This is a genomic window from Nocardia sp. SSK8, from assembly GCF_037034205.1.
In the GTDB taxonomy this organism is placed as follows: domain Bacteria; phylum Actinomycetota; class Actinomycetes; order Mycobacteriales; family Mycobacteriaceae; genus Nocardia.
Genome location: NZ_JBAGKD010000010.1, coordinates 172,133 through 225,973 on the forward strand (window position 1 = coordinate 172,133; position 53,841 = coordinate 225,973).

At 66.4% G+C, this 53,841-nt stretch carries 55 protein-coding genes and 1 pseudogene (1 of these 56 running past the window's edge); 31 read left to right on the forward strand and 25 right to left on the reverse strand.

Going from position 1 to position 53,841, the window contains the following annotated elements; all coding sequences use genetic code 11:
* Both WA675_RS19595 and WA675_RS19600 read right to left on the reverse strand, forming a co-directional pair.
* On the reverse strand, positions 1–567 hold the 5' portion of the coding sequence (locus WA675_RS19595) for a hypothetical protein (RefSeq protein ID WP_336086087.1). It extends 519 nt beyond the left edge of the window; only the first 567 of its 1,086 coding nucleotides appear in the window; its start codon is at positions 565–567; the stop codon falls past the left edge of the window.
* Positions 564–1,355, reverse strand: coding sequence for a hypothetical protein (locus tag WA675_RS19600; protein ID WP_336086088.1), 792 nt, complete (start codon positions 1,353–1,355; stop codon positions 564–566). Before WA675_RS19600 ends, WA675_RS19595 begins: the two co-directional genes overlap by 4 nt.
* A 109-nt stretch (positions 1,356–1,464) precedes the next feature.
* Between WA675_RS19600 and WA675_RS19605 the strand changes: the two genes are divergently transcribed.
* Positions 1,465–2,976, forward strand: a complete 1,512-nt coding sequence (locus tag WA675_RS19605) for a leucyl aminopeptidase (protein WP_336086089.1) — start codon at positions 1,465–1,467, stop codon at positions 2,974–2,976.
* On the opposite strand, the gene WA675_RS19610 is transcribed toward WA675_RS19605, so the two are convergent.
* Positions 2,977–3,324, reverse strand: a complete 348-nt coding sequence (locus tag WA675_RS19610) for an oxidoreductase (protein ID WP_336086090.1) — start codon at positions 3,322–3,324, stop codon at positions 2,977–2,979.
* A gap of 257 nt (positions 3,325–3,581) precedes the next feature.
* Between WA675_RS19610 and sucB the strand changes: the two genes are divergently transcribed.
* From sucB to WA675_RS19655, 9 genes are all read left to right on the forward strand, one after another.
* Positions 3,582–5,315 (forward strand): 2-oxoglutarate dehydrogenase, E2 component, dihydrolipoamide succinyltransferase, encoded by a 1,734-nt coding sequence (gene sucB / locus WA675_RS19615; protein ID WP_336086091.1) that lies wholly within the window; start codon positions 3,582–3,584, stop codon positions 5,313–5,315.
* 16 nt (positions 5,316–5,331) lie between these two features.
* Entirely contained in the window at positions 5,332–6,228 is an 897-nt protein-coding gene (locus WA675_RS19620; protein WP_336086092.1) for a TIGR01777 family oxidoreductase, read from the forward strand.
* 10 nt (positions 6,229–6,238) lie between these two features.
* Positions 6,239–6,745 (forward strand): GNAT family N-acetyltransferase, encoded by a 507-nt coding sequence (locus WA675_RS19625; protein WP_336086093.1) that lies wholly within the window; start codon positions 6,239–6,241, stop codon positions 6,743–6,745.
* 59 nt (positions 6,746–6,804) lie between these two features.
* Positions 6,805–7,554, forward strand: coding sequence for a lipoyl(octanoyl) transferase LipB (lipB, locus tag WA675_RS19630; protein WP_336086094.1), 750 nt, complete (start codon positions 6,805–6,807; stop codon positions 7,552–7,554).
* Positions 7,551–8,573, forward strand: a complete 1,023-nt coding sequence (lipA, locus tag WA675_RS19635; protein ID WP_336086095.1) for a lipoyl synthase — start codon at positions 7,551–7,553, stop codon at positions 8,571–8,573. The genes lipB and lipA overlap by 4 nt, the downstream gene beginning before the upstream one ends.
* Before the next feature lie 45 nt (positions 8,574–8,618).
* Positions 8,619–8,918, forward strand: coding sequence for a nucleotidyltransferase family protein (locus tag WA675_RS19640; RefSeq protein WP_336086096.1), 300 nt, complete (start codon positions 8,619–8,621; stop codon positions 8,916–8,918).
* Complete coding sequence (locus WA675_RS19645) at positions 8,905–9,078, forward strand: hypothetical protein (protein WP_336086097.1); 174 nt, start codon at positions 8,905–8,907, stop codon at positions 9,076–9,078. Before WA675_RS19640 ends, WA675_RS19645 begins: the two co-directional genes overlap by 14 nt.
* A gap of 27 nt (positions 9,079–9,105) precedes the next feature.
* On the forward strand, positions 9,106–9,417 hold the full coding sequence (ppnP, locus tag WA675_RS19650) for a pyrimidine/purine nucleoside phosphorylase (protein ID WP_336086098.1): 312 nt from the start codon (positions 9,106–9,108) through the stop codon (positions 9,415–9,417).
* 101 nt (positions 9,418–9,518) lie between these two features.
* Entirely contained in the window at positions 9,519–10,853 is a 1,335-nt protein-coding gene (locus WA675_RS19655) for a TIGR01777 family oxidoreductase (protein ID WP_336086099.1), read from the forward strand.
* Positions 10,854–10,875: 22 nt separating this feature from the next.
* Here the strand turns inward: WA675_RS19655 and WA675_RS19660 are convergent, their stop codons facing one another.
* Both WA675_RS19660 and WA675_RS19665 read right to left on the reverse strand, forming a co-directional pair.
* Entirely contained in the window at positions 10,876–11,022 is a 147-nt protein-coding gene (locus WA675_RS19660) for a hypothetical protein (RefSeq protein ID WP_336086101.1), read from the reverse strand.
* Positions 11,019–11,861 (reverse strand): MerR family transcriptional regulator, encoded by an 843-nt coding sequence (locus WA675_RS19665; protein ID WP_336086102.1) that lies wholly within the window; start codon positions 11,859–11,861, stop codon positions 11,019–11,021. The genes WA675_RS19660 and WA675_RS19665 overlap by 4 nt, the downstream gene beginning before the upstream one ends.
* A 239-nt stretch (positions 11,862–12,100) precedes the next feature.
* Between WA675_RS19665 and WA675_RS19670 the strand changes: the two genes are divergently transcribed.
* Positions 12,101–12,715: a lipocalin family protein gene (locus WA675_RS19670; protein WP_336086103.1), complete on the forward strand. Its 615-nt coding sequence runs from the start codon at positions 12,101–12,103 to the stop codon at positions 12,713–12,715.
* On the forward strand, positions 12,712–14,031 hold the full coding sequence (locus WA675_RS19675) for a cryptochrome/photolyase family protein (protein WP_336086104.1): 1,320 nt from the start codon (positions 12,712–12,714) through the stop codon (positions 14,029–14,031). Before WA675_RS19670 ends, WA675_RS19675 begins: the two co-directional genes overlap by 4 nt.
* 6 nt (positions 14,032–14,037) lie before the next feature.
* Here the strand turns inward: WA675_RS19675 and WA675_RS19680 are convergent, their stop codons facing one another.
* Positions 14,038–14,772, reverse strand: a complete 735-nt coding sequence (locus tag WA675_RS19680; protein WP_336086105.1) for a glucose 1-dehydrogenase — start codon at positions 14,770–14,772, stop codon at positions 14,038–14,040.
* A 92-nt stretch (positions 14,773–14,864) separates the two neighbouring features.
* Positions 14,865–15,497 (reverse strand): hypothetical protein, encoded by a 633-nt coding sequence (locus WA675_RS19685; protein ID WP_336086106.1) that lies wholly within the window; start codon positions 15,495–15,497, stop codon positions 14,865–14,867.
* A 223-nt stretch (positions 15,498–15,720) separates the two neighbouring features.
* On the opposite strand from WA675_RS19685, the gene WA675_RS19690 reads away from it, so the two are divergent.
* The 3 genes from WA675_RS19690 to WA675_RS19700 are packed head-to-tail and all read left to right on the forward strand — an operon-like array spanning position 15,721 to position 17,606.
* Complete coding sequence (locus tag WA675_RS19690; RefSeq protein WP_336086107.1) at positions 15,721–15,936, forward strand: hypothetical protein; 216 nt, start codon at positions 15,721–15,723, stop codon at positions 15,934–15,936.
* On the forward strand, positions 15,933–17,183 hold the full coding sequence (locus WA675_RS19695; protein WP_336086108.1) for a hypothetical protein: 1,251 nt from the start codon (positions 15,933–15,935) through the stop codon (positions 17,181–17,183). The genes WA675_RS19690 and WA675_RS19695 overlap by 4 nt, the downstream gene beginning before the upstream one ends.
* A 36-nt stretch (positions 17,184–17,219) precedes the next feature.
* A complete protein-coding gene (locus WA675_RS19700; RefSeq protein WP_336086109.1) occupies positions 17,220–17,606 on the forward strand; it encodes a beta-sandwich lipoprotein in 387 nt (128 codons plus the stop codon).
* A 6-nt stretch (positions 17,607–17,612) separates the two neighbouring features.
* Here WA675_RS19700 and WA675_RS19705 read toward each other — a convergent pair whose 3' ends face one another.
* The gene (locus tag WA675_RS19705) at positions 17,613–17,900 is read right to left on the reverse strand and encodes a hypothetical protein (RefSeq protein WP_336086110.1); all 288 of its coding nucleotides are present in this window, start codon (positions 17,898–17,900) and stop codon (positions 17,613–17,615) included.
* A gap of 359 nt (positions 17,901–18,259) precedes the next feature.
* On the opposite strand from WA675_RS19705, the gene WA675_RS19710 reads away from it, so the two are divergent.
* The 5 genes from WA675_RS19710 to WA675_RS19730 all read left to right on the forward strand — a co-directional run bounded on the left by WA675_RS19710 (position 18,260) and on the right by WA675_RS19730 (position 22,333).
* Entirely contained in the window at positions 18,260–18,619 is a 360-nt protein-coding gene (locus WA675_RS19710; RefSeq protein WP_336086111.1) for a hypothetical protein, read from the forward strand.
* Positions 18,620–18,714: 95 nt separating this feature from the next.
* A complete protein-coding gene (locus tag WA675_RS19715; protein WP_336086112.1) occupies positions 18,715–19,542 on the forward strand; it encodes a DMT family transporter in 828 nt (275 codons plus the stop codon).
* 33 nt (positions 19,543–19,575) lie between these two features.
* On the forward strand, positions 19,576–20,904 hold the full coding sequence (locus WA675_RS19720; RefSeq protein ID WP_336086113.1) for a hypothetical protein: 1,329 nt from the start codon (positions 19,576–19,578) through the stop codon (positions 20,902–20,904).
* A gap of 56 nt (positions 20,905–20,960) precedes the next feature.
* Positions 20,961–22,058 carry a WD40/YVTN/BNR-like repeat-containing protein gene (locus tag WA675_RS19725; protein WP_336086114.1) on the forward strand — a complete coding sequence of 366 codons (1,098 nt, stop codon included), beginning with the start codon at positions 20,961–20,963 and terminating at the stop codon, positions 22,056–22,058.
* Positions 22,059–22,060: 2 nt separating this feature from the next.
* Positions 22,061–22,333 carry a MoaD/ThiS family protein gene (locus WA675_RS19730; protein WP_336086115.1) on the forward strand — a complete coding sequence of 91 codons (273 nt, stop codon included), beginning with the start codon at positions 22,061–22,063 and terminating at the stop codon, positions 22,331–22,333.
* 5 nt (positions 22,334–22,338) lie between these two features.
* Here WA675_RS19730 and gntA read toward each other — a convergent pair whose 3' ends face one another.
* Both gntA and WA675_RS19740 read right to left on the reverse strand, forming a co-directional pair.
* A complete protein-coding gene (gene gntA, locus WA675_RS19735) occupies positions 22,339–23,031 on the reverse strand; it encodes a guanitoxin biosynthesis heme-dependent pre-guanitoxin N-hydroxylase GntA (protein ID WP_336086116.1) in 693 nt (230 codons plus the stop codon).
* A 238-nt stretch (positions 23,032–23,269) separates the two neighbouring features.
* The gene (locus tag WA675_RS19740) at positions 23,270–23,833 is read right to left on the reverse strand and encodes a hypothetical protein (protein ID WP_336086117.1); all 564 of its coding nucleotides are present in this window, start codon (positions 23,831–23,833) and stop codon (positions 23,270–23,272) included.
* 112 nt (positions 23,834–23,945) lie between these two features.
* Between WA675_RS19740 and WA675_RS19745 the strand changes: the two genes are divergently transcribed.
* Positions 23,946–25,880 carry a UvrD-helicase domain-containing protein gene (locus WA675_RS19745; protein WP_336086120.1) on the forward strand — a complete coding sequence of 645 codons (1,935 nt, stop codon included), beginning with the start codon at positions 23,946–23,948 and terminating at the stop codon, positions 25,878–25,880.
* Between the two features lie 284 nt (positions 25,881–26,164).
* Positions 26,165–28,312, forward strand: coding sequence for an AIPR family protein (locus tag WA675_RS19750; RefSeq protein WP_336086121.1), 2,148 nt, complete (start codon positions 26,165–26,167; stop codon positions 28,310–28,312).
* Positions 28,313–28,390: 78 nt separating this feature from the next.
* Here WA675_RS19750 and WA675_RS19755 read toward each other — a convergent pair whose 3' ends face one another.
* Entirely contained in the window at positions 28,391–28,585 is a 195-nt protein-coding gene (locus tag WA675_RS19755) for a hypothetical protein (protein ID WP_336086122.1), read from the reverse strand.
* Between the two features lie 131 nt (positions 28,586–28,716).
* Between WA675_RS19755 and WA675_RS19760 the strand changes: the two are divergent.
* A pseudogene (locus WA675_RS19760) lies at positions 28,717–29,550 on the forward strand (IS3 family transposase).
* Here WA675_RS19760 and WA675_RS19765 read toward each other — a convergent pair.
* The 6 genes from WA675_RS19765 to WA675_RS19785 all read right to left on the reverse strand — a co-directional run bounded on the left by WA675_RS19765 (position 29,541) and on the right by WA675_RS19785 (position 37,346).
* On the reverse strand, positions 29,541–32,657 hold the full coding sequence (locus WA675_RS19765) for a type I restriction endonuclease subunit R (RefSeq protein WP_336086123.1): 3,117 nt from the start codon (positions 32,655–32,657) through the stop codon (positions 29,541–29,543). The pseudogene WA675_RS19760 and the gene WA675_RS19765 sit on opposite strands and share 10 nt — an antisense overlap.
* Positions 32,654–33,871, reverse strand: a complete 1,218-nt coding sequence (locus WA675_RS19770) for a restriction endonuclease subunit S (RefSeq protein ID WP_336086125.1) — start codon at positions 33,869–33,871, stop codon at positions 32,654–32,656. Before WA675_RS19770 ends, WA675_RS19765 begins: the two co-directional genes overlap by 4 nt.
* Positions 33,872–33,873: 2 nt before the next feature.
* The gene (locus tag WA675_RS19775; RefSeq protein WP_336086126.1) at positions 33,874–34,680 is read right to left on the reverse strand and encodes a hypothetical protein; all 807 of its coding nucleotides are present in this window, start codon (positions 34,678–34,680) and stop codon (positions 33,874–33,876) included.
* On the reverse strand, positions 34,667–36,247 hold the full coding sequence (locus tag WA675_RS19780; RefSeq protein ID WP_336086127.1) for a type I restriction-modification system subunit M: 1,581 nt from the start codon (positions 36,245–36,247) through the stop codon (positions 34,667–34,669). Before WA675_RS19780 ends, WA675_RS19775 begins: the two co-directional genes overlap by 14 nt.
* Before the next feature lie 219 nt (positions 36,248–36,466).
* Positions 36,467–36,652, reverse strand: a complete 186-nt coding sequence (locus tag WA675_RS27425) for a Scr1 family TA system antitoxin-like transcriptional regulator (protein WP_442945675.1) — start codon at positions 36,650–36,652, stop codon at positions 36,467–36,469.
* A 490-nt stretch (positions 36,653–37,142) separates the two neighbouring features.
* Positions 37,143–37,346 carry a hypothetical protein gene (locus tag WA675_RS19785; protein WP_336086128.1) on the reverse strand — a complete coding sequence of 68 codons (204 nt, stop codon included), beginning with the start codon at positions 37,344–37,346 and terminating at the stop codon, positions 37,143–37,145.
* Between the two features lie 60 nt (positions 37,347–37,406).
* Here WA675_RS19785 and WA675_RS19790 point away from each other — a divergent pair, with 60 nt between their 5' ends.
* Entirely contained in the window at positions 37,407–38,141 is a 735-nt protein-coding gene (locus tag WA675_RS19790; RefSeq protein WP_336086129.1) for a hypothetical protein, read from the forward strand.
* On the opposite strand, the gene WA675_RS19795 is transcribed toward WA675_RS19790, so the two are convergent.
* From WA675_RS19795 to WA675_RS19815, 5 genes are all read right to left on the reverse strand, one after another.
* Positions 38,138–38,851, reverse strand: a complete 714-nt coding sequence (locus WA675_RS19795; RefSeq protein ID WP_336086130.1) for a 2'-5' RNA ligase family protein — start codon at positions 38,849–38,851, stop codon at positions 38,138–38,140. The two genes, WA675_RS19790 and WA675_RS19795, sit on opposite strands and share 4 nt — an antisense overlap.
* Before the next feature lie 100 nt (positions 38,852–38,951).
* Positions 38,952–40,718, reverse strand: a complete 1,767-nt coding sequence (gene argS / locus WA675_RS19800) for an arginine--tRNA ligase (protein WP_336086131.1) — start codon at positions 40,716–40,718, stop codon at positions 38,952–38,954.
* Between the two features lie 48 nt (positions 40,719–40,766).
* Positions 40,767–41,489 (reverse strand): hypothetical protein, encoded by a 723-nt coding sequence (locus tag WA675_RS19805; protein ID WP_336086132.1) that lies wholly within the window; start codon positions 41,487–41,489, stop codon positions 40,767–40,769.
* Positions 41,486–42,403, reverse strand: a complete 918-nt coding sequence (locus tag WA675_RS19810; protein WP_336086133.1) for a methyltransferase — start codon at positions 42,401–42,403, stop codon at positions 41,486–41,488. The genes WA675_RS19805 and WA675_RS19810 overlap by 4 nt, the downstream gene beginning before the upstream one ends.
* A complete protein-coding gene (locus WA675_RS19815) occupies positions 42,400–43,893 on the reverse strand; it encodes a pyridoxal phosphate-dependent decarboxylase family protein (RefSeq protein WP_336086134.1) in 1,494 nt (497 codons plus the stop codon). Before WA675_RS19815 ends, WA675_RS19810 begins: the two co-directional genes overlap by 4 nt.
* Positions 43,894–44,216: 323 nt before the next feature.
* On the opposite strand from WA675_RS19815, the gene WA675_RS19820 reads away from it, so the two are divergent.
* From WA675_RS19820 to WA675_RS19835, 4 genes are all read left to right on the forward strand, one after another.
* Positions 44,217–46,253: an AAA family ATPase gene (locus tag WA675_RS19820; protein WP_336086135.1), complete on the forward strand. Its 2,037-nt coding sequence runs from the start codon at positions 44,217–44,219 to the stop codon at positions 46,251–46,253.
* Positions 46,246–47,505, forward strand: coding sequence for an McrC family protein (locus WA675_RS19825; RefSeq protein ID WP_336086136.1), 1,260 nt, complete (start codon positions 46,246–46,248; stop codon positions 47,503–47,505). The genes WA675_RS19820 and WA675_RS19825 overlap by 8 nt, the downstream gene beginning before the upstream one ends.
* A gap of 145 nt (positions 47,506–47,650) precedes the next feature.
* On the forward strand, positions 47,651–47,926 hold the full coding sequence (locus WA675_RS19830; RefSeq protein ID WP_336086138.1) for a macro domain-containing protein: 276 nt from the start codon (positions 47,651–47,653) through the stop codon (positions 47,924–47,926).
* Between the two features lie 287 nt (positions 47,927–48,213).
* On the forward strand, positions 48,214–48,882 hold the full coding sequence (locus WA675_RS19835; protein ID WP_336086139.1) for a hypothetical protein: 669 nt from the start codon (positions 48,214–48,216) through the stop codon (positions 48,880–48,882).
* A gap of 37 nt (positions 48,883–48,919) precedes the next feature.
* Here the strand turns inward: WA675_RS19835 and WA675_RS19840 are convergent, their stop codons facing one another.
* Entirely contained in the window at positions 48,920–49,372 is a 453-nt protein-coding gene (locus tag WA675_RS19840; protein ID WP_336086140.1) for a hypothetical protein, read from the reverse strand.
* Positions 49,373–49,673: 301 nt separating this feature from the next.
* Here WA675_RS19840 and WA675_RS19845 point away from each other — a divergent pair, with 301 nt between their 5' ends.
* The 3 genes from WA675_RS19845 to WA675_RS19855 all read left to right on the forward strand — a co-directional run bounded on the left by WA675_RS19845 (position 49,674) and on the right by WA675_RS19855 (position 51,533).
* On the forward strand, positions 49,674–50,066 hold the full coding sequence (locus WA675_RS19845) for a DUF732 domain-containing protein (RefSeq protein WP_336086142.1): 393 nt from the start codon (positions 49,674–49,676) through the stop codon (positions 50,064–50,066).
* A 70-nt stretch (positions 50,067–50,136) separates the two neighbouring features.
* Complete coding sequence (locus WA675_RS19850) at positions 50,137–50,463, forward strand: hypothetical protein (RefSeq protein WP_336086143.1); 327 nt, start codon at positions 50,137–50,139, stop codon at positions 50,461–50,463.
* A gap of 194 nt (positions 50,464–50,657) precedes the next feature.
* Positions 50,658–51,533: a DUF4231 domain-containing protein gene (locus WA675_RS19855; RefSeq protein ID WP_336086144.1), complete on the forward strand. Its 876-nt coding sequence runs from the start codon at positions 50,658–50,660 to the stop codon at positions 51,531–51,533.
* Positions 51,534–51,544: 11 nt separating this feature from the next.
* On the opposite strand, the gene WA675_RS19860 is transcribed toward WA675_RS19855, so the two are convergent.
* Together WA675_RS19860 and WA675_RS19865 are read right to left on the reverse strand one after the other, a co-directional pair.
* Positions 51,545–52,429, reverse strand: coding sequence for a carbohydrate kinase family protein (locus tag WA675_RS19860; protein ID WP_336086145.1), 885 nt, complete (start codon positions 52,427–52,429; stop codon positions 51,545–51,547).
* Between the two features lie 23 nt (positions 52,430–52,452).
* Positions 52,453–53,721, reverse strand: a complete 1,269-nt coding sequence (locus tag WA675_RS19865) for a TIR domain-containing protein (protein WP_336086146.1) — start codon at positions 53,719–53,721, stop codon at positions 52,453–52,455.
* Positions 53,722–53,841: the final 120 nt, after the last annotated feature.

Here is a 53,841-nt window from a genome sequence, read left to right on the forward strand (position 1 = left end):
GGCCGCGGCGACCTGCGCCGGATCGGCCTGGCCGTCGATCACCGGGAACGCCTTGATCTCCACGACGTGGAACTTGCCGTCGAGCTGCACCGCCACCACGTCCGGCTCCAGATACGCGGGGGCACCGGCGATGTCGAGGCGCAGCATCGGATGGTCGAACAGGGTCCCGTCGCCTGCCTCGATCGTGCTCTTCAGCAGCTGCTTGGTGCGCTGGTAGCGCACCGCGTTGCCGGTGTGCTCACCGACCGAGTTCAGGTCGTGGTAGGCGACCTCGGGCACGGTGAGCCCGAGCTTGTCGCGCAGCAGCGCCAGCAGTTCGGCGCAGCCGTTGGCCTTGACCATCGACTCGAAGGCATTACCGCGGGTGATCGCGAACTGGGACTGGCCGAATTGCGGTGGGAAGCCCAGGGACTGGGCGACGGCGGTCTTGTCCACCGCGGCCGCGTCGAGCAGGGCGCGGCGGGCGCATCCCGGATTCGCCGTCAGCGCGGCGATGGTGCGGGCATTGTGCCTGGTCGCGGGCGCTGCGCCGCGCAACTGATCCAACTGTGCTGCGAGAGTGCTCATTTCACCTCGATCCGTCGCCGATCGGCTACCCCGAGCCGAACACCGAATAGTTGCGCGGCCGGATCAGCGAGCTGATCGGCCGCCCGGTGCGCGGCACTGCGGCGCTGCCGCGCGTCTTCGTCTTCGTGCACCGCCAGTTCCCGGCGCGCCGCCGCGATCACCGCTGCCGGGTCGAGCGCGTCCGGTGCGCCGCGCACGCCCGGGATCGAGACGGCGAGCCGCCACAGTACGCGCCTGCCCGCCGATTCCGCGGCAGGCTGCGCCGTGAGGTGCTCGGCCAGCCGGATCGCCGAGACCAGCAGGCCCACCCGAGGACTCAGCGGTCCGACCATCCGCCGTTCCAGCGGCCAGGAACTCACCGCCATCAGCCCGCGCGCGGGGGCGAGCAGATCGGTGGTGAGCGCGGCGCACAGGTAGTACGGCCGGGCGTAGGGCGCCGAGCGGAAGGAACGTTCCTCGTCGCGGCGCAGGCTGGTGAGCCGGGCGGGCAGCAGCTCCCCGGAGAAGAACGCGTCGTGCGTCGCCAGCACCAGCTTCGGCGCGGACGGCACCGACAGCAGCGTCAGCGCGCGGTGCACGTGCTCGCGCACCGGCACCCCGGGCGCCTCCACCTGCTCCGGCTCCGCGGGCATCGACCCGAGCACCACGGCGTCCCAGTCGCTTTCGGCCTGCCGCAGCCGCGCCCGCATCTGTCGCGCCCCGACCCGATCCCCGGCCGCGGCCGCCCGGCGCACCTCGGCCCGCAACCCGCTGATGCGCGCCTCCAGCTCCTCGGCCGAGTCCGTCACGCGTCGGAGCGTATCCACAGCTACCAGTATTGTCCAGTGAATCCCAGTATTTCGCGGCACGGGGCCGCGCGGTGTGCGGCCGGGATGGGTCACGGAATAACCTGGGGCGATGACCGCTGCTGCAGATCGTTCACTCGGACCGGAACTGGCACGTATCGAGACCATCACCCCGGATACCGACGTGCTGGTGATCGGATTGACCTCCTCGGAGAACGGGCCTGCCATCGTCCCGGCCGACCTGTTCGGCGATGTGCTCACCGAGGAGATCCGGGCGGAGCTGCTCGACGCGCTCGGCGCGGTCGGCGCCAAGGGCAAGCCCGAGGAACTCACCCGGGTGCCCGCGCCGTCGGGGCTGGCGAACGTCACCAGCGTGCTCGCCGTGGGTCTCGGCGCGGCCGAGAAGATCGATGCCGAGCAGGTCCGCCGCAGCGCGGGCGTGGCTGGTCGCGCGCTGGCCGGGACCGAACTCGTCGCCAGCACGCTGTCCGGGGTCGACCTGGGCGCCGCCGCCGAGGGCTTCTACCTGGGCGCCTACACCTTCAGCGCGTTCAAGTCGGCCAAGAGCGCGCCCAAGCCGGACGAGCAGCCGGTGCTGCGCGTCGAACTGCTGGTCCCCGAGCCGGAATTCGGCGTGCTGGAACTGCTGCGCGCGCAGCTGGTGGCCGAGGCCGTCGCCACCGCGCGCGATTTCGTCAACACCCCACCGAGCGCGCTGTACCCGGCCGAGTTCGCCGAGCGGGCCCGCGTGCTCGCCGAGGCGGCCGGGCTCGAGGTCGAGGTGCTCGACGAGACCGCGCTGGCCGCAGGGGGTTACGGCGGCATCATCGGCGTCGGCCAGGGCTCCGCGCGCCCGCCGCGGCTGGTGCGGATCAGCTACGCGGGCGGGCCGAAGAAGATCGCGCTGGTCGGCAAGGGCATCACCTTCGACACCGGCGGCATCTCGATCAAGCCCGCCGCCAATATGGAGAACATGACCTCCGACATGGCCGGGGCCGCGGCGGTCATCGCGACCGTGCTGCTGGCCGCGCGCCTCGGCCTGCCGGTCACCGTCACCGCGACCGTGCCGATGGCCGAGAACATGCCATCGGCCACCGCGCAGCGTCCCGGTGACGTGCTCACCCAGTACGGCGGCACCACCGTCGAGGTCATCAACACCGACGCCGAGGGCAGGCTCATCCTGGCCGACGCCATCGTGCGCGCCGCCGAGGACGAGCCCGACTACCTCATCGACGTCGCCACCCTCACCGGCGCCCAGATGGTCGCCCTGGGCACCCGCACCCCCGGCGTGCTGGGCACCGAGGAGTTCCGCGACCGGGTCGCGGCCACCTCGCGCGCCGTCGGCGAACACGGCTGGGCCATGCCGATGCCGCCCGAACTGCGCGCCGACCTCAACTCCAAGGTCGCCGACCTGGCCAATGTCGCGCCGCACCGCTGGGGCGGAATGCTCTCGGCGGCACTGTTCCTCAAGGAGTTCGTGCCCGAGGGCGTGCAGTGGGCGCACCTGGACGTGGCCGGTCCGGCCTACAACACCGGCGGTCCGTTCGGCTACATCGGCAAGGGCGGGACCGGGGTGCCGGTGCGGACCCTGATCACCGTGATCGAGGAGATCGGCGCCGAGTAGTCACTCGTCGCGCTGTTCGCGGGCCCGCCGCTGCTCGATGCGGCGGCGGGCGTCGTAGTCGCGCATCCGCTGCGGATAGCCGGTCCGGTTCACGTCGTAGACCGGAATCCGCAGCCGCGCGGCCAGCCGCCGCGCCCCGCGCTCGCCGACGATGCGCCGGGTCCATTCGCCGTCCGCCGCTACGAGCACCGCTGTGACATCAGTCACAGTCGTCTTGGGTTCGACGAACGCCTCCACGCCACGCCGGGTGCGCGCCCAGTCCGCGAGCGCGTCGAGTTCCGACGCGTGCGCACGGGCGACGTTCCTGCTCGTGCGGCGCCCGCCGCGGAAACGATCCAGCAAACCCATCGGTAACGTCCTCCGGCATCGCGGCGGAATTCTGCTCACCGCCGTACATTCCATGGTGCCAGCTCCGCCTGTATCGCCGCCCAGCGCTCCGTCGTCGGCGAGCGAGTGCAAGGATGGTTGCCGGAACAAGAAACCGACGATTCCCGGACGCCTCGCCGTGACGGCGGGGTGGACGAACGCCGCGACCCGCGACGGGTGTCTGCCGGGGTCGAAGCACTGTTGTATTACCCGTCTAACAGTCAGAGGAGACAGAGGACATGGCCTTCTCCGTCCAGATGCCGGCTCTTGGTGAGAGCGTCACCGAGGGAACGGTGACCAGGTGGCTGAAGCAGGAAGGAGACACGGTCGAGGTCGACGAACCGCTGCTCGAAGTCTCCACCGACAAAGTCGATACCGAGATCCCGTCGCCCACCGCCGGTGTGCTGTCGAAGATCGTCGCCCAGGAAGACGACATCGTCGAGGTCGGCGGTGAGCTCGGTGTGATCAGCGAGCCCGGTGAAGCCGCCGCCTCCGCTCCTGCCGCCGCCCCCGAACCCGCCGCGGCTCCCGAGCCCGCGCCCGCTCCCGAGCCCGCACCGGCCCCGGCCGCGCAGGCCCCCGCGCCCGAGCAGGCCCCGGCCGCCGCGCCCGCCGCCGCCTCCGGCACCCCGGTGAAGATGCCCGAGCTGGGCGAATCGGTCACCGAGGGCACCGTGACCCGGTGGCTCAAGGCCGTGGGTGACAGCGTCGCCGTCGACGAGCCGCTGCTCGAGGTGTCCACCGACAAGGTCGACACCGAGATCCCCTCGCCCGTCGCGGGCACCCTGCTGGAGATCTCGGCCCAGGAAGACGACATCGTCGCCGTCGGTGGTCAGCTGGGTGTGATCGGCAGCGGCGCGCCCGCCGCCGCGGCGCCCGCCCCGGCCCCGGCGCCCGCGCCGGAACCCGCCCCGGCGCCCGCGCCTGCTCCGGCCCCCGCTCCGGCACCTGCTCCGGCCCCGGCTCCCGCGCCCGCCGCGGCGGCCCCCGCGCCGAAGCCCGCCCCGGCCCCCGCCCCCGCGGCGTCGGCCAACGGCAGCACCCCGTACGTGACCCCGCTGGTCCGCAAGCTGGCCGACGAGAACAACGTCGACCTGTCGGCCGTCAAGGGTTCCGGTGTCGGCGGCCGCATCCGCAAGCAGGACGTGCTCGCCGCCGCCGAGGCCGCCAAGGCGCCCGCCGCCGCCGCTCCGGCCGCCGCGAACGCCGCGGCACCGGCCAAGGAGTCGGCCGCGCCGAAGCTGGCCGGGCTGGTCGGTACCACGCAGAAGGCCAGCCGGATCCGGCAGATCACCGCGACCAAGACGCGCGAATCGCTGCTGAGCACCGCGCAGCTGACCCAGGTCCACGAGGCCGACGTCACCAAGATCGCGCATCTGCGGCAGCTGGCCAAGGCCTCGTTCAAGTCGCGCGAGGGCGTCAACCTGACGTACCTGCCGTTCTTCGCCAAGGCCGTGGTCGAGGCGCTGGGTGTGCACCCGAACGTGAACGCCTCCTACAACGAGGACACCAAGGAGATCACCTACCACGCGTCGGTGCACCTGGGTATCGCGGTCGACACCGAGCAGGGTCTGCTCTCGCCGGTCATCCACAACGCCAGCGACCTGTCGCTGGCCGGGCTGGCCCGCGCGATCGCCGATATCGCGCACCGCGCGCGCACCGGCGGCCTGAAGCCGGACGAGCTGTCCGGTGGCACCTTCACCATCACCAACATCGGCTCCGAGGGCGCGCTGTTCGACACCCCGATCCTGGTTCCGCCGCAGGCCGCCATGCTCGGCACGGGCGCGATCGTCAAGCGCCCGGTGGTGGTGACCGACGAGGCGGGCAGCGAGTCCATCGGCGTGCGCTCGATGGTGTACCTGCCGCTGACCTACGACCACCGCCTCATCGACGGTGCCGACGCGGGCCGCTTCCTCTCCACCATCAAGAACCGGCTCGAGGACTCGGCGTTCGAGGCCGATCTCGGCCTGTAGCGAGGAATCCGACCCGATGAAGGTGGTGATCGCCGGTTCGTCCGGACTGATCGGGACGGCGCTCGTCGCGGCTCTGCGCCGCGACGGGCACCAGGTCTCCCGGCTGGTCCGCCGGGCCGCCGCGGCGCCGGACGAATTCACCTGGGATCCCGCGCGCGCCCAGCTCGACGAGCGGGCGTTGCGCGGGGCCGACGCGGTGGTGAACCTGTGCGGCGCGAGTCTCGGCGCGCGCCGCTGGAACGGCGGCTACAAGCAGCTGCTGCGCGACAGCCGGATCACCACCACCGACGTGCTCGCCGTCGCCGTGGCCGCCGCCGGAGTGCCCACGCTGGTCAACGCCAGCGGCGTGCACTACTATGGCGGCGGCACCGGTGACGGTGTCGTCGACGAAACCGCCCCCGCCGGAACGGGTTTCCTGGCCACGCTGTGCCGGGACTGGGAAGCCGCCACCGCCCCGGCTACCGAGGCGGGCACCCGCACCGTGCTGCTGCGCAGCGCCGTGGTGCTGGCCCGCAACGGCGGCATGCTGAGCATGCTGCACCCGCTGTACTGGCTGGGTCTGGGCGGGCGCCTGGGCAGCGGCCGCCAGTACACCCCGTGGATCTCCCTCGACGACGAAGTCGGCGCGATCGTCTTCGCATTGACGAATCCGCGGGTCTCCGGCCCGATCAACGCCGCCGGACCGGCGCCGGTCACCAACGCGGAGTTCACCCGTGCCCTGGGCCGGGCGCTGCACCGGCCGACCCCGATCATCGTCCCCGGTGTCGCGCTGCGCGCCCTGGTGGGCGAACTCGCCGACGAGGCCATCCTGCGCGGCCCCCGGGCCATCCCCGCCGCGCTGGAAGAGGCGGGCTTCACCTTCCAGCATCCGACCATCGGGGCCGCCCTGGCCGCCGCCGTCGGCCCGGTGTGAGGATTCCCCGATGCTGATCCGCGACGCCGACAAGGCCGACCTGGCCGCCGTCCTGGTCATCCACAACACCAATATCGCCGAGTCCACGGCGATCTGGGACACCGACGAGGTCGACCTCGACGACCGCCTCACCTGGTTCGCCGACCGCACCGCCGCGGGCCTGCCCGTCCTGATCGCCGAGATCGACGGCGAGGTCGCCGGTTACGCCTCCTACGGCGCGTGGCGCCCAAAATCCGGCTACCGCTTCACCGTCGAGAACTCCGTCTACGTCGATGACCGCTTCCAGCGCCGCGGCGTGGCCACCGCACTGCTCGCTGAGCTCATCGCCCGCGCCACCGCGTCGCACCGCGTCCACGTCATGGTCGCCGCCATCGAATCCGGCAATACCGGCTCGATCGCCCTGCACCAACGCTTCGGTTTCCGCACCGTGGGCGAGCTGCCGGAGGTCGGTCACAAGTTCGGCCGCTGGATGGATCTGACCCTCATGCAGCTCACCCTTCCGCTCGGCGGGGAGTGAGCCCGAGCGGCCCGAAGGCCCGGAAACAGCGCACCGACGGTGGCGTAAGGTCGGAAGCCGTGAACACCACGCGCCCCACCTCGTCCGCGCGATTCGATTCGACCCCGATCGTGGTCGAGGATCTCGGACTCATCGACTATCACGCCGCCTGGGACCTGCAACGGCGGATCGCCGACGAGCGGGCCACCGGGACCGGCGACGACCGGTTGCTGCTGCTCGAACATCCCTCCGTCTACACCGCGGGCCGCCGCACCGAGGACACCGATCTGCCCGTCGACGGCACCCCGGTGATCCAGGTCGACCGCGGCGGCAAGATCACCTGGCACGGGCCCGGTCAGCTGGTCGGCTATCCGATCGTCCGGCTGGCCGAACCGATCGATGTCGTGCACTACGTGCGTCGGCTGGAAGAAGCGCTGATCACGGTGATCACCGGTCTCGGCGTCACCTGCGGCCGCATCGAGGGCCGCTCGGGGGTGTGGCTGGCGGCGAGCGGGTTCCTGCCCGAGCGCAAGATCGCCGCGATCGGGGTGCGGGTGCAGCGCGGTGTCGCCCTGCACGGCATCTCGCTGAACTGCAACTACGCCGACGACGGTTTCCAGGCGATCGTGCCCTGCGGCATCAAGGACGCCGGGGTCACCACGCTGACCAGGGAGCTGGGCCGCGAGGTCACCGTCGCCGAGGTCAAGCCGCTCGTCGCGGCCGCCATCGTTGCCGCGCTGGACGGGGAAATTCCCGTCCGGCCGCATGACATTGATCGCACCACCGGCCCCGCGAACGCGCAGGCCCCGAGCGTAGAGTCGGTCCAGTGAGCCCCGTAGACGCCTCAGCCCCCGCCGGACGCAAGCTGCTGCGCATCGAGGCGCGCAACGCGGAGACCCCGATCGAGCGCAAGCCCAAGTGGATTCGCACCCGCGCCACCATGGGCCCCGAATACACCGAGCTCAAGGGCCTGGTGAAACGCGAAGGCCTGCACACCGTCTGCGAGGAAGCGGGCTGCCCCAACATCTTCGAATGCTGGGAGGATCGCGAGGCCACCTTCCTCATCGGCGGCGAGCAGTGCACCCGCCGCTGCGACTTCTGCCAGATCGACACCGGCAAGCCCGCCGCCCTCGACCGCGACGAGCCCCGCCGCGTCGCCGAGAGCGTCCAGGCCATGGGCCTGCGCTACTCCACCATCACCGGCGTGGCCCGCGACGACCTCGACGACGGCGGCGCCTGGCTCTACGCCGAAACCGTGCGCGCCATCAAGGCACTCAACCCCGGCACCGGCGTCGAACTGCTCATCCCCGACTTCAACGCCGACCCCGACCAGCTCGCCGAGGTCTTCGCGACCCGCCCCGAGGTGCTGGCCCACAACCTGGAGACGGTGCCGCGCATCTTCAAGCGCATCCGCCCCGCGTTCCGCTACGACCGCTCGCTGGCCGTCATCACCGCCGCCCGCGAGGCGGGCCTGGTCACCAAGTCCAACCTCATCCTCGGCATGGGCGAGACCCCCGACGAGGTCACCGAGGCCATGCGCGACCTGCACGAGGCAGGCTGCGACATCCTCACCATCACCCAGTACCTGCGCCCCTCCCCCCGCCACCACCCCGTCGACCGCTGGGTCAAGCCCGAGGAGTTCGTCGCCCACTCCAAGGTCGCCGAAGACCTCGGCTTCGCCGGCGTCATGGCAGGCCCCCTGGTCCGCTCCTCCTACCGAGCAGGCCGCCTCTACGCCCAGGCCATGGCCCACCACGGCCGCGAAATCCCCGAAGCCATGACCCACCTGGCCCAGGAAGGCACCGCCTCCCAGGAAGCCAGCTCCGTCCTGGCCCGCTACGGCAGCTGAGGTGCCCCGCTAGGCTCGAAGCAGTCGAACCTTCGAGGAGGCGAGATGGCGATCGATTTCGACACCCTGATGCCGAGGTTGCGGGCGCTGTGCGAGAAGTACGACGTCATCGAGCTCTCGGTGTTCGGATCGGTCGCCCGCGGTTCGGATGGACCGGACAGCGACGTCGACCTGCTCTACCTGCTGAAGCCGGGCACCGACATCGGCCTGGAGTTCTTCGGATTCCAGGAAGAGCTCGAGGCACTGCTGGGCCGAAAGGTCGATGTCGTTCCGAAGAAGTACCTGCACTGGTTCATTCGCGACGCCGTGCTGGCGGAGGCGAAGGACCTGCATGTCGCGGCGTGAAGACCTGTATCGATATTTCGAGGCGGACCTGACCATTGTCTTCAACGCCGCGACAAAGAGCGTGCCCACGCTCGCCGACCGCGTCCTCGCTGTCCTGGCACAGCGCGACCCCGCCGAAGCCGACCGCGTCCGGGTGCACAAACCCGCCTGGCTAGACTGAGCCTTCCCTAACATCGTGGAAGGACCCATGTCGAAGTTCGAGAATGTCTCCGTCACCAAGCAGGCCAATGTCTACTTCGACGGCAAGTGCGTCAGCTACAGCTTGGAGCTGGCCGACGGCACCAAGAAGTCGGTCGGCGTCATCCAGCCGTCGAGCCTGACCTTCGGCACCGCCGCCCCCGAAGTCATGGAACTGGTCGCGGGCGAGGCCAAGGTGACCCTGGCCGGTTCGACCGAGACCACCACCTACCGCGCGGGCGAGTCGTTCTCCATCCCCGGTGACAGCTCGTTCGACATCGAGGTCGTCGACACCATGCACTACATCTGCCACTACGGCTGATCCCCGATACCGGGGCGCACCGCCGCCCCGGTATCACCGGTCGACGCACCGAACGATGCGTAAACGTTTCACGTGCTAGCCGTCGCGGCTACAGTCGAGGTATGGGCATCGACTGTTCGTTCGTTGTCTCCGCACCCCGCGACGAGGTGTTCGCCTGGTTCTCCCGGCCGGGCGCCTTCACCCGCCTGGCCCCGCCGTGGCAACCGGTCCGGTTGCTGAGCGAATCCGACGACCTGGCCACGGGTACCGCCGTTCTGGGACTACCGGGCGGACTGCGCTGGGTCGCACGCCACGACCCGGAGGTCTATGACCCGCCGCACCGCTTCGCCGATGCCGTCGCGGCCGACGGGCTCGCGTCCGCGCCGGTCGGCCGCCTGCTCCCCTGGCGGCACACCCATGAGTTCACCGCCGTCGACGACGAGCACACCCGGGTCACCGATCGCGTCGAGACCCCGCTGCCGACCCGCCTGCTGCGCCCGATGTTCGACTACCGTTACCGCCAGCTCGCCGACGACCTCGCCGCCCACCGGCGCGCCGCCGACCACGGTTTCACCGGGCGCACCATCGCGGTGAGCGGCGCGTCCGGGCTGGTCGGGACGGCGCTGTGCGCGTTCCTGACCACCGGTGGACATCGGGTCCTCCGGCTGGTCCGGCACGCGCCGAAGAGCCCGGACGAACGCCGGTGGGACCCAAACGATCCCGCCCCCGACCTGCTCACCGGTGTCGACGCGGTCGTCCACCTGGCGGGCGCGTCGATCGCGGGCCGGTTCACCGAGGCGCACCGCCGCGCGATCGCCGACAGCCGCGTCGGCCCCACCCGCGCCCTCGCCGAGACCGCGAGCCGGTGCGGCGTAGGTACTTTCGTCTCCGCCTCCGCCATCGGCTACTACGGCTACGACCGTGGTGACGAAATCCTCACCGAGAACGCCGATCCCGGCGACGGCTTCCTCGCCGACGTGGTGACGAACTGGGAAGCGGCCGCGACCACCGCCGACGCCCGCGTCGTCCGGATCCGCACCGGCATCGTCCAATCCCCCGCGGGCGGCACCCTGCGCCTGCTGCGCCCACTGTTCGCCGCGGGCCTCGGCGGCCGGATCGGCGACGGCACCCAGTGGCAGTCCTGGATCGGCCTCGACGACCTCCTCGACATCTACCACCGCGCCCTCTGGGACGACACCCGCACCGGCCCCGTCAACGCCGTCACCCCGAACCCCGTGCGCAACACCGACTACGCCCACACCCTGGCCCACGTCCTGCACCGTCCCGCCCTCCTCCCGACACCCTCCTTCGGCCCCGCCCTCGTCCTGGGCCGCCAGGGCGCCCGGGAACTCGCCGAGGCCGACCAGCGCGTCACCCCGACTCGCCTCACCGAGGCGAACCACCACTTCCGCTCCCCCTACCTCGAACCGACCCTGCGCCATCTACTCGGCCGCTGACCCGCAGGCAGGCGACCTCGACTCAGGAGCGCGCGTGGCGCACGGTGACGGCCATCCGGCGAATCCGGCCGCGCACCCGCCCACCGCTGTCGGGCGTCGAGGTCAGCCCGGCCGAGTCGGCGATCCGCGCAGCCGGTCCAGCACCGTCTCCCGCTGCCAGTGCATTCACCGCTGCCGCAACGCCTCGACCGCGTCGGCCAGCGCGCCGATCCGCACGACCGCCGACGGCAGCAGCACCGCGTCCCACCCGGGCCCTCCGACGAGGACCCGCGCCCCCGCCGCCATCCCCGCGAGCACCGCCGAGGTGAGCGCGGTCGACTCGCGCTGCGACCACAGCAGCAGCGCGCCGGATTCGCCGGTGCGGGCCAGCGCGCCCGCGAGCGCGACGGTCGGCACGTCCGGGCCGAGCATGCGCGCGCCCACCCCGTGTTCGGCCAGCGCGGCGCGCAGCACTTCCAGTGGGAGCGAATGGGTTTCGCCGCCGGTGCAGGCCAGCAGGACAGCCCGGTCGGCGGACACGGCCCGCACCCGCTGCATCACCGCCGCGATCGCCCACGACAGCAGATGTTCGACATCGATGCACTCCTCACCCGCCCCTTGCCGCGCGACGATATCGGCGAACGCGGGCCTGCACAGCTCGTCCCAGGTCCGGATCACCCCGTAGGCCCGCGCATGCGCCTCGACCACACCGACGGCGGCGAACGAGTCCAACGCGAACGCCGCCCGCAACAGCGCGGTGCGGTCACCCGCGAGCACAGCGGGCCCCCGCACCGCGGCCGCCGCCCCGGCCGCGCTGGCGCCGCCGTGGATCAGCGTGATCATCCGCTCCAGCAGCGCGATATCGGCTTCGGTGTAGAGCCGGTGCCGCCCGGGCCGGTCCTGCGCGGGACCGATGGCATAGCGACGGTTCCAGCTGCGCAACGTGGCGGTCGGAATCCCGAGACGCTCCGCGACCGCGCGCACGGTGTACCCGGCCGCGTCGGACACAGGAACTGAACCGGCGGACATCGTTCCATTCTGGCCGATCCGCCGCCCCCTGGCCGTCACGACCGCACGACGGCGGGTCGCGCACCGACTCGGCACCGCGATCACTCGCGATCCCGCACGCCGTCGAACTCGGTCACCGACGACTGCGCAACCCTTGGAGGACCAGCGTCAGCACTTAGCGACGAGTGGTCGCCGCATGATGCATCACTTTCGCATCGCTTGATGATAGCCTGGAAACATCGCCGATCCGAGGAGTCCCCGTGCGCATCGCCCGTTCCTCCGCTCCGCTCCGCCTCGCCGCCGCCACGGGCGCGGCCTTCGCCGTGGCCGTCCTCCCGGCCACCGCCTCCGCCGCACCCCCGGCCCCGGCCCCGGTCCCGGTCCCGGACCTCGACCTGACCAGCTACCTGGGCGACTGGCACCAACTCGCCGCCATCCCAGCCCCGTTCTCCCTGAACTGCGCGGGCGACACCACCGCCACCTACACCCTCGAGACCTCCGGTGACATCGGCGTCCACAACCGCTGCCGCACCTGGTCGGGCGGTGTCGACGAAATCCGCGGCACCGCAACGGTGACCGACCCCACCACCAACGCCCAGCTGCACGTCTCCTTCCCCAGCGTCCCCGGCCAGGACCAGCGCAACGGCGCCCCCAACTACATCGTCACCGCCCTGGGCCCCGACTACGCCTGGGCCCTCGTCACCGACCCGACCCGCCTGTCCGGCTTCGTCCTGTCCCGCACCCCGTCCCTCGACGCCGCCACCTGGACCGCCATCGACACCGCGATCACCACCACGGGCCAGAACACCTGCGTCTACCTGACCACTCCCACCACCGGCGGCCGCACCGACCGCACCCCGCTGTGCGCCCGATGAGCAGTACCACGATCGCCCTGTTCACCCGTGACCTGCGCATCGCCGACAACCCGGTCCTCACCGCCGCGCACCGCGCCGGCGACACCGTCGTCCCGCTGTTCGTCATCGACGACCACCTCGTCCCCGACCGCTGTCCACCCAACCGCGCCGTCTTCCTCGCCACGGCCCTGGCCGAACTCGACGAGCGCCTGCGCGGCCTCGGCGGCAGATTGATCCTGCGCCGCGGCACCGTCCCCGACGAAGTCGCCCGCGTGGTCACCGAAACCGGCGCCACCGCACTCCATCTCGCCGAAGACGTCAGCGCCTACGCCACCCGCCGCACCGCGGCCCTCCGCGAACGCCTGACAGGCTGCGCGGTCCACACCCACCCCGCCGTCGTCACCGCCGCCGACCCCGCCGTCCTCACCCCCGCGACCGGCCGCGACCACTACGCCGTCTTCACCCCGTACTTCCGCCGCTGGCTCGACACCCACCAGCGCGATCCCCTGCGCGCACCCCACGCCCTCGATGTCCCCAACATCCCGAGCGACCCGCTCCCCACCGCGCGCGAGCTGTCCCCCGGCGACCCGTCCCCACACTGCCCGACCGGCGGCGAGATCAGCGCCCGCGCCCTCCTACGGAAGTGGCTCGCGGGCCCGATCGAGGATTACGCGACCCGCAACGACGACCTCACCGCCGACGCCACCTCCCACCTGTCCCCGCACCTGCATTTCGGCTGCCTCTCACCGACCGAGATCGTCCACCGCACCGACCTGTCCACCGACGGCGGCCACGCCTTCGCCCGCCAGCTCGCCTGGCGCGACTTCCACCACCAGCTGCTGTCGGCCCGCCCCGACACCGCCTGGACCAGCTACCGCCCCGGCCCCTTCCCCGTCCGCCACGACCCCCAGGCGGTCGACGCCTGGAAACAGGCCCGCACCGGCTACCCGATCATCGACGCCGCCCAGCGCCAGCTCGTCACCGACGGCTGGCTCCCCGGCCGCGCCCGCCTGATCACCGCCTCGTTCTTCGCCAAATCCCTCCGCCTGGACTGGCGTCTCGGCGCCGCCCACTTCCTGCACTGGCTCGTCGACGCCGACCTGGCCAACAACCAGCTCAACTGGCAGTGGGCCGCGGGCACCGGCACCGACACCCGCCCCAACCGCACCCTCAACCCCCTCCGCCAGGCCGACCGCTACGACCCCGACGGCTCCTACACCCGCCGCTGGCTCCCCGAACTAGCCCACCTCGACGGCCCCACCATCCACCGCCCCTGGCGCGCCGGGGTCCCCCACTCCGCCTATCCCCCACCCCTTCTCGACGTCCCCGGCAGGTGAGCGCGGTCAGAAACTCTTGTGCGGCACCCCCACCGTGAGCCCTCCGTCGATCACGAACTCCGCCCCGGTCGAATACGACGACTCGTCCGACGCCAGATACGCCACCAGCGCCGATACCTCGTCGGGATCGGCCGCGCGCTTCAGCGGGATCTGCAGGAAGTCCGCCGGGATCCCCTCGGTCATCGGCGTGCTGATCAGCCCGGGATGCACCGAGTTGACGCGGATACCCTGCGCCGCCAGTTCCAGCGCCGCCGACTTGGTCAGCCCGCGCACCGCGAACTTCGTCGCGGTGTAGCCGTGCAGGCCGGGGCTGCCGCGCATCCCCTCGACCGACGAGATGTTCACGATCGACCCGCCGCCGGTCATGGCCGGGACCGCGGCCTGCATGCCGAGAAACGTGCCGGTCAGGTTGATGTCGATGATCCGCTGCCACTCGTCCAGCGCGAAATCCACCAGCAGATTCCCGTTGACGATGCCCGCGTTGTTCACCAGCGCGTGCAGCCCGCCGAATTCCTCGACGGCCGCGGCCACCACGGCCTGCCACTGCTCGGGCTCGCGCACATCCAGGTGCCGGAAGATCGCCGCGTCGCCGAGTTCCTTGGCCAGGGTGGCGCCGTCGTCGTCGAGCACATCGCCGAGCACCACCGACGCGCCCTCCGCGACGAAGCGCCGGGCGTGCGCGGCCCCCATTCCCCGCGCGCCACCACTGATCACCGCGACCTTGCCGGTCAACCGTCCCATATCCGCATACCTCCTCGCGAGACTCCGATCACCCCACCGTAGAAGGGCGGCCGGATCTCCGGGCCGATATGCCTAAAAGAAAGGTCGGCGGCTCAGCAGAGGAGGTCGGTCGCGGCCGAGGCCGCGAACGAGACGTGCACGTGGTCATAGTGATTGGCGGTCGCGCTGCCCCGGTCCTCCATGAACGACCAGCCGTTGCCGTCGTTGTAGCGCTGCTGCCAGATCACATAGGTCACGCCGAAGCGCGCCTTGTTGGCCAGCACGAACGCGGCGATGGCGTCGCCCTGGCCCTGGTTGGAGGTCATGATGTCGAGCGCGAGACCGGCGCCGTGGTCGCCGTCATAGCGCCCGTGCGCGCCGCCGATGTCGGAGAGCCCGAACATCTTCTGCACCATGTGCGAGACCTGGGCGACGTGCGGTCGGGTGCCCTTCCACTCCGTCGAGCACGACAGCTTCAGCTTCTGCGCCGACAGCGCGGCCAGCTCGTCGTCGGCGGCCACCGGCGCCAGGCTCGGCTCGGCGGGCGCGTCGTGGGTCAGCGCGGGCAGCGGGTCCAGCTCGATCGCCGATGGCGTCTGCGGTGTCACCGCGCTCACCTGCTGGACCTGGGACTCGGCAGGCCGCAAGGCCATCCAGATCATGGCGGGCACCGTGGCCGCCAGGCTGCAGACGGCGAGGGACGTGCGCCCGGTGGGCGGCGCCGGGGTGCGATGTTGACCAGGCACGTTATCTATCACCAGCTACTGTCGAGAACAAGTCTCTGACACATTACGAAATGGTCGCGAAAATGTCACGCTCGTGCGGCGGGTCGCGCACGATCGCCCCAGTATCGCGCACCGGCGCCGATCAGGGGAGTCTTCCCGCGCGTCGCACTCGGCGCGCCGCCCACCCGCACTCACCGCTATCGTGTAATCGTCACTGCCGCAACATGATCGAAGGAGCACGTCGGTGCCGGATCGTCTCGACCAGCTCACCGCGACCCTCGGGTCCCCGCCGCCGGAGCAGTTCGCGACGCTCGACCGCGCCGACCTGACCCGCCTCGACGCCCTCGTCGGCTCCGCCCTGGCCGCCCGCAAGGCCGCGATGGACGACGCCCTCGGCGCCGGGATGCACCTCATCCCGCGCCTGGCCCGCCCCGCCGTCCGGAAGGTGCTCGGCCTGTGAGCAGCGTGCGCCACACGGTGGCCGAGATCGCGAAGCTGGGCCGGGTTCTCGGCGTCGACCCCGCCGACCTGGACTTTCTCGCCACCCAGACCCCGTCGGCGATCAAGGCGTTCCGCGATCAGATCAGCGACGAGATGTCGGGCCGCGACGTGCTGCGCATGCAGCGCGTAGCCGCGGCGGTGAAGCTGGTCCCCAAGCCGGTCGCCGCGCTCGTCGCCGAGAAAGCCCTCGGCCCGGCCCTGGCCGCCGCCGTCGCCGGTGCGGTGGAGCCCGCCCGCGCGGTGGCGATCGCGGAATCGCTGTCGCCGAAGTTCCTCGCCGACGCGACCGTGCTGCTCGATCCGAAACGCGCCGCGGAGGTGATCGCGCGCGTCCCCGACACCATGGCCGCCGAGGTCGCCCGCGAACTCATCGAGCGCGGCGACTACCTCACCATGGGCCGCCTGGCCGGGGCCATGCCCGAGTCCGTGCTGTGGGCGGCCCTGCCGCAGGCCGCCGACCGCGACATCCTCCAGGTCGGCCTGCACCTCGAGGACAGCTCGCAGGCCGAACGCCTGCTGAACATGGTCACCGACCGGGTTCCCGGCATGGTCACCGCCATGTACGCCGAACAACAGTGGGCCGACGCGATCTCCCTGCTCGACCTGATCGGCCCCGAACAACGCGCCCGGATGGCCGATATCGTCGCCGAACAGGACGACGAGGTCCTCGACGGACTCCTCACCGCCGTCACCGAACTCGACGCCTGGGACGCCCTGCTCCCCGTCGCCGCGGACATGGCCATCACCGGCCTGCAGCGCCTGGCCCAGCGCCCGGTCATGCACGATCCCGCCACCCTGACCCGCGTCTCCGACATCTCCCTGGCCGAGGGCCTCTGGCTGGACCTGCTCCCCCTGGTCCGCCACCTCGACACCGCCCAGCAGCGCCGCATCGCCGAGCGCGTGCTCGCCGAGGACGACGACGCCCTGCGCGAACTCATCGTCCTGGCCAGCCCCGAGGCCCCCACCATGCTCCCGCTGGCCCTGTCCGTCGACGGTGAACCCCGCACCCGCGTGCTGATCATCCTCGAGGGCATGCCCGAACTCGACGCCCTCGTCGACCTGCTCGACAGCGGCCACCACGACGCCTGGCAAACCCTCGTCGCCCTGACCGCCGAACTCCCCGAGCGCGTGCGCAAACTCCTGGTCGTCCGGGCCCGCACCTGCGGCCTCGACGAGGTGGCATCGGCCCTGGCCGCCGACGTATAGCCGTTGCCGCCCAAGCGAACCGGGCTAGAATGGGGAATGAGGAACAAGCTCGTCTGCGCCACCATCTCCCTTTTCGCCGGTGCCCTCGCGGTCACCGGATGCGCCAGTGACGCCGATGTGGTGTCGAAGAACCTGTCCAAGGAATCCGATCAGTTCAAGATCAACCGCCGGGTGGTGTTCTTCAACGGCATCACCGACAAGTACCTGCTCTCCATCGAGGGCAAGTGCTCGATCAAGGACGAGAACAACCAGCTCGAGGTCACCTGCAAGACCGGCGACGACGAGTACAAGAAGCACTTCCTCGGCCTGTCCGACAACGTCAGTTACTTCGTCGAACAACTCGACGCCGCCAACGTCAGCGCCTACCACTACAAGGTGATCTTCAAACCCGAGACCATCATCGCCGACGTCGACCGCAACTGACCGGCGTCACCGCATCACCCTGCGCCACACCCCTTCCCGCGGCGGCGTGAACCGCTCCCGCAGGATCGGGTCCGCCTCGATCCGCGCCACCGTGTCCGCATCCGGCGGATACGGCCGCGCCCCCACCACCCACTCGCGCCGCAACTCCGGCACGCACACCTGGATCTCGTCGAACTCATCGATCCTGCGCCCCGACCAATCCATCCGCTCCGGCTGATCCTGAAACCCCGCCGCATACCCCAGATACTCGTTCCACACCGCATACGACGTCGCCAAGGTCAGCTCCTCGGGCACCGCCAACCGCAGCAACCACCGCCCGTGCGCCCACTCGTGATCCCCGAGCAACATCTGCGCCGACGTCCGCACCGCACCCCGCCGCCACCCCCGCCCCACCCAACACCACACCGGCGCCGCCCCACCCCCCTCGATCCCCCGCCGCCCCATCTCCGCCACCATCTCCCCATACGCCCCCCGCCAATTCGGAACCACCAGCCCCCAATCGGCCCGATACACCCCCTCCGCCGACAAGGCCTCCATCACTTCCGGCGCCTGCAACGTCCAAAGCCTCACCCACCCAACGATATCGGCCCACCCGCGCACATCCGGCCAGCGCCCCGATCATCGTCACGAGCCACCCGACTACCCTCGACACCGTGCACGTCCTCGGCAGCAGGAAGCGAAACCAGCCCGCCCCGCCCCACGCCGTCTTCGCCGCCCTCATCGACCCGGATCGCGACCCGACCCGCCCGTGGCTGATCCTGCTGTCCGACGAGCAACGTCCCGCCGTGCTGGAACGCGCGGATCCCCACCTGGTCGTCTGGAGTTCACTCTGGCCGAAACACCCCACCGCGCGCATCCGCTTCGATCTGCCCTCCGACGGCGGCAGCGGCACCGACCTGCGTTGGACGCTCTACCTCGACACACCGGACCTGGACGATTCGGCGGTCGGTCATCTCCGTTACCGCGTCAACACCCTGATCAACGCGAAACTCCGGCGCTCCTTCGGACAATGACCGGAACACCGTGCGCCCACGGTTAATCTGAGCCCGGCGGACGAACAGTCGGGGGGCGACGCATGACGCAGCTGGACCGCACACAGACCTCGGTCATGACCCTGATCGCCGCGACAACGCTCTGGGGCTTCTTCTCGGCGGGGCTGGCGCTGCTCGGATCGAGCAGAGTCGGCCCGACCGTCGCGATCGGCGCCGCGGTCCCCTTGCTGCTCCTCGCCGTCGCGGGCGGCCGCAACCCGCTGCAGGACCTGCGCGCGCACCCGAAAACCTTTCTCGTACTGGGCTTTCTGGAAGCCGTCAACATCACGCTCTACGCTGCGGCCCTGGCCATCGGCCCCGTCCCGGTCGTCGTGGCCCTGCACCTGACCGCTCCGATCATCCTGCTCGCCGGTGCCCTGCTGACCCGTCAGCGTGAGCTGGACGTCCGGGCGGTCACCGAGATCGCGCTGGTGATCACGGCGGTCGTATTGGTCTCGATGCGCCCCGGCGCCACCGTGTCGACCGCCAAGGCGATCGTCGGGTGCGCACTCGCCCTCGGCAGCGCGCTGGCCGTCGCGGCACTGATCACCCTGGTCGCGCGCGCGTCCGCCCACCGCGGCGACCCCACCGCGTCCGCCGGGCTCCAGCTGGGCATGGCGGGTCTGCTGACGATGCCCTACCTGCTCGTCGACACCGCTGCCCCCGGCCAGCTGCTGATCGAGTTCGCCCTCGGCGCGCTGCTGCTCGGGCCGGGCTTCGCGCTCTATTGGCGCGCGATGCGTCACACGGACGCCGCGACGGCCGGTGTCGTCGGCTTGAACGAGGCCGTCGTCGCGTGGACCGTGATCGCCGTACTGGACCACACGAGCATGTCGATCTGGCTGCTGGCGGCGGGCGGTTTGATCCTCATTGCCATCATTCTCGAGCGGGGCGCGCAGCTATAATTGCGGCACAACACTTTTGGCTCCTGGGGCACCATGTCGGATTTCGAGCACCGCATCATCCGGGCATGCGACTGGCTGCGCCGCACCATCGTCCGTCCCGGCGACGGGGTCGCGGGCTGGGGCTGGTCCGCCGACGTCGCCCCCAACCCGCAGGACACCGCGGAGGTGGTCTGCGCGCTCGTCGCGGCCCGTCGCCCGGTCCCCGACGCCCCCGCGGTGCTGGCCATGATGCGGCGCGACTCGGTGTCCCATCACACCGAAGGCGAATGGGTCTTCCAGGCACCGGTCGATGCCGCCTGGCGGCTGCGCGCCCTGCGCCGCCTGGGCGAACCCCGCACCGCCACCGAAGTTCTCGCGTCCCGGCACACCCTGCTCACCACCCAGGACCCCGAGACCGGCGGGTGGGCGCTCTCCGACGGCATCGCCCCGATCTCGGTGACCGCGACCACCGCCGCCGTCCGCTCCCTCCTCGACTTCCCCGGCTCCGACGACGCGGCCGCCGAGGCCACCGTCCGCGGTGTCTCGTTCCTGGTCACCGCTGTGCTCGACGACGATTCCCGCGCGGCGTCGAACCACGCCGCCGCCCACATCGCCCACCTGCTCGGCAACCCCGCGATCGCCGCCCTCGGCGGCCCCCGCCTCGTCCGCGCCCACACCCGCACCATCGACCGGATCCTCGCCCACCTGGACACCGCCCCGGGCACCCTCGAGGAGGAACAGATCCACCGCGGCGCGGTCGCCCAGACCTGGTATCACTCCACACTGCAGCAATCCGTCGCCGCGCTCGCCACGGCGGGTGATCGCCTGATCTTCCACCCGACCTTCCGCACCGCGCTCGTCCAGCTGCTCGACTTCCAGCAGTCCGAGCGAACCCATCGCGACCACGGCGGATTCCGCACCTCCCGCGAAGGCATCATCACCTCCTACGCGACCGCGCAGGCCGTGGAAGCCCTGACCGAGGTGCACTCCGGCGTCCGCCAGTGGGTCAATCCCGCCACGGTCTTCGACATGATCTGTCGCGAATCCGGCGCGCACCACACCGATCCCCAGCCGATCGCGCCGACACCGCGCGCTCCGATCGCCATGAACAGTTCCGCGGGTGCCGCCGTCTTCGGCGCGGCCGCGGCGGCCGGAATCACGATCATCACCCTGGCCTTGGCGTTCGACAAGGGGATCGTCGAGCCACTCGGTGAGGTGTCGAGCCGGGCGCTCGTCGTCTGGGGGTCCCTGCTCATCTGGTTCGGCAGCTATTGCTGGGCGGCGACGGTGTTCGCCAGGCACCGCTCCGGACGCGTCGGCACCCTCGTCTTCGCCGCGGCCACCACCATCGTCTTCCCCACGGTGGCGTTCCTGCTCGGCTGACCCGCAGGAGTACGCTCGAACCCATCCGCGTCGTCGCAACGACCTGGAGGTCGGCAATGGACGTACTTCTCGGCATCGGAACCCGCAAAGGCCTGTTCCTGGCCCGCAGCACAGACGGCCGGGCGAGCTGGACCGTCAGCCCGCCGCAATTCCCCGTGGCCGACGTCAAAGCCCTCGCCATCGACACCCGGCGCCCCACCCCCCGCCTGCTCGCCGGCGTCCTGAACAGCCATTTCGGCCCCACCCTCGTCTCCAGCGACGACCTGGGCGAAACCTGGACCGAACCCGACGACGCGCCCCTGTCCTTCCCCGACGACACCGACGCCGCCCTCCAGGGCGTCTGGCAGATCACCCCAGCCACCGACGCCGAACCGGATGTCGTCTACGCCGGAGTCGAACCCTCGGCCCTGTTCCGCTCCACCGACGGCGGCCGCAATTTCACGCTGGTCCGGGGCCTGTGGGACCACCCGCACCGACCACAATGGGAACCCGGTGGCGGCGGCCTGGCCCTGCACACCGTCCTGCCACACCCCACCGACACCCGGCGCCTGGCCGTGGCCATGTCGACCGGCGGCGTCTACCAGACCGCCGACGGCGGCACCTCCTGGCAACCCACCAACCGTGGCGTCACCGCCGATTTCCTCCCCGGCGAGCTCCCGGATTGGGGCCAGTGCGTGCACAAGGTCGCCCGCGACGCCGACTCCCCCAGCACCCTCTACCTGCAGAACCACGGCGGCGTCTTCCGCAGCACCGACGACGGCGCCACCTGGCAGTCCATCGACGCCGACCTCCCACCCGACAACTTCGGCTTCCCCATCGTGGCCCACCCCCGCCGCCCCGGCGTCGTCTACACCTTCCCCCTCGACGCCGACATGTCCCGCTTCCGCTTCCCCCCGAACGCCACCTGCGCCGTCTACCGCAGCGAAGACGCGGGCCTGACCTGGTCCGCCAGCACCGACGGCCTCCCCGAGGTCCCCTTCTGGGCCTCGGTCCTGCGCGACGCCATGACCGCCGACAACGCCGACCCCACCGGCATCTACTTCGGCACCCGCAACGGCGAGGTCTACTGCAGCCCCGACGAGGGCACCCACTGGCACCTCGTCGCCGACAAACTCCCCGACGTCCTGTGCGTCCGCGCCGCCGTCATCGGCTGACCATGGCCCGCATCGTCCTCCCCTCCGCCCTACGCCCCTACGCCGACGGCGCCCACGAACTCACCATCGACGCCCCCACCCTCGGCCGCGCCCTCGACGCCCTCCGCACCACCTCCCCCGCCCTCGAACGCCGCCTCCGCGACGAACGAGGCACCCTCCGCCGCTACGTCAACTTCTACATCGACGGCGACGAATGCCGCACCCTCGCCGGCGCCGACACCCCCTTGACCGCCGACTCCGAACTGATGATCATCCCCGCCGTCGCGGGCGGCTGACCCCCTCAGGCCTGCCGCACACCCGCCAGCTCTCGCCCGTGCTCCGCCCCCTTCGCGCTGAACGGGCACTGCCAATCGGCAGGCTTGGGCCGCCCCGAGTACCGCCGCGCCTCCGACAACTGCTCGTACTCCATCAGATTCGGATTGATATCCCCCTGCAGCGAGATGTCCTGCTTCCGGATCTTGTCCGCCAGCCGATCCCACATCCCGTCGGCCTTGATCCGCGCGAACTGCTCATGCGAATTGAACGCCAACATCGGAAACGGCGGCCGCCGCCCGAACCGCCGATGCGTCTCGTGCAACCCGATCACGAAGAACGGATGCCCCGCCACGCTGTACCGGAACTCCCCCGACTGCGGATCCGAAGAACACCCCGCCGCCCATGCGAACCGCTCCGCGTCCGCCTCATGCAGCAGCTGCAAATGCTCCCACAACAACTCCTCGAACCGCAGCTCATCCACCCCCCGAGGCTCCTCGAAGGTCGCCACGAAACTCGTGAACTTCCGCGACCCCCAATCCGCCGCCCCCACGAACTCCGCCAGATCCGCAGCCATCAGCCGAGCCGACGCCACCCCACCCAGCACGTCGTAATGCCGATGCGTGATCCCACCCTGCCGCCACGCCGACCGCCCCGCCAGACAGGCGAACCGGTCCCCGAGCAGGAACTTCTCCACCTCAGCCCGCGCGTCCGTCGTCAACCCCGATGTTCCTTCCCAACCACATCCGAACTCGAGCGGGCGCCTGGCGATCGACTCGGCGCACAGCCACCTCACCCACATTGCGAGGGTGATCCTGACAGCCCCCGTCCGGGTACGCGAATCGATCGAACCGGCGCCCGCGATCATCCGGGCCGCTCGAGAGTCGAATCGGGCACCCGAACGTGTCGCGGATCACGTCCTGCCCATCCCGACCGTGCGGACCGTCACTTGCCCACGATCACCCCTCGAACCGCGAACGAGCGGAGCGGATCGCCACCCGAGTACGAAGCACCTCGGCTTCGGTCAGCTCCACCGGCCGATGCGTCAACGAGTTGTCCTCCACCCGCACCGCGTTCCCGCCGGCAGACCGCAGCGCCTGCTCGATCCAGCCGGTCGCGTTCAGCAGCACCGCCGCGAGCTCGGTGCCGGTATCGAGCACCTGATGCCTGTCGAACGCCTCCGACAGTTCCGTGAGGGCCGCCGACATCCGCGACGGCGCAGGCCGCTCTACTCCCGCCTCGGTCTCCAGGCGCTGCCGCCAGTCTTCCCAGTTCCACTCGCCCCACCTGGTCGGCGCAACGTCGATATCGTCGGCCCTCCCGTCGAAGGCCCAGTGCGCACCGACACCGTCGGCCGGAACAAGTATCAGACCGTGCGCTGGTATCGCCTCCAGCTTGTCCGAGCTATTCCAGCCATCGATCTGCTCGACCACCGCCGGCCCGGCTGCTATCAACGCATCGACGGGCAACGGCGAGGCGTAGACGCGCGGCCGACCGTCCACCACGATGAAGACGGAGCACATCGGCCGAACGTCGCGAACCCATCGATAACTTCAACTATATTGTCCAGCAACGGATTAGCGCGTTGCTGGAAGCAACCGATGGCGACCAGCGACCAGGTTCGAGGGGGAAACCATGGCCAATATCCGACGTGAGCGGTGCCAGCGCGCAGCCGAACAGACGCTCGCCGAACAGACCCACCTGAGCTCGCCGGAACGGCGGGTGCTCACGGGAGTTCTCGCCGGCGAAGGCTGGCATCTGCTGGTTCGCACCACCGCGTTCCGGCCGGGCAGGCCCACTGCTTTCGCGATCGGCCCGACGGGAGTGTTCGCGATCGTGTTCGCCGCCACCGCGCCCGACACTTCCGAATTCGGCGAGCTGCGCAAGCACGCCGAAGAACCCCTCACCCGTCTCGCCGTCGGCGACTTCCGGTTCGTCCCACACATGGCCGAGATCGTCGTCGTGCTGCCCGGCCGATTCCGCGCCGAGTCCGACGGCCGCGTCCACATCGTCGACGAACCCGGCTTCCTCGACACCCTCACCCGACGCGATCGCCAGTACAAGCCCGCACGCGCCGCCCAACTCGCGGCCTCCGGCATCGACCGCTATACCCACCTGCGTCTCGACTTCGCCGTCGAAACCGACACCGCTGCTGAGCTTTTCACCGCGACCGACCTCAACGAGTCCGAACGTGCCGCCGCGCTGTCCCGCCCGTTCAGCGACTGGATGACCTTTCTCGATCCCGCCCAGCTCAGCCTGGTGCAGGCGAACTTCAACGGTCCGGCCCGCATCAGTGGCCCGGCAGGCACCGGCAAATCCGTAGTCGCCTTGCACCGTATGGCGCACTGGGCCAAACGCAATCCCGGCCGCCTGATGTTCACCACCTTCGTCAAGACACTTCCCACCTTCCACGAACGCGGCTTCGCCCGTCTGGCGCCTCGGGCTGTCGACCGCGCGGTCTTCACCGGCCTGCATGCCTGGACGCTCCGGTTCCTCAAGGACCGGGATGTGTCGTTCAATGTCGACGAGGCCGCCGTCAACGCCGCACTCGCCGACGCGTGGCGCCGAATCCGCGGTACCCTCACCGCCGTCGACGGCACCGACTTCGGGTACTGGCACGATGAAATCGACCGCATCATCAAGGGCCGTGGGATCGCGAGCCTGGACGAATACCTCGGTGTGCAGCGCAGCGGCCGCGAGGGCATCACTCTCCGGAACGACATCCGAAAGACCGTCTGGGACGAGTGGTTTCAGCCGTACCAGCGAGGTCTCACAGCGCGCGGCGCACACGACTTCAACGACCTGATCGCCCTCGCCGTCGACGAACTACGCGCCCGCCCCCTCAGCGGCGAAGACAGCTTCGGGCTGGTCGTCGTCGACGAGGTCCAGGACTTCACCCTCCGGCAACTCCAGCTCGTCTACGAAATCGCCGGCGCCCGCGAGGATTCCCAGCTTCTCCTGGTGGGCGACAGCCAACAGCGCGTCTACGTCGGTGGCTGCACCCTGGCCGAAGCGGGCATCCCGGTCCCCGGCGGCCGCGGCCGCATCCTGCGCACCAACTATCGCAACCGCGCCGCGGTCCTGTCCTACGTCCAGCGCATCGAAACCCCCGACTCCGTCGACGACCTCGACGGCGGCACCGGCGCCGTCATCCGCGACAGCACCCCTACGCTCCCCGACGGTGACGTCGTCGAAGCCCGCCTCACCCGCCGCGAATCACTCACCGCCCTCCCCCAGGCCATCCGCGACGCGAACCTGACCCCCGACGCGGACATCGCCGTCATCGTCTCCACCAGAAGCGACATCGACCGCTACCTCACCGCCCTGCGCAAAGCCGGGCTCCGCGCCATGCCCCTGGAACACTACGACGGCACCCAACCCACCGACATCAAGGTCGGCACCGTCCACCGCGCCAAGGGCATGGACTTCACCGCCGTGTTCCTCCTCCTCACGAACCCACCCACCACCCGCCCCGCAGCCCGGGAAACCGATGCCCTCCGCACCCGCCAACACCTGGTAGCCGCCAGCCGAGCCCGCGACTACCTCTGGGTGTGCACCCTCACCGATTGACCCAACGCAGACTTGGCCCAGTAACCGGCGACCGCCACATTGCCCACTGCGTTCTCCGGGAACTTTCCGACTTCTACCGAACGTTGTGACGGCGGCGCCACCGACCCGATGCCTCCGTGCGACCGAAATAAGCTGTCGCGCGCAGGGATAGAATTTGATCCACGGTCGGACAGACCCCTGGGTGGTCTGCCAGGATGAACGCAGCACGTACAGGGGAGGCCGCCGCTCCACTCGGAAATGGGAGGGCGTGGCGCATCGGCCGCCAACTGTCAGGAGGGATGAGATTGACCAGCGCACACGGCAACGCCACCGTACCGACCCAGGTTCGCCAGGTGGATCGGGCGCTTCGGGAGATCTATATCGAATCCGATCTACTGGACATCAGCGATCTCGACGGACGACCACCAGCCGAGGTGGAGCCGCGTGCGCTGTCGCGGGCCCTCACAGCCCAGGCAGTCAGGATCGTCACCGGATTCGGCCATCACGAAGCTGCCCTCACCGTGATCGACGGATCCTCGGACCAGGGCATCGACGCGATCGCCGTGGTCGACGGCCCCGACCCGCACATCTACCTGGTCCAGGCGAAATGGAGCAAGACCGGCAAAGCCCACAGCGATCGCTCGGCGGTCATGGAGTTGCTATCCGGGTTGCGCCTGATCGACGACGGCGACTTCGCACCGTTCAACCCCCGTGGACGTGTACTCGCGGAACGCGCACATTCTGAAATGACCAAGAGACCAGTCCCGGTCACTCAAGTCGTTGTTTTGATGCGCGCCGACGAGGTGACTGCTGGTTTTACCGACGCATTGATCAACGGCGAGAAAGAATTCAACCGATACGGCACCGTTCTCGATCATCGGATTATTCTCGCCCGCGAGGTATGGGAATCCATCCGGAACGATCTGACTCCGCCATCGGTTGATCTCGACGTGGAGCTTTTTCCGTGGTTCGAAATCGGATCTCCTCATCCTTCCTTCCACGGCGTGGTGAATGCCGGGGATATCGCGGGGTGGGTCGAAACCGGATCCGACCTGTTCAGCGCCAACATCCGTAACCCGCTCGGTCGAACCCCTATCAACAATGAGTTGATCGAGACCTTGACCGAGGAGCCCGCAAACTTCTGGTACTTCAACAATGGCATCACTGTGCTCTGCGACTCCGTCGAACGAACGAACCGAAATATACGTTCACCGCAGAATAGGCCACTGCTCTTGACCCTGAGCGGAGCAAGCGTGGTCAACGGCGCACAGACGGTGAAGTCGATCGCCGAAGCCGTTCGACAAGACGAGTGCGCCGGCGAGGCACAAGTGGGCGTGCGCATCATCGTCACCGGATCCGCGAAGGAATTCGCTAAGCGCACAACCCAGGCAACAAACCGTCAGAATCGTGTCGAACCGAGAGACTTCATCGCTCTGGAACCGCTCCACGCCGCGATCATGGCGGAGATGCGGGCCGAACTCGGCCTCGAGTACAGCGTACGGCGCGGCGAACTCGAGCCACCTGCTGAGTCCGGATGTTCGGTGGTCGAGGCAGCCTGTGCGCTTGCCTGCGCCCATCCGGACAGCCAGTACGCGGCACGCATTGCCACGACCTTGGATGTGTTGTGGGAACGAGGTTCTCAGGGCATCCACGACGTCTTGTTCCGTCCGCAACCTAGCGCGTACCAAGTATGGAACGCGGTCCTCGTCCTACGCGCGGTGCAACGCAGCCTGCACAGCCTGCAAAATCGGATCGCTCGCCGTGGCGTAGTTTTGATGGACCACGGAAAGTACCTACTCACTCATCTCGTGTTCCGGAAGCTCGATATCGACGGCTTCGACGAACCCGATCCCGATCTGGCATGGTCCGAACGCGCGGTGTTAGAGGTGCCGGACCTGGTAAAAGAGTTGGTTCCGCAGGTGGCCGGAATAATCGATGACCGATTCGGCGATCGTGCGCGACTGCAGGCCGTGTGCTCGGATATCGACCGGTGCCGGGAGATCACGCACCATATTCTGCACGGAAACAACCTCTTGCAGACGCTTGCCACACACCGGTACCGCAACAGTGCCCAGACACGTCCCCGTCGCCGCCCCAATGCAGTAACAGTGCTGATAGATCGGGCCGTTCTCGCCGAAGGTACGCCGCTGTTTCTATCGAACAACTTCCCGGTGGAAACGGCAGCGTTGGCGAGCTGGCTCGCCGAGGACCCGAATCGCTCACGTGCGACATGGTTCGCACATCGCCAGCGCCCAATTCTGTGGGCAGCCGACGGCAAGCGATACTCGCCGTCGGGCCTGATCTCACATATGTGGGAGCTTGCCGAGTGGGCGGGTCGACCGGTCGCCAACCAGGGAACGACTCGATGGGTGACTCCCGAAGGAGACACATTGGCCGACCTCGCCAGCCGAATCCTTGACCAGCTCGAGGACTCGGCCGACGACGCAGAGTAAATGAGTGTCATGGTGACAGCGGAGATCTGATGGAGCCCCGATCTCGACAGATGCGACATCACAGCACCTAGTGCCGTGTCAGGCAGCGTTGGTTAGGTAATCCGGTCGGCGAATCTTTGAACCGACGGCGAAGTCCCGGATCGGTCCGGCGTGCTGGTTGCGCCAGCGGACGTAGTCACCGATCGCGGCGTCCTGCTCGGCGTGGCTGCGATGGTCGGTGCCGTTGAGCGCGAAGTACCGTAGCGCGGCGAACTCGCACTCAATGCGGTTCAAACACGACGAATACGTCGGCAGGAATACCAACTCGACGGCATTGGCAGCGCACCACTGCCGGACGGGACTGCTGCACCGATAGGTGACATCTGATCTGTGGTGCCGACTGGCATTGCTGGAAGGATGTAACCGTGCCCAAGCCCTACCCCAAAGAGTTCCGCGACGACGTCGTGCGCGTAGCCCGCAACCGAGGACCCGGCCAACAGCTCAAGCAGATCGCCGCCGACTTCGGGATCAGCGAGTCATGCCTGGCCGGTTGGCTCAAGGCCGCCGACGTCGAAGACGGGACCAAACCCGGAACGACCGCGACCGAGAACGCCGAACTCGTCCAAGCCCGGAAACGGATCAAGCTCCTCGAGCAGGAAAACGAAGTCCTGCGGCGAGCCGCGGCCTATCTCTCGCAGGCGAACCTGCCGGGAAAATGATGTACCCGCTCGTTCGTGAGCTGGCCGCCGATGGGATTCCCGTCGCGGTGACGTGCCGGGTCCTGAAAATCGCGCGCCAACCGTATTATCGGTGGCTCGCTGACCCGATCACAGCCGCCGAACTCGACGAGGCCTACCGGGCCGCGGCGCGGCCGGTGACCACGTCGCTGGTTGTGTTGTTCACAGCGATCGTGGGTCGCAATTTCGATCGCGAAAGTTCGTGCGGGCCTTGAACAAACACGCGATCGCGGATCGATGGGCCGGGTTGGCGCGTGTGGGGACAACGCCGCGATGGAGTCATTCTTCGCGTTGCTGCAAAAGAATGTTCTCGATCGTCGGCCGTGGGCAACTCGTGAGGAGTTGCGGATCGCGATCGTGACCTGGATTGAGCGGACCTACCACCGTCGTCGACGTCAGGCTCGGTTCGGCAAATTGACCCCCATCGAATACGAGACCATCATGACCCCAGCAGCCCTTCGGGCTGCCTGCCCGCTGTCACCGGATCGTGCAGCAGTCCCATCCGCCCGGTCTCAGTCGTAGACACCCCTGCTGGACGTCAGCCCAAAATAGCGTTCGAAGAATTGAGTTAGCGCATCGACAATGCGCTTCTTCTTGTCTCCGTGGCTGGCCTCACGGTTAAAGCGGGAGACCGGAGGAAAGATCTTCGTGATCTCCGTTCCGGTCGTGCGAATCTGTCCATCACGGAAGGCAGCATCGACGAACGCTCGAGTCTGTTCGGGCTTCAGCTTCTGTTCCTCGATGATCGCGGCCAATTCGGCATCGCGCTTGGCGTCCACGTACGCCTTCCACTGCTCATCGACGGAACCATCAACCGACAGTGAGTCGACGAAGTCCTCGACCAGGTCGCGCTTGCTGCGCAAGGTCGGGCTGGAATCGACCGCGCGCGAGATCTGGGCGCGAATCTCCTTGTTCTCGCCGTCACCGCGCTCGGCGCGCATCATCTCGACGAGCATCAGGATGTAGTCAACGTTGATCTCGACCTGCTTGACCAGCTCGATCTCGAAGACGACGTCCTCGTTGATGCGCTCCTTCTCAGCATCGGCACCCGTGCGGAACTCGGCGTACAGATTGAGGTAGACGCTGCGGTAGTCTTGGTGCTGACGCTCCGTGAGGAGGTCCTGGCCGTCGAAGTCGTCGAACTCGGTCAGAATGTTGTGCAGGCGGAGGACGGCCCCGAACAGGTTGATAAAGTCCTTCTGGTCCTGCTCCCCTACGATCTGCATGCCCAGGGGGAACCGCCGTATAAGGTCGTTCACCTTCCCGGAGTACTCGCTGTAGTACTCGCCGTAGGACGGTACGACCACGATCCCGCGCGCGTCCTTATTGCCGAACAGCTCCAGCGCGGTGTTTGTCTCGTCCTCAAGGTTGCGAAAGACGATGACGTTCCCGTGTCGCTTGACGGAGTTCAGGATGCGGTTAGTGCGCGAGTACGCCTGGATGAGACCGTGCATGCGCAGGTTCTTGTCGACGAAGAGCGTGTTGAGCGTCGTGGCGTCGAAGCCGGTCAGGAACATGTTGACCACGATGACCAGGTCGATCTCGCGGTTCTTCATCCGCTGCGAGAGGTCCTTATAGTAGTTCTGAAACTTGTCCGCGCTGGTGTCGTAGCTGGTACCGAACATGGCGTTGTAATCCCGGATCGCACCGTCCAAGACCGTGCGCGCGTCGCCTGACAAGCCATCGGTGTCGAAGGCCTCGTCGTCGAGGATGCCGTCGTCGGTAGCTTCGTTGGCACCGTACGAGTAGATGACGCCAATCTTCAGGCGCCGATCCGGCGTCAGCTTTTCCTGTTGCGCCTTGAACTGCTGGTAGTAGCGCTGCGCCGCATTGATCGAGGCAGTCGCGAAGAGCGCGTTGAATCCGCGGACGCGCTTGCGCTCCTTGAGCGCCTCGGCCTGCCGTCGCGTGCGCGCAGCCTCCGCCACGTTGGTGACGACGGAGTGCTCGTAGCTGGTCTGCCGCTTCGTCTTCTGATCGAAGTGCTCCAGGATGTACGCCGTAATCTCGCTGATCCGGCGCGGATCAAGCAGTGCCTTCTCACGGTCGATCGCCGAGACCTGCTTGTCATCGGGGTTGTCGATCTTGATGGTGTTGATGTAGTCGATCCGGAACGGCAGGACGTTCTTGTCCGTGATCGCATCCATGATCGTGTACGTATGCAGCTTTTCGCCGAACGCCTGCTCAGTGGTCTTCAGCAGCGGGCTGCCGCCGCTGCCCGAGTTCGCAGCGAAGATCGGCGTGCCAGTAAAGCCGAACAGGTTGTAGCGCTTGAACGCCCGCGTGATGTCAGTATGCATGTCGCCGAACTGCGAGCGATGGCATTCATCGAAGATGATCACCGCATGACCGGAGAACACCTCGTGGCCCTTGTTGGCTCTGATGAACGTCGACAGTTTCTGAATCGTCGTGATGATGATCCGCGCGTTCGGATCCTCGAGTTGCTTCCTCAGGATCGCCGTTGACGCGTTCGAGTTCGCCGCGCCCTTTTCGAACCTGTCGTACTCCCTCATCGTCTGATAGTCCAGATCCTTGCGGTCGACCACGAAGAGCACCTTGGCAACATCAGGCAGCTTCGATGCCAGCTGCGCCGCCTTGAACGACGTCAGGGTCTTGCCCGACCCGGTAGTGTGCCAGACGTAACCGCCAGCCTCGACTGTGCCAAGGTTCTTGTAATTTGTGGAGATGTCGATCTTCTGCAAGATCCGCTCAGTTGCGACGATCTGGTACGGGCGCATCACCAGCAAGTCGCGGTCGGCCGTGAGCACACAGTACTTCGTGAGGATACTCAGCAGCGAGTGCTTCGCGAAGAACGTCCCGATGAAAGACGTCAGCTCCGCGATTGGCTTGTTGTTCGCATCCGCCCACCAGGAGGTGAACTCGAACGAGTTGCTCGACTGCTTTCCCTTGGCCGCGCCCCTCGCCTTCTTGGCCTCGTCGAGACGCTTCGCGCGCGTGCTATTCGAGTAGTACTTCGTCAGCGTGCCGTTACTGATGACAAACAACTGCACGTACTCGAACAGACCCGACCCCGCCCAGAAACTATCGCGCTGGTACCGATCGATCTGATTAAACGCCTCACGGATATCTACGCCCCGGCGCTTCAGCTCGATGTGCACCATCGGCAAGCCGTTGACGAGCACCGTCACGTCGTAACGGTTCGCGTAGTTCGCGCCACCCGCACCCCCGCCCACCTCGTACTGGTTGATGACCTGCAACTGATTGTTATGGATGTTTTTCTTGTCGATGAGCGAGACGTTCTTCGTCGAACCATCGTCACGCCTCAGGATCTGGACATGATCCTCCTGGACGCGCGCGGTCTTCTCGACGATGCCGTCATTCTGTCCGGCGATCTTGGTCGTGAAGAACGTCTCCCACTCCGCGTCCGAGAAGATCATCCTATTGAGCTTCTCCAGCCGCATCCGAAGGTTCGCGACCAGCTGCGCCTCGGAAGTGATCGGGAGGTACTCATACGCCTGCGTCTCCAGCAGGCGGATCATCTCGCGCTCAAGCGCGGCCTCCGACTGGTACGCCTCAGCCTTCGCAGGAGCGGGGACATACTCGGCGACGACCGTACTCTCCGAGGAGATCGCGATCGGGTCGAACTTGCGTACCTGTGCGTCACTCATGCCGCCAACTCCTTGAACGTCAGCAGACGGTCGCGATAGTACTCGTATTGCTTGCGACGGGCGTTGAGCTCGGCAGGGAGACCGATACTGATATCGTTGACGAGCGCATCGAACTTGTCGAGCGTACGAACGATCGCTGCCTGTTGCTCAAGCGCGGGCACCGGAACGCGAACCCGCTTCAGTGCGTTCGCGTTGAACTGCGGTTGACCTGCTGTGCTCACCAAGGAGTTAGCCTGTTCCCAGTACGCAGCACTTTGCGCATAGTGCCAGTAGAACGCGGGCAGCATCCGGTTTTCCTTGAACCTGATACGGATCAAGAAAGACGCATAAACTGCTGGCTCCCCAGAGCTGACGAGCATAGTCTTCCCGTATGTTGCACCGGTGCGAGCCATCAGGAGATCCCCTGGCTGAACCACGTACTCGGAAGCGTCATTGCCAGGAGAAACGAACTTTGCGCCATCGGCAGACAGCTTGCCTTGCGGATTGATATCAGTGATCCGCAGAAAGCGATGTGTGCCTGTATCCGCAGCTTTATCGGTGAATCCATACCTGAACTCCGCAATATCGCCCAGGACTACCGTCTGAGTTACCGGCTCATCGCCACTGAGAGCCGCGCCGCGGTAGTACGCGAGCTGGGCGCGTCGAGCTTCCAGCTCCGCTTCCAGCTCCGCTTCCAGCTGAGTGAACTTATCCAATATTCGCACGATCTCTCGTTGAACCTTGAGAGGCGGCACAGGAATTCGGACAGTCGCCAACTGCTTTGCCGATACGTCGATAACCTTCGTTCCTGTAGCAAGCTTTCGCTTCTGGACATAGAATTCAGCCGAGGCAAACCAGTACGCCAGGAACTTCGCGTCCTGGCCATGCTTAATCACTGTGGCGTGCCCACCAGTGACAATCTGCTCCGTACCGAGCCATGCAACAGCCTTGCCGACATCCTCGATGTTCTCACTCGTGTTCGTAATGATTAGATCGCCTGGATCAGCCTTTGCGAGCTTGACCGCCGTGTCAGGCGCTACGAAGGACAGTGTCTCGGTCGCCCATACTCCGTAATGGGTATAGATCTGCCCGTAGTGTATGGCCCCTACTCCCTCGTCTACGAGAACGCTCTTGGGCATGCCGTTTCCGCGCACGAGCTCTGCGAACTCTCCGAGCCGCTTAAACTCCACGCCGTCCGGGCACAGCTCCTGGATCAGTTCCTCGATAGGAGTCATATTCACACATCCCCTCGCGCAAGCGCGCCAACATTCTCAACACTCCATCCAAGTTCATCAATGGCTTGAGCAACCACGTTATCTCTATTGACTTCCTCGACGACTCCGAGCACCAGCTGGAGACACGGCTTGAATTTTTGAAGTGCCTCCACTTCACTTGAGTCGCCGTGGATAATTCCACTAAGCTCTCGGAACAACTTATACCCGTCACTAGAGAAGCGCTGGGGAATAATGCTACGCTTTGCATTTACCTCTTCAAGCACCTGAGAAAAGGGGCGTGGATTCCCATTCTGCCTCATGGTCTCGACTCCGAGGATTTCGGCAACCTCCCAGGTGACCTTTTCAAAGATCTTGCGAAGGTAGATTACAGATCCAGCACCAAGTCCGCTCTCATATGCGAGATGCGCTCGCTTAACAAGCTCCGAGAACGGACCGGCCGCAACATCGACACGTTCCGCCCGCTCTCTTAGATTCTCGGTATATCTCTCGACGTGCACCTCCGGCGCCCTGGAATGGAGCATCCCGCTCGACGCAACCAAGAACCAGGTTTCTACCGACGAACGGCACACCATGCAACGCAACGTCGCGTCGATGCTGATTTGGTTATCCCCCACACCCAAGCATGAGAGTTCATCGGCCGACTCAAATGGTCTGACATCATTGCACTCGTGGCAATGAAAGTTGTGAATGACTTTCCCAACCCGGATTTTCTTATGCTTCCCCCAGCCGAGCGGACGATCTGAAAGGAATCCCTCGACTTGGGCTGCCGTCACATCGGGCGCTTTTGAGAGCAAATCAGACAACCTCATGTCCCCCTACTTCCAAACTCTCTACGATCTCGTCGATCGCTGTGCGAAGCTCGGCCTGGCGCGCCACGATGCGCGCGATCTTGGCGTTCAGCTCCGCGATGTCGACTTCCTCGCGCGTATCCTCCGCCTCCACGTACGACGATACGGCAATATTGTAGTCGTTGGCCGCAATGTCCTCGTTGCTGACGACCTTGGTGAAGTGGTCTTCCGGCTCGCGCGTCGTGAATGCTTCGAGAATCCGCGCCTGGTGCTCCTCAAGCAGCTTGTTCTTGTTGCCCACGCGCTTGAACTCTGCCGATGCGCCAATGAACAGCACGTCATTGGTCTTCTTCGACTTCTTCAGAACGAGAATGCAGGTCGCGATCGTGGTACCGAAGAAGAGGTCCGACGGAAGTTGGATGACCGCGTCGACGTAGTTGTTGTCGATGAGGTATTTGCGGATCTTCTTCTCCGCTCCCCCGCGATACAGCACGCCGGGGAACTCGACGATCGCCGCAGTGCCGTTCACGGCCAGCCAGCTGAGCATGTGCATCGTGAAGGCGAGATCAGCCTTCGACTTCGGCGCCAGCACACCGGCCGGCGCGAAGCGCTCATCGTTGATCAGCAGCGGGTTGGAGTCGCCGTCCCACTTGATCGAATACGGCGGGTTGGAGACAATCGCCTCGAACGGCTCATCGTCCCAGTGCTGCGGGTCGATCAGGGTGTCGCCGTGGGCGAGGTTGAAGTCGGCGTAGTTGACGTCGTGCAAGAACATATTGATCCGCGCCAGGTTGTAGGTGGTCAAGTTGATCTCCTGACCGAAGAACCCTTGGCGGACGTTGTTCTTGCCGAGCACCTTATCGAACTTCAGCAGCAGCGACCCGGAACCGACCGCCGGGTCGTAGACCTTGTTGACCTGCTTTTTGCCGACCACGGTGATGCGCGCCAGCAGCTCGGAGACCTCCTGCGGCGTATAGTATTCGCCACCCGACTTGCCAGCGTTAGCCGCGTACATCTGCATCAGGTACTCATAGGCGTCGCCAAACAGGTCGATCGAGTTGTCCTCGAAACGCCCCAGCGGCAGGTCGCCGATCGCGTCGAGTAGCTTCACCAGCTTCTGGTTGCGCTTGGCGACCGACGAGCCGAGCTTGTTGCTGTTGACGTCGAGGTCATCGAACAGCCCCTTGATGTCGTCCTCGCTGTCAGTGCCGAGTGCCGATCCTTCGATGTTCTTGAATACCCGCTCAAGCGTCTCGTTGAGGTCCTCGTCGTCCACAGCTTGCCTACGGACGTTGGCGAACAGATCGGACGGCAGGATGAAGAATCCCTTCTCAGCGACCACCTCGTCGCGAGCAAACTCCGCCTCCGGGTCAGGCATTCGAGTGAAGTCGAACGACTCGTCACCCGCCTCGTGCTCACCCTTGTTGATATAGGCCGTGAGGTTCTCGGAGATGTACCGGTAGAAGAGCATGCCCAGCACGTAGGACTTGAAGTCCCACCCATCGACGCTGCCGCGCAGATCGTTCGCGATCCGCCAGATCGTCTTGTGCAGCTCAGCGCGCTGCCCTTCTTTGGTCGTGGGTGCCATGTTGAAGTTGTTCTCCTCCGCGCTACGGCGCGATTCGGTTGCTGTGAGGTGGTGGAGTCAGGCTACCGGCGGCCGCCGACAGGAAGCGAATGCCCCGCCTGCTCTGGAGACCCGGTACCCCCTGTCGACGAAGATCATCCGACGTCCAGCGTCAGAGGTCATATAAGAGCCATGAGTTCCATACACCGGTTTCCAGAGGCGACTCACGTCATCCGCCCGTCATCCCCCGACTCGCCGACGCCCTCCACGTGCGGGAGGAAGTGTTCCGGCGCCGAGCGGGACGACACCGAAGACCAGGTGCACGTTTCCGAAGGCAGCGCGAAGCAGGCACCGAAGCTGGGCGGCCAACACGGCATCGTTTCCGAACGCCGTCCACAAGGCCGCTTCGTGGACATGCTCGGACATCTACAGACCCGTGCCGCAGTACGAACCGGCGCTGGACTCGGAACCGGCTGGCAATCCCACTGCGCTCAGGGAACAGGATCTAGTACTCCAGGAAGTTTAAACCGTCACGGATTTGGGACCGCTTTGGGCTATCTGGTGCGACATGCCCAGCCACGACAGTGACAGGGAGTGAGGGGCGTTCTACCCTCGTACCGGTAGGCGTCAGCACGAGGCGATCGGGGGCATCGTGACGGTAGGAGCTTGGACGGGCGTCGAGGTACGTGCGATTCGGACCGCCGCGCTTCGGCTGACTCAGGCCGAGCTCGCTGATCGGCTTGGCTTCACAGAAGCAGTCGTCCGCAAGTGGGAGAAGCGCGGCGCGACAATAACTCTCACCAATCAGTACGCAGCGGCGATGGATACCCTGCTTCAGCGTCTCGATGGCGAGCAACGCAGTAGGTTCGACAGCGCTCTCGCCGATCCAGGGTGCACGACGTCGACTGCGAGAGCATCACGCTTCGATCAGCCGGACGCGATAATTGGTCAGCTTCAGGATCTTTCCGGGGTTTGTGGAGACGGCGACCTCGTGGACGGGTTCCGCCTCGCGCTCGATGACATCGTCGACCGGTACGAGGCGGAGGGGCCACGCGTGCTCGCTGTCGAGGCCCGAGAGCTTCGGCAGCGTGCCAACCTCCTTCTTCAGCAACGACGTCACCCAGCCCACGTCGAGAGTCTCTACCGGATAGCATCCCGAATCTCCGGTGTCCTCGCGTACATGGCGGTCAACTGTGGTCGGTTCGGCACCGCGCGGATGTACTGCCACGAGGCTCAAGTGATGGCCTCGTTCACCGATGACCACGAAATGCTGACCTGGGTGAAGTCAACTGAGAGTTTCTGCGTTTACTACGCAGGAGATTTCGCGGAAGCCGCAGCGCTGGCGGAGCAAGGAATCGCCATGGCCAAGACAGGCTCTCAGACGATCCGGTTGTACTCCAACGGGTTGGCTCGCGCACAGGGAAAACTGGGCGACACCGCCGACGTCGAGCGCTCGGTCGAGCAGGCAATGGCGCTGGCTGATCGTATGAACGTCACGCCAGGCCTGACTCCAGCACTCACCTTCAGTCCGTACGGCAAGGCCCGCCTGCTGGCCAACGCCGCGACGGCATTCCTCTCCGCCGGGCGATTCGACAAAGCACTCGAGTACGGGAGCTTGGTCAACGAGTATGTGTCGCAGTCGGACTCGGTTTGGAGCCGCGCATTGGTGAGCTTGGATGTGGCGACTGCGCTCACTCTCCAGCGTTCCCCAGAAATCGAACAGGCGGTTTATTTCGGGATCGAGGCGCTCGACGCTTCGGCGGAGCGGCCGATCCGGTCAGTGTGGCAGCGAGCGAACGAGCTCGGCGCTCTCCTTGAGGCCAACTATCCCAAACCGTCGCAGGACTACATCGAACGATTGACGCAATGGCGGCGAGCCTCGCGACCGCTCATTGCCCCAGAGAGCGTTCGTTAGCCGCCCAGCGCGAGGGCAGCACGTGTGTCCCACCGATAGCAGCGCCCCTCTCGCCGGAGAACGACGAGCTCAACAGTGTCGACCCGCACAGAAACTCGCTCGGGTCCCCGCAGAGCCGCGACCGCGGCGATGACCTCTGCCGCGGCGCGGTCAGTGTTGTTGTACGCGATGCCCAGGTGCGGCCGGAACCGCGCCGACCAACCTGATACATCGCGAGGCGCCTGTTCCGGCGAAGACTCGTTGGAACAGGCCGACAGAACTCGATGCAGGTCGAGCAGCGGATCCCACGGCGCCACCGAGAATCGAATCGCGCTTCGAGATCCACTGAGCGGACCAATGGTCAGATCGAACGGCTTCACATCCGAAAGTCGTTCGCGAGCAGTCGAGACCAGGGCTTCTATCTGTTCACCGGCGACGGTGGTTGTATCGCCGACGCTGCTGATCGTGAGGTGCAAACCGTCCGATGGCACCGGGTCGATACCCGCTATGCCGAGACTGTTCTGACATTCCGCGGCGAAGTCAACCAGATCCGGGTCATCGAACGTCAAGTACCAGTAGTACCCGGTGCGCCCGGGCGACCACTGCTTCACGCGCCAGTGGTCGCGCAGATGTTCGAGTTCGGCGAAGGCCGCCCAGTCGTTCCGGAAGATGGCCTCGGGATCCGCTGTCGAGTCCGGCAGGTGCCGGGGAAATGGACCATTGGAAGTCATCCCTGGTCGGCCTACCTCTCGATATCGAACTCCCTGCCTGGGAGTGTACGGCTCCGCCGGCCGGACACAACTCCACGACGGTGTGCGTCCGGCCGACAGCTCACATTCGTTGCGGCGCGGCGATGCCCAGCTGTCCCAAACCGAGCTCAAGGGTTCGAGCTGTCAACTGGCACAGCGCAATTCGGTTCGAACGGATCGATTCCTCAGCGGAGATCACCGGGCACGAATCGTAGAACGTGGTATAGGTGCGAGCGAGATCGTAGAGGTATCCGGCCAGCCGGTGCGGTTCTAGTGCCTCGGCTACCTCCCGCAGGACTGTCCCGTACCCATCGAGGACCAACGCGAGTTCGCGCTCGGCCGGTTCCAACGGGCCGTTCGTGTCGACCGCGGCAGGACCCGCGATGTCAGCCTTGCGGAGGATCGAGCAAACCCGAGCGTGGGCGTACTGCAGGTAGACACCGGTGTTGCCGTTGAGCGACGTCATTCGAACAGGGTCGAACGTGTAGTCCTTGACTCGGGAGGTCGACAGATCCGCGTACTTCACCGCCCCGATGCCCGCCTGCTCGGCGATGGTGTCGAGGTCGGCTGACGCGAGTTCCGGGTTCTTCTCGGCGACCACGGTGCGGACGCGCGCTACCGCCTCGTCGAGGAGATCCATCAGCCGGACCGTGCCGCCCGCACGAGTCTTGAACGGCTTGCCGTCCGGTCCGAGAATCGTTCCGTAAGCGACGTGGTCGACCTGGATCGTGTCGGTCAACCAACCTACCCGCCTGGCGGCCTCGAAGATCAGTTGAAAGTGCAGGGCCTGGCGCGAGTCGGTGACATACAGCAACCGATCCGCGTGCAGTGCGGCGATCCGGTACCGGATGGTCGCCAGATCGGTGCTGTCGTAGCCGTAGCCGCCGTCACGCTTGCGAGCCATCAACACGGCGGGCTTGTCGTCCGGGCCATTGACCTGCTCGGACAGGACGACGACGGCACCGTCGCTGTCGACCGCCACGCCCTTGTCGACGAGCTCGGCCACCGTCACGGCCAGCTGGTCGTTGTAGAACGACTCCCCGACGTAGTCATCGGGAGTCAGCAGGACACCGAGGCGCTCATAAATGGCGCCGAACGCCTTCTCCGACTCCGCGACGATCTCCCGCCACCGAGCGACGGTGTCGGGGTCGCCGGCCTGCAGTGCGACCACTCGGGTTCGCGCCCGATCGGCGAACTCCGAGTCGGCGTCGAACTGAGCGCGTGCGGCCTTGTACAGCGCGTCCAACGCCGACACCGACCTGGTAGGGGCGTCGAGTTCCTCAGTGTGCCAAGGCGATTCGGGATGCTCGTCGATATGCTGGATGAGCATGCCGAACTGCGTGCCCCAGTCACCGAGGTGGTTGGCGCGCACCACATCGGCGCCGAGGAATCCGAAGATCCGGGCGAGGCTGTCGCCGATGATGGTGGTACGGAGGTGTCCGACGTGCATCTCTTTCGCCACGTTCGGTGCCGAGTAGTCGATGACCACCCGGCGTCCGTCCTCCGTGGCGGGGATGCCCAGCCGGTCGTCTGCCAGTCGGACTGTCACGGATTCCCACACCGCGGAGTCGGCCAGGGTGATGTTCAGAAATCCCGGGCCCGACACCTGCACGTCGGCGATGACGCCCCCGGTCCGATCGATGGAGGAAGCGAGCTCGCCACCGAGTTGCGCGGGCGGCACTCCCACTCGCTTGGCCAGTGGCAACGCGGCGTTGGATTGAAAATCGGCGCGGTCGGATCGTCGCACTACCGGGTCCGCATCCGCCGTTTCCGGACGGACTCGGGCGATCGCCTCCGACACAGCGGTAGCGACACGTCCGAGCAGCGGTACAACACCGGCAGAGCTCACCTTCGATTCCTTTCGAATGGGGATAGTGCGGCTATTGTCGCAGGTTTCTCATGCGGCCTGGATTGGGCCGACCACACCACCCAGTTCACGGCATCTCCGGAATCTTGCGCCGTCGACGAATTCGACCACGTTCGCCGCGGCCAGCGCGGCGAAGCCGGACTGGATCGTCGAATACAAGCGGGCGGTCGGTTGGTAGCCGAGGAAGTCCTTGCCCCGCGCGCCCTCGGGAGATCGAGTGAGTACCGCGACAGCGTCCTGGATGGTGACCTCGGGCTTGGCCACCATGGCCAGCGCCAACGACGCAACAGCCCGCTCCGCTCGCGATCGGTCGGCGCGGTAGCGCTGCACGTCTCCACCCAGGAAGACATGTTCGCTGGTCAGCGCATTGAGCACTAGACGTTGCGCGAACTCCGAGGAGTTCAACCAGTCAGGCTCGGCAACCACGGGAGCTGAGTTCAGCACTCCTTGTCTGCGAGGAAAGCACCGCAGTTCGACCGCGCAACAGACATCCGCGTAGGTCGCAAAAAGCTTTGTCTCATAGTCGACCTCGGTGTCCGTGAGAAGGTCGAAATCCACATGGAGCCCGCACACCGCGGCAACGAGCTCGGTCATGTGGTGACACCCTGGGCGGGAGCGTCCGACGATGACAAGGTCGAGGTCCGACCGGGACTCGCCGGTTGCGGCTTGCGAGCCGTAGACCAGCCCGTAGCCGCGCTGTGGCGCGAATTTGCGGCATACCTCCGCCGCCGCGGCGAAGAGTTCCGGGGTCATGAATCGATACCGATCGGAAGTGACGCGTACGGGTGGGCGACTGCATGGAAGTCGATGAAGTGAACTCCACTCGGAATCGCGACACCGCCACTCGCCATCTCGTAGCGGTCGAGGAAGTCCTCGACCTCCCGCGCTACCTCACGGTCTTCCAGTAGTTGGGGATGGTGTTTGAAATGCACTCCGAAGAACCACTCTCGGGCAGCCTCCCGATCGGGCGCCCACGCCACTCCTCCGAGCCGGAGGTGAGACAGAGTTCCCTCCCCACGGCTCTCGGCGGCACGGAGCGCATCGATCAGAACGTGGCGCGTGTACGCGCGCCCGCCCCGCGGGAACGGCGCGACCTTCTCCCACGCCCTGGTAACCAACTGCTGTTCAGGACTCTCCGCATCGAACAACATCACCAACAGGTGCCCACCCGGCGCGACCAGCTGAACGAGGTCGTGCACGAACTCGCCAGCCTGGTCAGCGGCGCCCGCTTGATCGTCCCGAAGTCGGACGCCCACGGATGAGAGCTCCTCGAAGAACTCGCCAATCGGATAGCTCAACGACCAGAACGCGGAGACCAGGTCGAAGGCCCCCGCCTGCCCGGCTGCAAGAAGCCGCGCGACAGCGTCACTGGTATCCGCGCATATCGTTTCGGCAGCGGGGAACTTCTGGGTGACGGCGGACACCATGATTTCGCTGTAGTCGGCGAGCACCATTCGGGCGGCGTATGGCGCGAAGGCGTCAGTGATTCGGCCTGTACCGCAGCCGAATTCGGCCACGTGCAAGGTGGCGGCCGGTGCGGCGTAGTGCTCGGTCAGCCAATCCGCGACCAGGTCGACGTCCTCGGTGCCACCGTAGTAGTGGCGCAAGAGCAGTTCGTCGTAGGTGCCGACCGTCTCGTAGACAGCACGGAAGGTCTTGTCGGTCATGCCGTTTCCTCCAGTTCGAGCGCGAGGTGGTCGAGGTAGGCGAGGACTTCACGCATGTGGTCCTCCGTGAGCTGCGGATTGTTCGCCATGAACCGCAGCGGGCACACGATCGCGCCTTTTCGAAGACGTCCCAGGTCGTCGGGCAGGGTGAACTGATGCAGGTGCCACTGTCCTTCCGCGAGCATTCGCTGGTGAATCGCGATGTTGAAGTCGTTGACATCGCGAAGCCCTTCATCGTCGATAGCACCGGGGCTGATGCCGGATGGCAGGTACGCGAACACGACCGCCGCGAGGTCTGGATCATTGAGACGAACCAGGCGGGGATGGTCATCTACGAGGGCAGCGAAGCGTCGCGCCAAGGTCGCTCGGTGGTCGGCCAGTGCGGCCAACCCGGTTCTGCCGCGGCCGAGCATCATCATCCACAACTTCAACGACATCCAGCCCTTGGTGCCGATGAATGGAGTGACCTGCCCGAAGGCGAAGTCTTCTTGCATGATCAGATCCGAGTACGTCGAGATCGTCCGGATGACAGCTGGTTGACGAACCAACAGTGCGCTGAGCCCGTAGGGAACGGCCATGATCTTGTGAGGGTCGACCGTAATGCTGTCGAATTCGGCTATGCCGTCGATCTTCTCCCGCATGCCCGCGCTGAAAGCGGCCAGCAGCCCCCAGCAGGCATCGGCATGCAACCAGATTCCGGGACTGATCTCCCGGACGATCTCGTTCACCGAGCGCAGATCGTCGACAGTTTGTGTCCTGCTGTCGCCGGCGTAGGCGACCACCGCCATCACGTGCTCTCGGTGGCGGCGAAGCGTCCGAGCGAGTTCGCGCTTGTCGTACCGGAACCCGTCGGTGCCGACCTCGATGACGTGCGCTCCACATCCGATCCATGTCAGCGCCGCCTTCACGCTGTAGTGCCCGATGCCTTGCGGGACAACCACCGCCATTCGGCGCGGGTCGGTGACACCAGTTCGCATCGTCTCCGGCGCCTTGGCTTCCCGTGCGAGCATCATCGCCACCGTGTTGCTGGTAGTCCCACCCGAAGTGACCATGCCGCCGACGTCCCACACGGTGCGCACGTCGCTGACCGCCGGATTTGGATACCCGAGTAGATCACGCAGCCAGCGCAATACCGCAATCTCGATGAAGGTCGCGCTCGGGCTGTCGAACGACTGGTTGATCATGTTCTGCTGCGTCAGCGCCGCGAGCATCGTGCCCGCGAGAGCGAGCGGATCGTCGCCGGTGTCTCCGAAGCCCATGAACCGTGGTGATGCCTCGTTCTTGCAGAACGGGAGAACCCGGGCCACGAAGTCCCCCATCACCGCGTCGTCTGTCAGCGGCTCGGCGGGCAGATCCGTCAGCAGTAGATCGCGGATCTCGTGCGGGCTGCCGCGCCGACCGAAGATCTCTGCCCTCGACTTGAACCGCAGCCCGACGTCGACAGCGCGGTGAAGCAGTGAATCTCGCTCGTGAACGGGGTTCTCGGGCACAGGGTGAGTAGCCAACTGGTGCAAGGTGATTGCCTTCCGTGGGCAGATTTCCATTGCCGATCACGATCCCGGCTACAGGGAGGATTCAGAAGACACACCACCGCTACGCGATCGATACGTAACCGCACGTGGGGCGGCTTGTCCTGGGTACACAGGGTTGGATACAGCATGATCACGTAACCCATTGACGTAATCATTACGTCAATGCTTCGCGGCACCCTGGTCTGCACCGACATCATCACCATGGCGGGCGAAGCGGTGAGCGACCTCGGGCGGATAGCATCCGATGACCACCGCGAATCCGACCGTAGGACTGAAGACAGATGGAACTCTCCGATGCGATCGCTTCCTTCGACCGCAGCCGAGTCGCCTACCGCGTCACCAACGCCGAGCAGCAACGCAAACGCGTCCTCGCCGAGTTCCCGCTCGAGGATTGGCCTGCCCTCGCGGTCGAGCGCTATGCGCTGGGATGTGGGCCGGGGACCTACTGCCGGTTGATGGAGTTCGACACGGTCGATCTCGGTGGCATCGGGGGCGGCAGTGCGCGCAAGCACATCATCTTCCGGCGTAGTTCCGGCGAGTGGAACCTGGCTCCGCAGCTCGGATCGGACCTGGAGACGGGGTGGAAGCGACTGCGTGGACAGTTCGTGGCCGCGTTCGACGCGGTCGCCCGCGAGGCTTTCGACGAGCTCGACGACCTCGACGCGCTGCGATCCGGTCCGTCCTTGGTGACCAAATCGCTGGCGACCTATTTCCCGCAGCACTTCCTGCCGATCTTCTCGGGTTCGCACCTGCGCAGCTTCATCGCTCGTCTCGGTGGCGTCCCGGAACGCGGTGCCACCGCCTGGCGAGCGAATCGCCAGCTGCTCGGGCTGGTGCAGCGGGATCCGGAGCTGGCCACCTGGGCACCGCACGAACTGATGCAATTCCTCTACGACAATTTCGATCCCCGCGAACCCAGCCGCCCCATCTGGAAGATCGCGCCCGGCGAGCAGGCGAAATACTGGGAGGACTGCCGGGACGGCAATTACATCTGTGTCGGCTGGGACGAACTCGGTGACCTCTCGCAATACACCAGCGACACCGACCTCAAAGAGGCGTTCACCGCGCTGTGGCCGAACGGCACGATCAGCAGCGCGAAGAACCTGCTCGCCTACCGCGATCTGGAGCCCGGCGATCGGATCATCGCCAACCAGGGGATGTCCACCGTGCTCGCGGTCGGCACCGTCACCGGCGGGTATCGATTCGACGACACACGCACGGACTGCAAACACGTGGTTCCCGTCGAATGGGACACCAGCTTCGCGCGGCGGCTGGATTCCCCGCAGGGCTGGCGTCGCACCATCGTCAAAGTCTCGGACAGTCTGTTCGCCGAGCTGACCAGTTCCGCGCGAGAACAGGCTGCGGCGCGCGACGAGGCCGAACTGCCGGAATCCATTTCCGCGGTCACCGGGGCTCTGCACCGAAAAGGCCAAGTCATCCTGCATGGTCCACCCGGCACCGGTAAGACTCGCCTCGCCCTCAATGTCGCCCTCGCCCTCCACGGCCGATCCACTGACATCGACGGACCGAATCGCAACGCCGCTGTCACCGAGCTGCTCGACACCGGCCGCGTCCGCCTGGTCACCTTTCACCCTTCCTACGGCTATGAGGATTTCGTCGAAGGCTTCAAACCGGCGCATCATCCCGGCGCCGCGGGACTGCACCTGGAACTCACCGACGGACTGTTCCACAAGCTCTGCGCCGAAGCATCCGCGGCTGCCGACGACCTGTTCCTGCTGATCATCGATGAGATCAATCGCGGCGATCTGCCCCGCATCTTCGGCGAACTGATCACCGTGCTGGAATCCGACAAGCGCGGCCTCGGCGTCGATCTGCCGATCAGTCAGCGGGTCCTGACCGTGCCGCCCAACGTCCAGATCATCGGCACGATGAATACCGCCGACCGCAGTGTCGGCCACCTCGACGCGGCGATTCGCCGTCGCTTCGCGTTCGTTCAGGTCGGCCCGGACCCCGAAATCGTCTCCGGCACCATCGGTCCCCTCGATCTCTCCGAATTGCTGTCCACGCTCAACGATCGCATCGCCGCGCATCTCGACGCCGACCATCAGATCGGCCATGCCTACCTGCTCCACAACGGCCTCCCGGTCTCGACCGAAGAAGAGCTCGCGGCCGCCTACTACCACGACATCGTGCCGCTGCTCGAGGACTACTGCACGGGTCGGGCAGAACTGCTGCACCGTGTACTCGGAACGCTGGTCGACCCCACGACCGGTCGACCCAAGATCATCACGGTCGCCGACCTGCCGACCGCCCTGGCCGCCGAGTTCACTACGAGCGGCGCCGCGGTCGATGACTGAACGGCGCGAGGTCCGGCTGCGCGAGTACGGATCCGCGCAGGTTCCCGAAAGTCTGCTCACCCCAAGCGATCTCCTCCGGCTGCGGGCGCTCCAAGCACAGGGCCGCATGACCGTGGACGAGTCCCGCGCGGGCTGGCGGCTGAAGGCGGATGCCACCGTCGGCATCCTCAACCTGGATCGCGTCCGCCTCGTGATCGAGCCGAAGCTCGCCTTCACCGGCGAGTCCCTGATCCGCTGGCTGTGCTACGCCCTGGCCGTGCCGGTCCCACACGACGCGACCGCGCGAGACTGGACCGTCTCGCCAACCGGTTTCGCCGATATCGTCGCCACCGCCCTGGCACACGAATGCCAGATCTTGCTCCGCGACGGACTACGCCGGGACTACGTCCGCAACCATCAGCTCGCCCCGGTGCTGCGCGGCCGGTTCGACGCCGTCACCCAAGCCACCCGGCGCTACGGACTGCTCGATCAGCTCCACCACGACACGTTCGACCGCAGCCCGTCCATCTGGGAGAACGAGATCTGCGGCCACGCCCTCGATGTCGCCCGGGTGACGGTCGCCGATCCCGCACTCGCACAACGGCTGTCGACGCTGGCAACCGGCTTTCCCGCTACCGGCCGCGTGTCCGGGGCCATCGACGCCCTGTCTCGGGCCACCTACAACCGGCTGAACCTCCGTTATCGCCCGGCCCACACTTGGGCGGGGCTGATCCTGCGCGCCGGTGGTGTCGCCGACTTGCTCACCGACATCGGCTCCGGCGCCGAGAGCCTCCTGCTGCACCTCCCCAGTGTCTGGGAGATGGCGGTTGCCCGGCTCATCGCCGACTCCGCACCACCTGGCTCGCGCACAGCCACGGCCACCACCGCGGCCAAGATCACCGTGTCCGGTGACCTGTCCCCTCGCACGTTCCGCCCGGACATCGTGGTTACCTTCGCGTCCCCGTCCACTCCGCGACGTTTTCCGGTCGACGCGAAATACAAGCGCTACGAGGACAAATCCATCTCAGCGGCCGATACCCATCAACTGCTCACCTATATCAGCGGGTATTCCCCCGACGAGTCCCGCGCGGCAGCGATCGTGCATCCGCGTACACACGGCCACGCACGTCGACTACTGCGGGTCCGCGGCGGCGATCGCCAGCTGGGCACCATCCACGTGCTAGGCATCGATGTCGACCAAGACCCCACCGAATCCGCCGCCTGGCTGGCTACCGAACTGTGGGCGAATATCGATACCGCCCCCTGCGGCTGATCCATCGCCGATGTAGCCAGATCCCCTGAGACCGCACCAATTCCAGCGCATGACACCGCTCGCGATGATTCGTCCGAGGTGGGGAGCTGCTCTGCCGTCGTCGACTACCTCCGTACTTGTCGGATGGTCCTCGTACGTTCACCTCATGATCCTCGAAAAGTCCGGCAACCTCCTCGATGCCGACACCGAAGCCCTTGTCAACGCAGTCAATACCGTCGGCGTCATGGGCAAGGGAATCGCGCTACCGGCCCTGGTCGAGACAGTCGAGCGGTACGGCATTCAGTCGATCGCAATCCCCGCACTCGGGTGCGGGCACGGCGGACTTACCTGGGAAGAGATGGGCCCGTTGATCAGGACGACGTTGGAACCGCTGGCCGCCACGGTCGAGATCAGGCTCTACCCGCCAGTGCCGTCCAGGTGATTGCTACCTCCCACGATGCCGTAGCCGCGGCCGCCGCTGCGCGCCGACCGAGAGGGCACCGCAGCTGTGCATGAGCACCGCAGCACGGCGGCGCGCTCCGGCCAGGTGTCGTGCAAGATCCCGAGGACCGCGCAACGCAGAGCTGTGCTGTCGACCGGCATCAGGGCTGGCGCAGGTGCAGAGAATTCACATCGCAACCAGAGCGTGACTGCTCGATTACGCACTGGCACAGTAACTATCGTCCGCCATCGAGAAGTACCAGATCCACTAGCCAGGAGTCCGCTACCTTGACCATTCACCGACCGGGACGTCCGGCCGACCTCCCGAAGGCCGAAATACTGTGGGCACGATGGGCACTGATCGCCGCGGTTCGCGCGGAAGGCGCGGCGGAGGACAACTACAGCGGCCACTGGATCGACGCCGATGGTCTCCACTGGGACGACTCCGGCTGCACCTGGTGGATCCTGTCCCGGATGGGTGCGGACAGGTTCGTGCTGTACGGGGAGGACGAAACGAGCCAGGTCAAGTGGCATGACCCGACGATCGACATGCTGGCGGGCGCACCCGACTGGCTGCCGTACGAGGAACTGCGCGATCGGATCGAAGGGTACGAGGTCGGCAGTGTCTACTGGTATGAGAACGGCGTATGGGCTCGGGTGCCCTACCCGGATGACCTTCGCGACGACGGCCTGGACTGCGGTATGGCCGACCTGGCCGACCGGAACAAGGTGATCCGTGCGCTCGTCCCCCACCTGACCGAGCCCACCGACGGACCGAGCGTCGACAGTCTGCTCGCCGACGCGGAAGCCTACCGCTTGGACGCCGCACTGGTGCTCGACCGGCTGCGCAGCGAGAGTCCACTCGAGCCCCCACCGGACCGTGCCGCCGCGGCCAGGACCCTCGCCGCCGCCGGGATCACCGCGGAGCCCTCGATGGCATCGACACCACAGGCGTAGCTGCGGACCGGCTGCGCGGCGAGCAGCCGAGACGTGGTCAGGACACGTCGCGGCTCAATTGGAATGTCGTGCAGCCGCCGCCGATCACCTTGCCGGTCAGCGTGGTTGTGCTGTCGGTGCGGTCGGCGACGAGGTCGACCATCACGTAGGAACCCGGGCGGTCGATCCAGGCCGATTGGCGGAATTCCAGTCGGCCCGAATCGACCCGCCAGCGCATACTGAAGCGGCCCGACGGGACCGTGGGGTTGTCCGGTGTTGGGTAGAAATCGAACTCGGCACGTATCTCGGATTGCACCGTCAATGTCAATCCGGTTGTGCCCTGGGAGCATTCGTAGGTGCCGATCCAGGTGCCCTGTGGCGACTTCCAGTTGTTCGCGACTGTGCTGGTTGTCTCCGCGGCGACCGCCGATCCTTCGACCGAGTGGCCGCAGGCAGAGACAGCCATCACCACGCAGAGGCCCGTCGCGTAGACCAGCTCGCGCGTTCTCATACTTTCCCCGCATTCCCCGAGTGCCTCCCCGGCAGGTCCCAATCTAACTCCCTCCGCACGGTCGGGCACCCGGAGGTGGGGTGAGCGGGCCGGCGTCGGACCGACCGGGTTGCGCGGTCGACGCCTACCGACGGTTCACTTCTCGACCGTCCGTGACAGTTCAGCCGCTGTCCTGCCACGAGCTTCTCGATTCCACAACAATCCGGCCGAGATCACGGTGGCTGGAGTGCCACACATCTCGAATGGGCGAAAGTCCCTGGTCTTGCCCATAGCAACCGGACATCGCCGGTACGGTGAGCTGATGCCGCTACACCGCAGTGTTTCGCCGCTACTCGCCGCGCTCGTGCTCGGTGCGATGCTCTGTGCAGGCATCGCCGAGGCCGCACCCCGTCCGGACCCGTGGGTGCAAGGGCAGATCGATGCGCTGACCGAGGACGTGCCCGGATTCCTGCGCTCCATCGAAGTTTCCGGCGTGGACCGCGGTGGCATCTCCGATACCGACCTCGTCATCCAAGGCCGCAGGATCTGCTATCAGATCTACAGCGCGAGTGGCGATATCAGCAGCGCGATGCTGCCCAACACTCGATCGGACGACTTCCATTCCATGGAGGTAGTCGCGGGAGCGAGCATCAAGTACCTGTGCCCACCCGCAGCCGAGTTCGCTGCGGAAAACCTTCCCGACGCGGCCCCCTGAGCAGTAGCGATCCGATCCGGCGGGTCCTCGCGTCGTGCCGGGCGTCATCGGTCGACGTTCCACGCGTGGGATGATCGATGCCATGCCGGAGACCGCGACAATTGTTCCAGTCGAGGGAGGGTGGCTTGTACGCGCCCGCGGCTTTGAAGCGGTCGTTGAAGACTTGCGTGAGGCAACGCACGACATCGCGAGGTTGATCGCGGAACTCCGCGAGAACTACGGAGTGACAGTCGACTTCGGCTACGACATGGACGAGTGGGACGGTGCACCGGACCGCATCGCGCACCTGCTGCTCAACGCGGTCAACCGAGCGGAGTCCAGCGGCGTCGATTACGCACGGGGCCGAACCGGCGCGATTCTGCCGTTGGGCAGCTACGCTGGCGCGGCCTCCAACTGAGCTCCAGGATCGGTTACGCCAGGTGGGAGTTCTGCGTTCACGCGCACCAGGCGATCGGTTCGCGGCTGCGGCGCGCTGCCGGACTGCGCACAACGAACAGGTCGTGAAACACTCTGTGGTCAACCAGATCTCGAACTGTGCAGGGCGATCGCTGCTACGCTCGTCGAGTGTCTGGGGGCTATTCGGACGGGTTCGTGTTCACTACCGAGGACTTTCCCGCTCTGTACCAATCTGCCGACGCCGCCTCACTGCGAGGGCAGTTCCAATTCCTGCGCGCGCACGGCGCGCGCTTGGTTCTCGCCGTCATCGCGGCCGTCTTCGCCGCGTTCACCATTCATGTGGGCTCACACGGCATCGATGCCGCCGCGATCGTCACGACTGTGGCGTTCGTGATGATGCTCGCGTTGAACGTCTGGCAGCTTCGCGATCGGCCCGATCAGGATTGGTACGAGGGTCGAGCGCTTGCCGAGTCTGTGAAGACACTGACCTGGAAGTACATGGTCGGCGGTTCGCCATTTCCGAGCGGGATGCCAGCAGCTGCCGCCGATCAGCTACTGGTCGATCGGATACGTCGGTTGCAGCGTCCGCTGCGGTCGCTGAACTTCCCGCCACCCACCGGTCGGACGATCAGTGACCGCATGCGCGAAGTGCGACGGCTTCCCCTCGACCAGCGCCGCGCTGTGTACAACGAGGGCCGGGTACTAGAGCAACAGTACTGGTACGCGACCAAAGCGGAATACCACTACCGCCGGGCGAATCAGTTCGGCTTCATCTCGCTCAGTTTCGAAATCGTCGGAATATCGGCGGCCTTGGCGAAGGCGCTGGGGGCGGTCGACTTCGATCTGGCAGGCATCGTCGCCGCGACGATTGCCGGCCTCGCCGCGTGGTCATCCGCCCGTCAGCACACGACCACCGCGGTCGCCTACTCGGTGGCCGCGCACGAGCTGAGCACGATCCGGGACATGCTCGAACGCGACCACACCGAGCAGGAATGGTCGTCCGCGGTCGCCGATGCCGAAGAAGCGATCAGTCGCGAGCACACCATGTGGCGCGCCTCACACACCCAGTAACCCGCCCGGAGCTATCCCCCGATCAGATCCTCCAGGACTTGTTCCAGCTGGTGGCGATCCGGGATCCCGCCATTACCGAAGACCGCGCACTTCCGCGATGCCGCCCAGGACGCGATCTCGAGCGCGGTCGCGGTCTCCGCACCCGCCGCCACCGCCCAGGTGAGCGCACCGTGAAAGGTATCTCCAGCCCCGCACGAATCCCTTGTCTCCACAGGGAAACCTCGATAGCGATGCGTGCCGGTCTCATCGAGGAAGACGCCGCCACGTGCAGCCTGCGTGGCGACGAGAACCCTCGGCTGGAAATCCTCGTATACCTTCGCCATACTGCGTTCCAGCGATTCTCCCGGGTGCCGACCCGCGAAGAACTTCTCCGGCGACACGATGAACTCGACACCGGCCAGCAAGTCCTCGCTGGACTGCTTGTATCCGCCGGTATCAATGACGACCGGGACGCCCGACTCGCGGCAACGGCTGACCGCCGCCCTGCTCAATGCCGGATCGGTGCAGTCGAGCAGGGCGGCGTCCGCATCGGCGAACACCGCGGGCAACGCCTCGATGAACTCCGCATCAGCACGAGGCTGCGGTGTCCAGATTGTCGTACGGGTGCCGCGGTCGGCCGTGACGATCACCGCCGAGTGCTGACTTTCCTGTTGCCGCACAGACAAATTGATAGTCAACGGCTCGTAGTCCAGTTCACGTCGCAGAACATCGGCATGGACGCCGGTACCGCACATCGCCGAAAGGGTCACCCGCCCGCCGCCGAGCCGCGCGGCCGCGATGGCACCGCGCCCGGCTGGGCCACCCACCACGACCTCGTGCTGCCGTACCGGGTTCTCACTATCCTCTGCGGGGTGACTGTCCAGAACATACAGGTAGTCGATGGTCGCCATGCCCACGACCGCGACGGTGGGGGTCGGCCTCACAAACACTTGCTGAAGATCCATTCGCTACCTGCCTTCGCCGAGATCGGATAGTGGACGTGGTCGAGTTCGGCTTCCTCGGCGATTCGTCTGGTCGTGACGATCACCGCGCCGGCGTTGTGCCTCAGTAGGGTTGCCGGCACGCCCGCGGTCGCCGGAAAATGCGACATCTGGTGGATGATGCGTGACTTGCTTCGGTCGAACGCGAGAACCATCAGGGCCGCGCACTCGATGGCTGCCGCCAACCCGATCGTGATGACGGAACGGGACGGCTGATTCGGGTCGATGTAGCGGCGCCCGTGTTCGCTCAACTCTACGATCCGACATCCGTCACCAGCGATATCGTCCGGTTCGGTGTATGCGCCGACCTCGTACCCGAGCACCTCTCCGTCCGGAGATATCGAAATACCGTGTACGGCAGGCGGATACATGCGCAGCGTTCGCCGAGTCGACTGTAGCGGGTCGGCGTTCTGATTGATCTGACCCGAGAGCAGCTGAAGCTGTCGTGCCGCGGGACCGAGGCCACGGTCCGCCAAGGGCTCGACCAGGGTCTCGAGGACGTGTCGTGTACGTGAAGAATCGTGGCGGTCGAAAACCCCGAACGTCTCGGTATCGGACAGGATCGGCGCGAAGCCGAACGGCATCGGATGATACTCATCGGCGATGCGCAGCATGGCGTTGAACAGCTGAGTCCCGGCGCGGCCTGTCGGGAGAACGACGCTACGATGTGGCATCTCATTGGCTGCCCGAAAATAGGTATGCGCGGCGGCTTCGGCAGCTTGGGCCTCGTTGTCGAACGCTACGACACCCGCTGGCCAACCCGTGACCTTCGCTGGCTTGTCCTGCAGACGACCCTGGGCTACTTCCAGGTTCCGGCCAACCACTGCTGGGTTCAGTAGGTCTGATACCAAGCCCTCGAGCGTGCCGTCGCGTCTGTCCAACCAATCCACCCACTGAGTCGGTGAGAGGAAGTAGCCGAGCTTGTCCGGCTCCACCTGCTCCAGACGCACCCAGTAGATAGGGATCTTCGCGCGGTCAGCGAGCAAGACCTCACGCTTGACGTGAACGCTCGAATCCGCACCGGCACAGAACAGGAGCACCAGCGCCGAAGCTTCTCGGATAGCGGCCGAGATCGCCTCATCCCACTTCGAGCCCGGTGGGATGTCGCGCGGTGCCCACCACGTGGTGATCCCCCGTCGCTGAAAGTACCCGGCGATGTGTTCTACGACGGACCGCTTGCTGCTGTGGTAGCTGATGAAGACAGCCATCGACCTCCCCTGATGCGCGTGTGAACTCAGCTCGGTCAGCTAGCAGCGAACCCCTCAGGCCCACGCCCTACCGCTAGTGTGGAGATCGGACGTGCGAGTTGTCAACCGGCAGCATAAGTT

Coding starts and splice junctions, on each gene's coding strand:
- WA675_RS19605 (WP_336086089.1), top strand. CDS start 1,465: ATGACCGCTGCTGCAGATCGTTCACTCGGACCGGAACTGGCACGTATC.
- WA675_RS19610 (WP_336086090.1), bottom strand. CDS start 3,324: ATGGGTTTGCTGGATCGTTTCCGCGGCGGGCGCCGCACGAGCAGGAAC.
- sucB (WP_336086091.1), top strand. CDS start 3,582: ATGGCCTTCTCCGTCCAGATGCCGGCTCTTGGTGAGAGCGTCACCGAG.
- WA675_RS19620 (WP_336086092.1), top strand. CDS start 5,332: ATGAAGGTGGTGATCGCCGGTTCGTCCGGACTGATCGGGACGGCGCTC.
- WA675_RS19625 (WP_336086093.1), top strand. CDS start 6,239: ATGCTGATCCGCGACGCCGACAAGGCCGACCTGGCCGCCGTCCTGGTC.
- WA675_RS19640 (WP_336086096.1), top strand. CDS start 8,619: ATGGCGATCGATTTCGACACCCTGATGCCGAGGTTGCGGGCGCTGTGC.
- WA675_RS19645 (WP_336086097.1), top strand. CDS start 8,905: ATGTCGCGGCGTGAAGACCTGTATCGATATTTCGAGGCGGACCTGACC.
- ppnP (WP_336086098.1), top strand. CDS start 9,106: ATGTCGAAGTTCGAGAATGTCTCCGTCACCAAGCAGGCCAATGTCTAC.
- WA675_RS19655 (WP_336086099.1), top strand. CDS start 9,519: ATGGGCATCGACTGTTCGTTCGTTGTCTCCGCACCCCGCGACGAGGTG.
- WA675_RS19665 (WP_336086102.1), bottom strand. CDS start 11,861: ATGTCCGCCGGTTCAGTTCCTGTGTCCGACGCGGCCGGGTACACCGTG.
- WA675_RS19675 (WP_336086104.1), top strand. CDS start 12,712: ATGAGCAGTACCACGATCGCCCTGTTCACCCGTGACCTGCGCATCGCC.
- WA675_RS19680 (WP_336086105.1), bottom strand. CDS start 14,772: ATGGGACGGTTGACCGGCAAGGTCGCGGTGATCAGTGGTGGCGCGCGG.
- WA675_RS19700 (WP_336086109.1), top strand. CDS start 17,220: ATGAGGAACAAGCTCGTCTGCGCCACCATCTCCCTTTTCGCCGGTGCC.
- WA675_RS19715 (WP_336086112.1), top strand. CDS start 18,715: ATGACCCTGATCGCCGCGACAACGCTCTGGGGCTTCTTCTCGGCGGGG.
- WA675_RS19720 (WP_336086113.1), top strand. CDS start 19,576: ATGTCGGATTTCGAGCACCGCATCATCCGGGCATGCGACTGGCTGCGC.
- WA675_RS19725 (WP_336086114.1), top strand. CDS start 20,961: ATGGACGTACTTCTCGGCATCGGAACCCGCAAAGGCCTGTTCCTGGCC.
- WA675_RS19730 (WP_336086115.1), top strand. CDS start 22,061: ATGGCCCGCATCGTCCTCCCCTCCGCCCTACGCCCCTACGCCGACGGC.
- WA675_RS19740 (WP_336086117.1), bottom strand. CDS start 23,833: ATGTGCTCCGTCTTCATCGTGGTGGACGGTCGGCCGCGCGTCTACGCC.
- WA675_RS19745 (WP_336086120.1), top strand. CDS start 23,946: ATGGCCAATATCCGACGTGAGCGGTGCCAGCGCGCAGCCGAACAGACG.
- WA675_RS19765 (WP_336086123.1), bottom strand. CDS start 32,657: ATGAGTGACGCACAGGTACGCAAGTTCGACCCGATCGCGATCTCCTCG.
- WA675_RS19770 (WP_336086125.1), bottom strand. CDS start 33,871: ATGACTCCTATCGAGGAACTGATCCAGGAGCTGTGCCCGGACGGCGTG.
- WA675_RS19775 (WP_336086126.1), bottom strand. CDS start 34,680: ATGAGGTTGTCTGATTTGCTCTCAAAAGCGCCCGATGTGACGGCAGCC.
- WA675_RS19780 (WP_336086127.1), bottom strand. CDS start 36,247: ATGGCACCCACGACCAAAGAAGGGCAGCGCGCTGAGCTGCACAAGACG.
- WA675_RS27425 (WP_442945675.1), bottom strand. CDS start 36,652: ATGTCCGAGCATGTCCACGAAGCGGCCTTGTGGACGGCGTTCGGAAAC.
- WA675_RS19790 (WP_336086129.1), top strand. CDS start 37,407: ATGGCGGTCAACTGTGGTCGGTTCGGCACCGCGCGGATGTACTGCCAC.
- WA675_RS19795 (WP_336086130.1), bottom strand. CDS start 38,851: ATGACTTCCAATGGTCCATTTCCCCGGCACCTGCCGGACTCGACAGCG.
- WA675_RS19805 (WP_336086132.1), bottom strand. CDS start 41,489: ATGACCCCGGAACTCTTCGCCGCGGCGGCGGAGGTATGCCGCAAATTC.
- WA675_RS19810 (WP_336086133.1), bottom strand. CDS start 42,403: ATGACCGACAAGACCTTCCGTGCTGTCTACGAGACGGTCGGCACCTAC.
- WA675_RS19820 (WP_336086135.1), top strand. CDS start 44,217: ATGGAACTCTCCGATGCGATCGCTTCCTTCGACCGCAGCCGAGTCGCC.
- WA675_RS19825 (WP_336086136.1), top strand. CDS start 46,246: ATGACTGAACGGCGCGAGGTCCGGCTGCGCGAGTACGGATCCGCGCAG.
- WA675_RS19830 (WP_336086138.1), top strand. CDS start 47,651: ATGATCCTCGAAAAGTCCGGCAACCTCCTCGATGCCGACACCGAAGCC.
- WA675_RS19840 (WP_336086140.1), bottom strand. CDS start 49,372: ATGAGAACGCGCGAGCTGGTCTACGCGACGGGCCTCTGCGTGGTGATG.
- WA675_RS19845 (WP_336086142.1), top strand. CDS start 49,674: ATGCCGCTACACCGCAGTGTTTCGCCGCTACTCGCCGCGCTCGTGCTC.
- WA675_RS19850 (WP_336086143.1), top strand. CDS start 50,137: ATGATCGATGCCATGCCGGAGACCGCGACAATTGTTCCAGTCGAGGGA.
- WA675_RS19865 (WP_336086146.1), bottom strand. CDS start 53,721: ATGGCTGTCTTCATCAGCTACCACAGCAGCAAGCGGTCCGTCGTAGAA.